Source organism: Vibrio sp. T3Y01 (assembly GCF_013114525.1).
Classification (GTDB): domain Bacteria; phylum Pseudomonadota; class Gammaproteobacteria; order Enterobacterales; family Vibrionaceae; genus Vibrio; species Vibrio chagasii_B.
The window spans coordinates 173,015-230,685 of sequence record NZ_VTXJ01000006.1 but is presented as its reverse complement, the minus strand read 5'-3'; the positions used below and the strand labels follow the sequence as shown (position 1 = coordinate 230,685).

The following is a 57,671-nucleotide window of genomic DNA, read 5'->3' as shown; positions in this document are numbered from 1 at the left end:
AGTTGTTGACGGAAACCAGCTTGAAGCAAACCTAGGTTGGGTTGAGAAAGCGCGTCAAAGTGGCGGTGAGCTAGCATTCGGCGGCGAACGCTTGAGCATGCAACACGAAGGTTTCTATATGTCTCCAACGTTGTTCTTGAACACTAAGAACGATTGGGAAGTGAACCAAGAAGAAGTGTTCGCACCAATGGCAAGCGTGATTCGAGTGGCTGACTTGGACGAAGCGATTGCAACAACTAACGATACTCGCTTTGGCCTAACTGGCGGCATCATCACTCAAAGCCTACGTACGAGTGCACTGTTCAAACAACAAGCTCAAACTGGTTGTGTGATGGTTAACCTACCAACCGCTGGTACCGACTACCACGTACCGTTTGGCGGTCGTAAAGAGTCTAGCTTCGGTCCTCGTGAGCAAGGTCAATACGCAAAAGAGTTCTACACAGTAGTGAAGACGGCTTACCAGCGTCCTTACTAATCTGCTTTCTATATAAGAATTGGCCTGATTCACAGAGTCAGGCCAACATTCAAACCAAAACAGAAAACAAACTTAGATAAGTGATTTAACCCATTTTTGAAAACATGCTACCTGAGCGTGTTTTCAAAACCGAGCTAGAACACTGAGCTTTCAATAGGAGTGGTTATGTACCAGCAACGGATTGTTATAGATGGATTGCAATACTGCAATTGGAACAGAGAATATTTCCAAACACTAAAGGCGAGCGGCATTACAGCAGTTCACGCTACCGCGGTTTACCACGAGACAGCTCGTGAAACCTTATCTCGCTTTGCAGAATGGAACTTAAGATTCGAGCAGAATGCAGACCTTATCATGCCGATTCACTCAATGGCTGATGTTGAGACTGCAAAAGCAACTGGCAAAGTCGGTATTTTCTTAGGCGCTCAGAACTGTTCTCCAATCGATGATGAGATCGGTCTTATCGAAGTGATGCGCAAGCAGGGTCTTTTGATCATGCAACTGACGTACAACAACCAGAGCTTATTGGCGACGGGTTGCTACGAGAAGAACGACACCGGTATTACTCGCTTTGGTAAACAAGCCATCGAAGAGATGAACCGAGTGGGCATGATCATCGATATGTCTCACAGTGCCGAGCGCTCAACACTTGAAGCGATTGATTTGTCTTCTCGTCCTATTTGTATCAGCCATGCGAACCCGACGTTTGCTCATGATGCACTTCGTAACAAATCAAACGATGTGATTAAAGCGCTCACTGCACGCGGTGGCTTAATCGGATTCAGCTTATACCCATTCCACCTACCAAACGGCAGCCAATGTACCTTGGAAGACTTCTGTCAGATGGTTGCGACCACTGCTGACATGGTTGGCGTCGAACACCTCGGTATTGGTAGTGACCTATGCTTAAACCAGCCTCAAGCTGTCCTTGAATGGATGAGAAATGGTCGTTGGTCTAAAGCGATGGACTACGGCGAAGGCTCTGCGAATAACTCAGGTTGGCCTGATGCGTTGCCTTGGTTCTGTGGTAGTTCGGGTATGGAAAATATTTATAACGGATTGATGCGTCATGGTTTTAGCGAGTCTGAAGCTGGACAAGTCTTAGGAGAAAACTGGTTTAACTTTTTGAAAGATGGCCTAGAGCCTCAAAGCCAAGGTTAAGTCGTTTTTCTCACTAGTCAGCATCTAATGAGCAATCTTCTAAATACGTTCATTTAGCGAGTACTGCTTTAACAAAATTCACTATTCAAAAGGAACAACGGTCTATTTCGCAACGCGGTAACCCAAACATGGATTAGCCTGCTCAACACAAAAATAATAGGGCAGGTGTTAAATACACCCTTGTAGTCATCATTTTTATGACAGCTGCAAAGAAACCTCTGGAGTCAGAGTATGTCTGATTTAACCAATAGCGTGAAATCTTCAAGCTTAAATGCGGGTCAAGCACACACAGCAAGTAATGCAACAAGCAACACCAACCAGTCTGAATCTACCTCAGACAAATTAGGGTTATCCAACCCGGCACTTTGGTACAGCGGCGGTTTTATCGCTCTGTTCGTGACACTGGCCCTATTTGATGGCGAACTGTTATCAACTCTGGTTAACACGGGCTTTGCGTGGTCGGTAAAAGTATTCGGTCCTTACTGGCAAATGCTACTTCTTCTGACTTTTCTTATTGGTCTTGGCCTGGCGGCAGGGCGAACAGGTAAGGTTATCCTAGGCGGCATCGCTAAACCTGAAATGGATGGTTTCCGTTGGATGGCGATCATCTTCTGTACGCTACTTGCGGGTGGCGGCGTATTTTGGGCTGCAGCAGAACCGATTGCTCACTACGTTAGCCCACCACCATTGTACGGTGCACAAGAAAACGCACAGCAAGGCGCGGTTAATGCGTTATCACAATCTTTCATGCACTGGGGTTTCCTAGCATGGGCAATCGTCGGCAGCTTAACGTCTATCGTGGTTATGCACCTTCACTACGACAAAGGCTTGCCACTTAAACCGCGTATTTTGCTTTACCCAGTATTAGGCGAACGTGCACTGAAAGGTCACACCGGCGCTTTGATTGATGCATGTTGTATTGTCGCTGTAGCGGCGGGCACCATCGGTCCTATCGGCTTCTTGGGCTTGCAAGTGAGCTATGCACTGAATGCACTGTTTGATATCCCTGATGGCTTCACGACGCAGCTGATCATCATCTTATTCGCTATCGTTCTATACACATTATCGGCATTGAGCGGCCTTAACCGTGGAATGCAAATGCTAAGCCGTTACAACGTGATTCTTGCAATGGCATTGATGGTCTACATCCTGATCTTTGGCCCTACAAACTTTATTTTTAACGGCTACATTCAAGGTGTAGGCAGCATGATCGATAACTTCATCCCGATGGCGACATACCGTGGTGACGAGGGGTGGTTGAGCTGGTGGACAGTATTCTTCTGGGGTTGGTTCCTAGGTTACGGCCCAATGATGGCAATCTTTATTGCACGTATCTCTCGCGGTCGTAGTATTCGCCAACTGGTTTCAACCATCAGCTTAGTTGCACCGTTTGTTACTTGTTTCTGGTTCACGATTGTTGGTGGCTCTGGCCTTGCGTTCGAAATCGCAGATCCAGGCAGCGTAAGTAAAGCGTTTGAAGGCTTTAACTTACCAGGTGCTCTGCTAGCGGTAACTCAGCAATTACCAATGCCGATGCTTATCTCTATCTTGTTCCTGATCTTAACCACGATTTTCATCGTAACGACTGGCGACTCAATGACTTACACCATCAGTGTTGTAATCAGTGGTGAGACAGAGCCGAATGCAATCATCCGTACTTTCTGGGGCGTGATGATGGGCGTAACGGCGTTGATTCTGATTTCTCTAGGCTCTGGTGGTATTTCAGCACTGCAATCTTTCATCGTAATCACAGCGGTCCCGGTGTCCTTAATCTTACTGCCATCGCTTTGGAATGCGCCTCAAATCGCAATCAAGATGGCGAAAGAGCAAGGTTTGTAGAAAAGAGTTTGTAGAAAAGCAGAGTTTGTAGAAGAGCAGGAACTGTAAAGAAACGGTAGAGGTAACGCTCTCTAAAAATTAAAGAGAAACAAGGTATCAGCCTTTGAAATAAGGCTGATACCAGATTCCGAAAGGAAGAGAAAACCCGTACTGGTGAAGATACATCGGACGGCAACTATTTAGGTCAAGAGATCTAGTCAGGACAAATAATAAGGGGCGAGTTCGCTTGCCCCGACAACATCAATAACGATTAAAACGTGAAAGCTAACCAACATACTGTCGCTATAAATGCTTCAAAAGACAGCAACGATCGGTTCTGAATGGCTAGCAAAACCCTTATAACTACAAAGGTGGTGAGCAAAATGGATGCACATCGTTCTACCTACACTGAATCAGCACTACGTGACGCAACGGTCGTCATGGCACCGGAAAGGCTAGGTGCTATGCACCAAACGCGTATCAGCTTCGTAAGAACTTTGATTCGCAAAATGGCGCAACAGCAATGGAAAGTGACTAAACATGAGTGGCAATTAGACCCTCAAGGGTATGGTCATGCTATCTATAAGCTACAGACGCCAAACCATGTTTATCATTTGGTTGTGTTCTGCGATGAGATTGCAGACGACGAACGAAATGACCGTGTAATTGCTGAAAAGTGGGACGTAACATTTGCTTTGGTTCTTGGCGATGTGGATGTCGCTCTACTTGAGAGACTTCGTGCGAATGTACCGCTACAAGAAGCAGGTCGTAACCCTAACAATGTGCTTGTTCTGGCGCGCGCCAACAAAAGTGTGCGTGTGTTTGAACACATAGTGAGCCACTTGGCCAAAGGGGTTCAACCAACGCCCAAAGAGTTAGCGGAAGTAGGCTACATCCTGAGAACGACTGCGGTTTATGGTAATGGTAAGTTCGGTATTGCTGACTTCAAAATTTTAGAAAAGAACCCAGATTTCAATCAGTCGTTCAGTGCTCAGATGTGTGCGGTATACATGCTGCGTGAATTTAGTCTCGACTGGGTTCATTACCTAGCAGAGCAACAAGGCGGTGAACAAGCGATTACCTTGCACAGAGGCTTACAACGCTATCTAGGTGTGGGTAATGCTACTGGTTTAGGCATGGCGCCATACCTAATTAACCACCCAAGTATTGTCGACCAATGGATGACAACCCGTGAACATGCATTAGCTGACGTGTTGGCTAATCACACGGATACGGCGTTGATCAAGCCACTACGTACATTAGTTAAAAAAGCGATTTGTCATTTAGAACAAGTCGTTACCATCAATGAAAATCAGCAAGAGCTGAACAAAGCTGCTGTGGATGAGTTGAAACACTCAGAGCAATCGTTAGAAGTGTCTGTCAGCCAATGTGATACATGGGCGCAGTTAGTTGAACAATCTAAGCACATGAGTATGGAAGCCCAAGAAATCCTTATCTCATGCTTGATGGAATTGTACCCAGAATTAGTGGACGCCCATCAGGAGCAGATGAATTGTAGCGAGGCACTGTCACTTCCTAGCGGTAAAAAGATACAAGATCTGTTAGTGATCTTAGAAGAGAAGTACCGCTGGGCAATTACAACGGACTTTACTAAGGCTGAGAACAACTACTGGTTCTGGTATCGCTCTCAAGACAAAGAAGAGCCAAGACTTGGTGTTCGAGGTGAAGAGCTGGGTGAAGAGCGTGAACTGCCGTTAGATATCGGTCGTCAAGCTTATCGTTTGTACCATGCTTTATTGCAGTTTACGCCGGAGCTCTCGTTAGCCGAGTTCTTAGTAAAACAGCCACAGCATCGTGCTATAGCTCGCCGCGTATGGACACTGGGCAACAAAGCGATGGGGGACATTCAAATGAATGTGCTTCATAAAGAGTCGCTGCCGATGCATCTGTTACGTTGCAAACTGGCTATGTTTGGTGCAACTAAGTTTGATCCTCGCTCAGATCGTTGGGTTCGCGTAACCTTCTTCCAAGGCGCACCGTTGCTTGACGAAATTCATCAAGACGAGTGGGTATTCCCAGTCTTACCAAGTGAAGCGGAGCTTGCTGGCTCACATAACGTTCCTACACATATCAATGCTCAACATGGAGGTAAATCGCTATGATCGTTTCTCACAATGAATTGGTCGCGGCCGTCAACAAAGCCTTTTTAGGGATGCGTCGTACATGTGGTGAAGCCGATGTGATAGCGAACATGGTGGCTGATTTGCAAATGGTAGGCTTGGATGGTGTGCGTCATTTTAATAATGCGAGCAACTTTATCGGTCTAGAGGACGACTGCCCAGTTGATATTCAAGTGACTAGTGGTAACACGGTTGAAGTCGACCTGCATAAGGCAAGTTTAGCGTGCCACCTTCCTGTGGTAATGGATTACGCGATTGAAAAAATGGTCGGTAAGAAGACGTTGAAAATTGAGCTCAACAACTGTCATAACCGCTGGCTAGCGTACAGCGAGCTTGTGAAACTGGCCGCGAAAGGTATCGCGTGTACTGCACGTTGGGACAACGGCTCTAACCCTAAGAGCACCTTGTATGTGCTTAACCGTGGTTGCGTTGCTCCAGAACTGTTTTTATCAGATTTGCCTCTGACATCGGACGAACATATCCATAATATGACCATCGAACTTTCCGTCCAGGATTTCGATATCGAACGCTTGTCAGATGGCTACCAAACACATGTCACGTCGGAGTCGTTATTTAAGACACAAGAAAACGCGTGGCGTGATGGCATTGAGGTCAACGACGCAGAGTGGGCGACATTAAAAGAAACGGCCACCGCGATTCTGGTTGAAAATAGCCAGCGTTCAATTCAAGGGGCAGGAGAGTTAGTCGCCTCATAGTGGATTGAACTTACCGCAAAAGAAACATCAGATAACACCAAAAGAGCTTAACGTATCCTCACCTCGTTAAGTTCTTTTTATTTTCCTGCTTCTTTATTTACTGATCCCTTGATAAAGCCTCAAAAACGCGCCGTTTTGACACAGGTTGTAACGATACGAACACTCCTTGAGCAATCAAATGAAGCACCTTCACATTCATGCTAAACAAACGGTTTCATTTGCGAGCTACTATGCGTATCTTGCTACCTATGTGTGCCATAGGGCGCTACTTTTATTCGTACCGATGACATTAGAATCAGATAAAAAGGAATGAAGCGTGCAAGCTAAGTTTATAGATGGAACCACCCTGTATCGTCAGCACTATTTTGAACTACCACTCGATTATCAAGCGAAAGATGGACAGCAGATTCAAGTATTCGCTCGTGAAGTTGTCGATCTAGCAAAAGACAGCCAAGAACTCCCGTGGCTTGTCTACTTTCAGGGTGGCCCAGGCTTTCCTTCTCCGCGTGTGAGTGGAGAATCAGGTTGGATGAAACGTGCCTTACAAAACTACCGCGTTCTGCTTCTTGATCAGCGTGGCACTGGCAATAGCACGGTAATCAGCCATGAAACCTTGGCGCATCTTTCTCCAGAGCAACAAGCTGAATATCTTACGCACTTCAGGGCCGACAACATTGTTCGTGATGCTGAAGCGATTCGTGAGCAATTTGGTGTTAAGCAGTGGTCGACGATTGGCCAGAGCTTTGGTGGCTTTTGCACTCTAAGCTACTTATCACTGTTCCCGAAAAGCTTGCAACGCTGCTATGTGACGGGCGGTATTCCGTCTATTGAACGTGAAGCTGACGATGTATACCGTGCGACCTATAAGCGTGTTGAAGATAAAAACAGAGCCTTCTTTGCTCAATTCCCTCAAGCACAAGCCATGTGTCGTGAGATCTCTGATTATCTGCTTAACAATGAGGTGAAGTTACCAAACGGTCAGGTATTTACGGTTGAACAGTTCCAATTGATTGGCATTAACCTAGGTGCTGGTGAAGCAAACCTTCCTATGTATTTCACATTAGAAAGTGCGTTTGTTGAAGTGAACGGTAAAAAGCATCTGAGCTATAGCTTCCTAAATCAAATGCAACAAGAGCAGGGTTACCTAACCAATCCAATCTACGCGATTTTGCATGAATCTATCTATTGCCAAGGCACAGCATCAAATTGGTCAGCTCATCGAGTACGCGAGCAGTATCCACACTTTAATTACCAATCGGGAAGTGAGTTCTGGTTTACTGGAGAAATGGTCTACCCATGGATGTTTGACCAATTAGAGACACTGAAGCCACTGCGTGAAGCGGCGAATATCTTAGCTGAGAAGTCGGACTGGGGCACTTTGTACAATGCAGCGCAACTTAGCAAGAATACCGTTCCTATGGCGTGCGCAGTTTATGCCGACGACATGTACGTTGAGCTGGATTACAGCCGTGAAACATTGGCGAACATTCCTAACTCAAAAGCGTGGATCACTAATGAGTATGAGCATAACGGCTTACGAGCAGACGGTGAAAGAATTGTAGACAAGCTGATGACGATGGTTGAAGCATTAGAGAATTTGCCAAAGTAATCAAGCTATCACAGTTAGAAATAAGAGACGTTAAAAATTAGAAACGTCGGAAAAAGAAAACGCTGCATCCGTGCAGCGTTTTTGTTAGGTCATCGAACTATTCGATTTAAGGAACTAGGAGGGGTAGCTCAATAAGCCATTAAGGTTGGATGACGATATCTTGATGTTCTGTTGTGGTTAAGCAGGCGCGATTTTGTTCGATAAGTTGAGCCGCGTAAGATGGGGTCACAGCTTGAATCTCGCCTTTCGAGCGAATGGTCAGTGCTTCCCAAGCTTGATCACGATATTTGCCTGTCTGTGTGTATTCAATAAGTACTCTCATGATTCTTCCATCCGCTGTGTGGTTAACGTGCTACTAACATTAGCGCCATTATTGTCGTTACACACCTGTTAAAAATGGAACATAAGATTAACCAAATGAGAATGGTCGCAACTTGAAAATTTCGACAAATTGCACTTATCAGTGTTCGAGCTTATTACTCTAAATGGCTGGTCGTCGGGGGATAGAGAGCGTAGAGAATGGGCTTCGATGGGAAGTTGCACTTACGGGAAATTGAAGCATAAAAAAACGCTGCACAAGGCAGCGTTTTTCAGAATTCACTTGGACGACAGATTAGCTGTTTTCTAAGCCAACAATTTTACGCGCAGACATTACTGCACTGTCTAAATCGGTCAATCTACCAGCACTTGCTGGACCAAGAACGGATGAATACAAAGCCAACTGCTTCTCAAATGATAGATCTAGATGGTTATATAGATTTTGGCGGATTTGAGCGTGTTGTTGTGGTTTCGCGCTCGATAGACCTTCCAACGTATCGTAGATGAGTGTAGTTGTATCCATATCAGTCCTTAGTAACTCATTATAAAATTTTGCGTATTATGCACTCGGTGTCATCTTTGTTCTGCGAGATTGATCGCATTATGTGCAAGTCTGCTTAATTGTGTAATCAGTTAGTTATAATTGTGTTGTAGTAGCAAGGGCATTTAAAGCGCAAAAGAAAAGGAGACACTTAGGTCTCCTTTGGTCGTTTGCAATTCACTTTCTAAGTGATAGGTCCGCTAGCGGATGTTGATGTTGTTATCTCTGCGGTCATACATGTCAGGTGTGGTATGTAATCCACCCGCGTAACCCGCTGCCTCTAGGGTTTCTCTCACTTCACGAACATGTTCTGCGGTGACTGGTTCATCTCTGTCACCGAGATGTAATCGGACGAAAGTGATCAGCTCTGCTAGCCTTTGATCCGATAAGACATCTTCAAAGCTCGCCATTGGCATGAAGTTTCTGTCTTTGTCGAGATACGTAGGTTGTAAGCCCCTGACCGTCACCGCAATGGTGTTGAATGGATCGCTGTGCATGATAATGCCATTGTTCAACAGGGTAGGAGCAATAGGGTCCCGCCCTTTACCATCGTCACCATGACACGCACCACAGGTTTGGCGATAAGTCGTATAGATCTCGGCAGCGTATGACTCTTCATCAAAGCCCTTCGGCTCTAACGGCACCGCGTCACTGCTTATGGTGTTGTTGGTATCACCGTTCAACAAGTAGTAGGACATCGACTCGATATCTTCACGTGTCATCAAGCTCAGGCTATTTTTCACTACGTCAGCCATACCTGCGAAAGCGGTGCCTTTGTCTGAGTGACCTGTGTGTAGGAAGTCGGTGAGTGTTTTCTCATCCCAACCATCGATGTACAGCTCATTTGCAGTGATGTCAGGTGCATTCCAACCATCGATTAAGTTACCTTGGAAAATACGCTCTGGTATCAATGCTTGGGCAATATTTCGTGGTGTGTGACACTCAGAACAGTGACCAAGCCCTGCAACCCAATATTTACCTTGCTGCCACTTCTCAACGTTGTCGACTTTGTCTTTGAGCTCCTCTGGTACTTGATAATCGACCGGATCGGTATCCATAAACACGATATTCCAGCCAAGCAGACCTAGGCGAATATTTGACGGGAACATCATGCTGTTGTCGTCATTGCGTCTTGGTACCGCTGTGATTGATTGCATGTACTCCCACAAATCGAACATGTCTTGGTCGGTCAGATATTGATACGAGGTGTAGGGCATAGCTGGATACAAGTAGCCATCTTTACCTTTGCCATCAACCAACGCGGCTCGGAAATCATCAAAGTCATAGGTTCCGATACCTTCGGTAGTGTGAGGAGTTATGTTGGTTGAATACACGGTACCGAATGGAGTAACAAACGGCAGGCCACCAGCAAAGGGTTCGCCACCTTCGGCACTGTGACAAGCCACGCAGTCACCGGCATGCGCCAAGTACTCTCCGCGCTCAACTGACTCTGAGTTCAAGCTTGCAACCCTCTGTTGTTCAGCTTCTCCTGCATGTCGGATGTAGGCGCCTAGAGCCAGTATCTCGTTTTCGGTAAGTTGGTTATCAAACGCTGGCATCAGGTTGTTCAAGCCGTAGTTGATGGTGTGTTGAATCTCTTCAATGCTGCCTCCATGGAGCCAAGTGTCATCGGAAAGATCGGGAACCCCAATCTCTGGGTTGGCAACTGTGCCATCAGCGTGGCAAGACGAACAGTATTGGACAAACAAGCTTTTACCGAGTTCGACTTTAACCTCAGGCACATCGGTATGGCGTTGGTTTAGAGACGCTAGATAGTAAGAGACTTTTGCCACTTCATCTGGGCGCATGATTTCACTCCAACCCGGCATTGCGCCATTTCGCCCCTTGGCAATTGAATGAATAAGGGCCTCATCGCTGCCACCATATAGCCATTCTTGGTCGATCAGGTTAGGGAAGTGTTTTTGGCCTTGACCGTTGTCGCGGTGACACGCGGCACAATGGGTCTGGAACAGAATTCTACCGCTGTTTACGATAGCTGGAACAGTTGCGAGGCCTTCTAATGTGGTTTCGCTTGTTTGTGCAAACTGCTCATCTAACGTTGTGCTAGGGGAGCTAAGCTTGTCGTCGCTTTGTTGCCAATCGACTAAGCCTTCCCATTCACCAAGCCCAGGGTAGAGGACCAAATAGCCAGCAGACAGCAAGAAGGCGACAGCATAGCTGATGAACAGCAACTTGGGTGGCGGCGCGTCTTTCTCTTCAATACCATCAAAGGTGCCAATGGTGTGGTCGTGGTCCGCCTTGTGATTGCTACGCCAATATTTAACGACAATCGATACCATTAGAACAAAGAATATTAAGGTTAATATTACCGCCCATAGATTCCAGAATGTATTCATTGTGATACCTCCTGTGACGTATCTTTACCAAGGCTTTGCAAGTATCGAATTAAGGCTTCGCCTTTGGTTTTTCCTCTTACTTGCAGTCTGGCATCGCCAATTTCTTGATCGGTATAAGGCACACCTAACGTACGTAAAACTTCCATCTTGTCGCCGATATCATCCCCGGTGAGCGTTTGTTCAAATAGCCAAGGGTATGATGGCATGATAGAAGTAGGAACGACTTGTCGAGGGTTGATTAGGTGTATCACGTGCCATTGGTCAGAGTACTTTCTTGCTAAATTGGTTAGGTCAGGTCCAGTACGTTTAGATCCCCACAAGTTAGGAAACTCATAGATATCGTCTGCTTCTTGGTTTGGACGTCCGTTACGTTTTATTTCTGGATCAAGAGGACGCACCATCTGTGTGTGACAGACGTGGCAGCCTTCGCTGATGTAGATATCTCGACCGGCTAGCTCGATAGCGGTTAACGGCACAGCGAGGCTGTTTTTAGCGATATCATCTCCTCGAACGATGTTTGGGACCACCCAAACTACCAGTGAGAAAGAGGCGACGACTACGGTGGTCAAAATTAGAATGACCAACGAGTGGGTAAAGTCTTTACTCATGATTTATGCCTCCCCATTTGCTGTTCGTTTAACATCAAGCTCTGCTGGCATGCGCACCGTTTTGTAAAGGTTCAGTGCCATTAAGAACAGGCCAAGTACGAATAGAGCACCACCAAAGAAACGTAGGAATAGCCAAGGTGCTTTGAAGTCCATAGCTTGCACAAAACTGTATACGAGCTCGCCGTTGTCTTTTTGAGTGAGCCACATGTAGCCTTCACCAATACCCGCCACCCACAAGGCAATCGCGTAAATAGCCACACCTGCGTGCGCGAGCCAGAAGTGCCACTTGAGCATCCTTGGTGACCAAAGTTCGGTTTTGCCCCATAAACGTGGGATGAAGTAATAGAATACGGCGATACCAGACATCGCTACCCATCCGAGAGCGCCAGAGTGAACATGACCGATAATCCATTCGGTGTTGTGTGCAACCATGTTGAACCAACGAATAGCGAGCAGTGGGCCTTCGAATGTCGCTAAGCAGTAGTAGAGAATGGCCGAAAAGAAGAATAGGAGAATGTAGTCGGACTTAAGTTTCTCTTTGTTTTGCAGCAGAGTCATCGCGCTGTTAAATGCCCCCGCCCACGATGGCAACCAGAGGATCAGTGACATCACGATACCAATGTTTTGTACCCATACCGGAACGGAAGAGTAGACGAGGTGGTGAGTACCCGCCCAAGTGTAGAAGCCAACTAAGCCCCAGAAGTGAATCACGGACAATCGGTACGAGTAGATAGGGCGGTCAGCCGCTTTGGGTATGAAGTAGTAGTTCATACCGATGACGCCAGCCGTCAGCAAGAAACCGACGGCGTTATGTCCCCACCACCATTGTACGATGGCGTCTTGAGCTCCGGCGAAGACCGAATAAGACTTCATGGCAGAAACGGGCATCGCAAGATTGTTTACGATGAAGATCATTGCAATCACAATGATGAACGCAGCGAAGAACCAATTCGCTACGAAAATATGGTCGACTTTTCGTTTAGCAATAGTGCCAAAGAACAACACAGCGTAGAGCACCCAAACCAACACGATAAGTAGGTCGATAGGCCATTCTAGCTCTGCGTACTCTTTTGATGTGGTGTAGCCAGCTGGCAGCGATATGAGCGCCAATAGCAAGATAAGCTGCCAACCCCAAAACACCATCCATGACAGGCTTTTGTTGAACAGTTCACAATGTCCCGTTCTCTGGGCAATGTACAGTGATGTACCCATCAGGATATTAACGACGAACCCGTATATCACACCGGATGTATGTAGTGGACGCAGTCGACCAAACTGAAAGTACTGAGAGTCAAAGTTTAGTACCGGCCAATACAATTGCGCGGCGAGAATCACGCCGATAATCATACCTAGAATGGCCCAGATTAAGGAGGCAATAATAAAGTACTTCACGACCTTAATATTGTACTGGGTTGTCACTTGTTCCATAACAAGGCTCCTTGCCTAAAGTTTCAATGGCTGACTTATTTTTAATCTGTGGATGATCTTCAATCGCTAGATGTGGTTGAATCGCTACCGACCATTGAATAGAAATACGAAATATCTCGTATATCTTGATCTGAAAGCGTGTCGGCCTGTTGTTGCATTAGAACCGCCAAACCACTCGTTCTTTCTCTCGTTTGATAATCTTTGAGTGAAGAGATGAGATACCCCATTTTTTGACCTCGAAGATTAGGGTAGGGATCTTGTGTTGAAATGCCGTCAACGCCATGGCAGGTCATACATACTTTTGCTTTTTGCTTACCTAACTCAAATTGTTCTTGATTAACTTCAGCAGAAACAGGAAACATGACCAGCGTCATTACTAGGGCAGTAAGTGCCACCGTGGGGTTAAATGCTTTTTTATTAAAACTCATTATCGATTCCCTTGATTATGAAGTGAGTAACCATGTTGAGGTTTATTTACAGTGACGAAGGTGCATAAGCACACCATGAAACGAATAAAATAGACTCTTTAAATGACTTACGTTCGATTAAAGGTTATGCATTGACGACACTTCTCGCTACTTTGAAACTCATCTTTCTTGTCAATTTTATTGGTCACTACGTATTCATGGAGGGAATTGGATTACTCATAGGGCACAAAGTTACTTTTTTATTGATAGGTGACTCACCCAAGCTCCAGCCTAGGTGAAGCTTTACAAAGCGATGGTTTTGAAAGAAATAAAACTGTTGTTAGTAAATCAAATGAATAATCTGAACTAGACTCAACTTAGTGACCTTTTTAAATGGAGATTAAAATGAGAACGACAATTCTTTTTTTCCTTTCATTGTGCTCATTTTCTATATTGGCTTCCTCAAATTTGACTGTGTTCGATCAAATAGGGAAAAAGCATGAAATGACTCGAGAACAGTTGTTGCTATTACCTCAGACTGAAATAAAAACCGTCCTTCCATGGGCTGAAGGGGAGTCGGTTTATAGTGGTGTGACTTTGCAGGCTATCATAGAAACCATGGACTTATCGCTATCTCCCCTCGTTACCATTGTTGCTTTGAACGATTATAAAGTGGCGGTACCCAAAGAAGATTTTGATGACTATCAGCCGATTATTGCCATTAAACAAAATGGTGAATTTATGTCTGTGAGAGATAAGGGACCGTACTGGCTGATTTACCCGTTGTCGTCACAGCCTGATATCAATAACACTGATTTCCATGCGAAGATGATTTGGCAGATACGAGATATTCACTTGTAGAGGGTCACCATGAAGAAATTGTTTCCCCTATCTGCTGTCAAAGTGGTTGTAATATTTTTGGCGGTGATGGTTCTAAGCGTGAATATCTACAGTGTTACGCGCATTAACGATATCAACAAAAGTTTTTCGAATCGGCAAAACGAAGCAACCTGGTTTGTTTTTCAACTGGTAAAGGAATACGCGAATTTCTTGATGGTGAGCCGTTCGGATAATCTCAATTACGACGATTTGTGGTTAGCCTATGATATTACGTGGAGCCGCTTTGATATTCTGATCAACAGTACCGAATCTTCTAATTTCATTAAATCTGCCAACTTCAAACCTTATTTCACCGGAGAGTTTGAGAAATTTAAGTCGCTAGAATCTTCCATAAAGTTGGTTAGTCAAGGTGCACTGCCCAAGGCGTCACTACAGAAGAAAATCGATATTTGCTATGACTCGTTAGTCGATTTTATTAATGAAAAGTTCCGCCTGCAAAGCCCTGTGATTGAAGAGAAAAGCATAATGGTTGATAGGTTAGTTATCATGCATCAAGCCAGTAGTGTGTTTCTCGCGCTGATATTAATCGTAACAGGAGTGATCTTTTATGCCGACTTCTCAATTAAGAGGAGACTTCACTCCACAGACTTTATTACGGGTTTTCAAAATCGAGTCTCTTTGATGAACTTTGTGAAGAATAACTACCCGAGAGACAATAATTTTGACCTTTATTTTGTGCGTATCAGAAACCTGAGTGAAATTAACCAGAAATATGGCCTTGAATATGGCGATTTGGTGGTGAGCTCTGCTGCTAAATCTTTAACGACTAAAATTCCTGAATGCGCCATTTCGTTTCGTAGTAGTGGCAGTCAGTTCTTATTCTTCATTCCTGAACACATCTATTCCAGTGATGAGATACAAGAACAGTTTAATGACGTTTTGAGCGATTACATTTCAGCTGGTAACTTAGAGTTGATGATAGATGCTGTTGTGAGGCACAAGAAGAATATCAGCTCCAAAGATATGATGGAGTTGTTAACCACAATGCAAGGTTAGGTTGAGAGTTTTTGCTTAGCCTTTTCTTGTTGCTTCATTTGCCCCCTCTAGTTTCCTTTGCAGCACGCACTTAACGGCTTTAGGACTCATCTGTCCTCGTGACTATACACGCCTGTCTAACTCACAACAGACGCTATTGAAAGCAACATGAATCCCTGATTTGTAAGAACCGTGTCGGAACAAGGTTAGAGATAAAGCTAAATTTCTTTATCTTAGGTCTCCAGATAGAGCGGCTGTAAAGTCAGAAGCCCTATTTTCTCTTTCTGGTTTTACTAATTGCTTTTCTGGTTGAGTGCCACGATACGGTCTCCATTGATCTCGTTAAGCATCGAACATTGCTCTAGGAAGGTATTCGGCTTGTGGTCGCGGATGAACTCGATAAACTCAGTGTAAGTGAGTGGCTGGCTAAACAGATAGCCTTGTATCAGGTCACAGTTGGTTTTGCGCAGGTACTGGTACTGCTCTATACATTCAACGCCTTCTCCGACCACCAAGGTGTTACAGGAATGTCCCAAATTAACCATTGATTCCACCATTTTACGGTCCGCTTTGTCATCGACGATATGATCGATAAAACTCTTATCAATTTTAAGTTCGTCGACAGGGTAATGAAGCAACTGATTAAACGCTGTGTAACCTGTGCCAAAATCATCGAGTGACACTTTTAGCCCCAGGCTTCGAATGCTCTCAATTGTCTGCACCGTCAGTTTGGTGCTTTTCACATAACTGGTCTCAGTGATCTCAATGATGATATTGCCTGGTGGCACTTTAAAACGTTCTATTACCTTGCGAATGTTGTCTGCGAAATTACGGTTATAGAGCTCCATCGCCGAGATATTGATAGATAAGGTACCTTTGTATTTATGGATATCGGAAAGCTCTTTGTAGCTTTTAATCGCCATTCCTATTACCCACATATCGATTTTCGATATCAAGTTGCTTTTTTCTGCGACTGTTACAAATTCGTCTGGTCCAGCTTTGATATCAGCGAGAGCAGGACAACGAATAAGACATTCAGCACCATCGATTTCTAATGTCTTTGCATTAAATATGGGCATAAAGCGTAGCTCAAAGTTATCGCTCTCACAGCACTCTAAAAGCCTTTTCTCGATAATATCGTGTCTTTTTAAGGAATGGATGAGCTCTTCGCCATAAACGATGCGACTATCTCCGTCACTGTGAGCCTTGGCATTTAGCAACATTGCATCGATACAACGGTGCCAGATCTCTTCAAATTTAGGGGTGTCAACCGGGAGCACACCCGTGGCGATAGTTAAACGAAAGCCATAGTAATCAAGGAAGGTTGTGCCGGTTAAGGCGTTATTGATGTTCTCGACCTCTTCGTTTATCGATTGGTGTTCAGCCATTTCTAGTATGGCGATGAATTGATTGCCTCCCAGCCTTGCCAATGAATAATCACTGCAACTAAAGCCAAAGGAAGACTGTTGATTTTGTAACGTTTCTCTAAGTGCTTTCGCCAAGCTAATTAGCACGTTATCACCGACTTTTGCGCCGTATAGGTCGTTAATCTTCCTAAAGTCCATGATGTCCCAGCAAACTAAGTAGCAGCGTGTACTCATCGAGCTTTTTAGGCGCACATCAAGATGTCGAATGAATGAGCGGCGGTTAGCCAACTTAGTTAGTTGGTCAAATTCAGCTTCAAATTTCAGTTCTGTCAGTGAGTCGATATATGCATTCTTTAGCCCGTCAATCTCGCTTTGTCCTGATGAACGCTTAAAGTATCTGAGTTTGAGCCCTCCAATCGATATTTCGTGGAGAAGGTCTTTGAGCGGACGCACCAATTGGTAACGCACTACCAAATGAACAATGAGCATGATAAAAGACAAAGTCGCTAGGAATCCTAAGAAGGTGTGTTGAGCGATCATGGCTTTTTCCATGTTAAATTTCTGTTCTCGAATGTTGACTTGAGCAAGGAAGTGACGACTGTTCATTTGAACGTTAATACTGTCTTTATTCTGTTCAAATGACTTTATAATAAACTGAGTGTTTTCAATGTTTTCTGCTTCATTTGATGGTTCAATCAAAAGTTGCATGTTGTCGTCGTCATTATAGCTAATGAGCAAGTTTGAGAGCTGCTTTAGCGGACCGTCTGCAATTAAGATGTATCGGTTTGAGCTTGTGTTGGCTCGTTTATCTTGAGGAACTAGGTAAGGGTCGATGGCGGCTACATAGGCATATCTTAATCCACCATTAACCGATATGTATGAAAAGCCCTCTTGGGATAGTTCAGTTTGGTTGATCAATGAGGTGTAAATGTCGAAGACCCGTTCGTAGATACTGTCCGGCATCTTTAAGTCTTCAAAAGGGTCAACTCGTAATGTCGATAGTGTGAGTTTAAATTTTGGATCAATGATGTAAATGTTGCGTTGACCGAACTGATTAACATGGCTTTGATTGAGAACTCGCAATACTCTTTTTTCTAAAAGAGATAGGGTTGTATAGTCAGTAGGGTTTTGAATGTAACGCAAGAATTGTAACGATGAACTGATATCTTTGACGAGCAAAGATAGCCCCAATTGCTCATATTCAGCCGCAACCAGCGCGGTATTAACATCGGACTGCACTTCGTCTAAGTACATGTGCTTGGTGTGGTTTGAGGCGAAGTTGTAGGTAATGAATCCCGAGACTGCGAATATGAGTAGCAGTGCTGGGATAAGTACAAAATACAGTTTCTTCAATACAGGCATTTCTTATCTCAAACTATCAACAATACGATTACGAATTTGAAGGCTATTCGGTTCAAGGGGCTGATACAGATAGCTGCGTTCTAGCACTTCTTGGCTAGGGAAAAGCTCTGGGTCGTTTTGATACTCTTGAGAGGTCAAAGCCTTAGCTTTTGAGTTTGGTGTGGCGAACCAGGAGTCCATTGCGTTTTGTGCTGCAATTTCGGGTTGTGACAAAAAGGAGAGTATCGTTGATGCTTGTTCTGATAGTTCTCCGTTGTTAATCGCTGCGATGCACTCCAACCAAAGGGTTGTGCCTTCTTGAGGAACGATATAGGCCCATGATGCTTCGGGATCGACCTCATTCAATATGTAACTGTCTCCAGAATACCCGTAAGCCAAGTCTATATTGGCCAGTCTTTCTGGCTGGTGGATATAGTCGACGACGTATTCATTACTCTCAAGGTGGGGCTTTTGAGTTTGCAAAGTTTTGTAGGCAACTCTCAGCTCCTGCTCATTGTTTGTGAATGGTTCGAATTGGTTGAGTAGAAGTGCAGCACTCACTAGATCTGTTGGCTCGTAATACATACTAATTCGGCCACTGTTTTCGGTTTCAGGATCCAATATGGCTTTCCATGAATTAGGAGTGTCGACTTTATCGCTACGGTACAATATGCCCGATGTTCCCCAAGCATAAGGGATGCCATAGTCGCCGCATCCATCAACCCATCGAGAGTCAAAGTTGTTTGCAAGAGATTGCTGCATGCCACTGAGGTTGTGAAATAGGTTTTGCTCAGCCAACGCTTTGAGCTTCATACTCTCGATCACAACCAATTCAAAGGCACCGCGGCGTTCGCTCAATAGGACTTCATCACGAATCGATTCGTCTGAAAAGTATTGCTGTTTTAATGCAATGCCATAGGTGTCGTTCAATTTTTCAATGACGCTCTCGGATAAAAACTCATCCCAATTGTAGAGATAAATTTCATGTTGTTGACCAAATACTAACCCAGGCGAAAAGGATGCGGACACGAGAACTGAAACATAAAATGCCTTCACTGACGGATTCCTTTCTCTTCTTTGTTTAACTAGATCCTAGCGCAAAATTTGAGACCTGCTTCAAATTTACGCCTCTAATTTTACTTAAACATTATGCTGCGCACGCAATTGCCTAGGTTTTACTTGAAGTAAAACCATCAGCATGGTGTCAGTTAGCGCTATCCCAATCGCTAGGTTTGCGATATGGAGCGACGGTGAGAAGCGATAAAACAAAGCGCTGAAAAAGGAGGAGACGCTCCTGAGCAAGCTTAATGGGTCCATTCTTCTAAATCATGTTGTTGTTCGATAACTCATTATTTATCATTGGCTTATTCTATCGGTCACCCCTTGAGAAATTTTGCCTAATGACTTGTGGCACAAGGAGTTTGTGCTTATTGTGGTCGAACGTTGTCATTCATTTCAATCGTCGGAGACATTGTGGATTTAGAAATATATCAAGTCGATTCATTCACTAGCCAAGCTTTTAAAGGCAATCCTGCGGGTGTCTGTATTTCTCAACACGTGTTGGATGAAGCATTAATGCTTTCTATTGCGGATGAGATGGCGGTTCCAGAAACGGCTTTCCTTGCGCTAGAATCTATGACTCTCAAGTGGTTCACGCCGGAAGTAGAAGTTCAGCTGTGCGGGCACGGCACTTTGGCGACGGTTCATGTGATGAAAGAAAAAGGACTAGTAAAAGCCAGTGACAGGATCGTATTTCAGACCTTATCTGGTGATTTAACTGCCACAGTTTGTGACTCGTCCATCGAGTTAGATTTCCCAGGTACTCAATTATCAAGTGTAGAGGTTGATACTAGGCTGTTGGAACATCTAGGTATTGAGAACAGTCAAGTGTTGTCATACATGGAGTTCGACTCTAAAACGTTTATCGAGGTGACCAATGAGCAGGTTGTTTTAGACCTAACCCCCAACTTTGATGCCCTCAAGAAGATGAAGGGTAGAGGTGTTGTGGTGACCGCGCTTTCATCCAATATTGAGCTTGATTTTATCTCCCGCTATTTCGCGCCTTGGGTTGGCACGAATGAAGACCCAGTAACTGGCTCGGCGCACTGTGCTCTCACGCAATACTGGTCTGAGAAACTGAACAAGTATTGTTTTAATGCATACCAAGCTTCTCGTCGTGGAGGCTATATTTCGACAGAACTTCTGGCTAATGGACGCATAAAGTTGATTGGCTCTGCGAAAACCGTGATCAGTGGGCGCTTGAAGGTTTAGATATCACTTAGGAACGAATATCACATAGGCCGCTAAAACGAGTCAGTAATTCAAAAAATAATCGTGTAGCCCATTTTTTTAGGTTACAAATGGAGGGTTCATACGAGCGCTACTGGCTATTGAGTTGCCTGATGAATCGTAGCGAGGTCGTTAAAACCTAAGTTATTGTTGAAGGAATCACTGTGTCTGCTTTTTATCTATCTCAAGTTTTAGTCGCCATTGCGATTTGCTTTGATCTTCTGTCGTTTCAGTTTAAAGAGCGTAAGAAGATTGTAACTTGCCTGTTTTTTGCCGGTGTACTGATTTCAAGTCACTTTATTCTTTTGGAGCAGTGGACTGCGGCATGCTTGATGATTATTGCCACTATCCGTTATTTAACGAGTGTGTTTTCCACATCACCTAAATTCAAATATCTGTTTTGCTCTCTGTCTGTGGTTGCCACTGCCTTTACCTTCTCAGGGTTAACTAGCGTATTGAGTTGCTGTGCATCAATGTTTCAAACATTTGCTGCTTTTAACAAGGATGACCGTCGACTTCGAGAGCTAATGATCATCGGCACCAGTTTTTGGCTTGTTCATAATTACTTAGTTGGCTCTCCAACAGCGGTTGTTATGGAAGCCTTATTTATTGTCAGTAACTTGCTTGGCTATTACCGTTTTTATTTCAGGAAGAACGTAGCTGCTTAGTGTGTTGTGTCATTAACACCTCACAACCTTTGAGCGGCTAAAAAACAAGGAAATGCTATGTCAAATATCTACACGGATATCCCTTCGTCGATACCTAATGAAATATTTAATGACTTGATAGCGAATGACAACATTCGGATAGAGAGGATACTTTCACATGGGCACAGTTCTCCTGAGGAGGGGTGGTACGATCAAGAGGAGCATGAATGGGTTCTGGTGCTCGAGGGGCAAGGCGTTATCGAATTTGCTGATGGTCGTATTGTTACTTTGTCTAAAGGGGACTACCTCAATATTCCCGCCGGTGAAAAGCACAAGGTTCAGGGGACCGACAAAGACTCTGTTACGATATGGCTCGCGGTGTTTTATCGTTAGTTTTGGGATAGAGGTGAAAGAGCGTATGTGGCTAAAATTTCAGGTTTTTCATCAGAGAATGTCGGTACAGAGACAAAACGAAGAGTGGCTACTTTATCGAGAGTCGGAAACTTCAATACGAGCTCGAGTTTATGATGTGATTATCCCTTCTGATTTAGCAGAGGAAGAGTTAGCGCGTTATTTAGCGGATATTTATCATGAGTTTGCTTCAGAAAAATACCCATCAGTGACACGTATTCTTTAATGTGGCTAGTGAGTGTCCCATTGCAACTATGTATCAACTGATGCCTGTTTGTAGAGTAACAAATCCAATAGTTAGAATCTGAAAGCAACCAAAGGAAGAGAGTGTGGTTAGAATTCGAAATTATCAAGAAAGTGATGCCAAAGCGCTATGGGAGATCTTTTTTTACACGGTTCGCAACGTGAACATACGAGATTATTCTCAAGAGCAAGTCGAGGCTTGGGCACCAAGTGGTTTTGACTTTGCGTTGTGGCAAAAGCGTATGGACGGGTTAAAACCATTTGTCGCTGAGTTAGATGGTCATATTGTTGGCTATACTGACTTACAGCCGAGTGGTTTAGTCGACCATTTTTTTTGCCATCACCAACATCAGGGGCGAGGTGTGGGCCGAGCGTTGATGGAGCATGTGTTCACGATTGGGCAAATTCGTGGGGTATCAAGATACTTCTCAGAGGTAAGTATCACTGCGAGGCCATTTTATGAGCGTATGGGTTTTAAAGTAGTGAGTGATCAGCAAGTCGATATGCGTGGAGTAACGCTTACGAATTTCGTGATGGAAAAGGTTATCGATAAGTAGGTTTATGTTAAGAGCGAAGATTGTGAAGAGGAACAGGCCTAAAAGGATTATTAAACCTTTTTAAGGGTAAATTTTGCTGATCTACTGATATTGTCGATGAGTTCAAATTGTGTATTAGCCAATTTGTCTAATCTTAAAGATTGTATGAATACAAGGAGTGTTGTTCATGGGTCACGTGAGTAGATTAAAAATATATACATTAGTGTCGATTTTTTCTTTTGCAATCGGAGTGTTAGCCTTGCAATCCGGGGTCTCTGGGTTGTTTCCGCTCTTCGTCGTGGTTATTTCATTTTTTTCTTTTGTCATCAATTCATTCCTTTGTTTATTCGGCCATAAATATGAGAATGCCAAAGAATAAATCTCGAAAATGATTATCGAAAATCTCTTCTAAATCTCAATTGTAGGACAGATCTTGATGATGTTTTTACAATTGCCCCAAAGATTTCCTCTTTAATTTCAATGTACTATTTGGTTCGATTGAAAAGAGTGAGGGTAGTACGTGGGAATCGAAGCTTTAGCATTTGTTATGGATGCGCTAGTCACGGCATGTTGTATGTACATTGCATCTAAAATGTCGTTTGTGGTGGCGGACTTTAAGTCTCTTCTGACGATAGCGATCATCGTATCTTTAGTCTCTATGATACCGACAGTGGGGTGGGTTCTAGGGCTTATATTGTTCGTATTTCTACTTGGGAAGGCAACCCATTCGAGTATTGGTGATTGTATTTGGGTGGTGGTGTTTACCAAAGTGGTGTCGATGGCCGCGTTCCTGATATTCGGCCGACTGTTCGTATAACCTAATATTCACTTAATATCTAAAGTAGTAAGCCAAAATCTAATGTTCGAATAGAAAAGAGGTGTGACATTGTCACACCCCCTAAATATCTTTTATGTCCATTGGTTGTCTTTACTTAGGTAACAGTACAGCGTCAATGACATGTATCACACCGTTGCTCGCTTCAACGTCTGCTGTTACGACGTGAGCTTTGTTGATCATTACAACACCATGGTCAGTACTAATTGCGACTGGCTCACCCTGGACGGTGACTGCGCTATCTAGTTTGACCACATCTTCAGCCATTACTTTTCCTGGCACCACATGATAGGTGAGTATTGCGACCAGTTTGTCTTTATTCTCCGGCTTCAATAACATATCTACTGTGCCTTCCGGTAGAGCGGCAAACGCTTCATCTGTTGGTGCAAAAACAGTGAACGGGCCTTCTCCTTTCAGTGTATCCACTAATCCTGCTGCTTTTACTGCCGCTACTAACGTTGTGAAAGAGCCATTATCAACCGCTACATCAACGATGTCTTTTTTCGCTCCGTGGTGTGCTGCGTGTGCAAAAGTGGTGAACAGAAGTGTTGCTACCAGTACTGACAGAGTCTTGCTTAAATAATTCAACATATGTAGTCCTTTGAGTTTGTCCGTTATTTCCGAGAGGTACTACGAAAGCCTAAAAGAGATAGATCAACTTATTGAATTCTCGTGTCGAGAGTTTTGGCAGGGTAAGCGGGCAGATGATGAAAAATTATGAGTTAAGTATTTGTTAAACTTCCGCTTTTTTACTTATAGTTAATTGGTGATTATTCAATTAATGGATGTGAATATGAGGTCTGTTTTACCTGTAGTACTTTCCGCGGCTATTTCTATGCCTGCGTACAGTGGACTAGCTCCTAGTGAGGGCTTTAGTGGTAACTTTAGTATCTTGGCTGGTTTCTATTCTGACAGCAGTAATTTGAGTACCGAACAAGACTCAAATCAAGCAACTAATACCATGGAAGGTGATGGTGAGAATCAAGGTTTACTTGGTTTTCTTGGAACCGTTAAATATACCTTTGGTGAATCCCTTACTCACCAAGTTTATGCCGGTACTACCCGAGAAGATATTGCGACCGGTACCATTGCATTTGAAATAGGTTATCGACAACAACTCTCTGGTGGCACCATATTAGATGTTTCCGTGTTACCGACACTCATCTCCGGTAAGGCTTGGTCTGATCCTTATGCTGTAGGTGTGAATCGAAACGAAACCGACGTGAAAGGTAATGTTGGGAGGCTTCAACTGACTAACATCGGTGGCACTGCTTTCCAAACAGACTTCGCTATTGGTGAATCTGATGTGGATGATGAATTATCGGGTACACAAAACTTACTGGGGTTAACTGGCGAAGAAATAGCGCTATTAGATAGGGAAAGAACCTACCTGTACGCTAAAGCAGGTTATCGCTTTATATTGCCTAATCAGGCCGGTTTGTTAGTGCCTTCTATGGTTTATTTCAATTCAGACGCTGAAGGCGGTGCACTCAGCTTTGATAGCTACGGTATTGAGTTGAACTACGCTAAGCGAATTGGCCGTCACGGTTTTGTTGTTACGTTAGATGCGAATGACCGTCAGTACGATGAAGTCAATCCAATCTATGGAAAAACTCGTGAAGAGAACGAGTACGGTGCCTTCTTAGCGTATGAGTTTGGTGGGTTGATGGGTTATGAAGATTGGTCGTTTATCACCTTACTTGGTCTAAGAACGATTGATTCCAATATCGACTTCTATAATTCTGAACAGGTACTCGCGAGTGTCGGTATCGACTATAAATTCTAAGGGTTAGATATTCTAAGGCGTTGTATAACGTTCCGATTTTGTTGAGTTTATTATCTGTTTAATTATTTCGAGCACTTATAATCTTTAAGGTTGTAGGTGCTCGTTGCTATCCGTAGGATGAAAGTCGTTCAGTTAAAAAGATTAGATAGTAAGGAAACGCTTTGGAAATAAAAATTAGACATTTAGAAGCAACGGATAGCCAAGATTTATTCGATATTTATCGCCGTCCTTCGGTTTCAGAAAACACGTCACAAAAGCCTTATCTCAGTTCTGACCAAGTGGAACGGCTGTTTGGTCATTGCGATCATTTTACTCTAGTTGCAGAGTCTGCTGAAAAAGTTGTGGGCCATATTACCTTGTTTATGACGACTAAGGTGAGAGACAGACACAGCGCAGGGCTTGGTATTGCCATTCATCCGGATGTTCACGGAAAAGGAATTGGCAAAGCCTTGATGCAAGAAGCCATCAATCAGGCGGACAATTGGTTAAACCTAATCCGCCTAGAGTTAGAGGTTCATGCCGATAACCACGCTGCGATTGCTTTGTACGAACGCGTAGGATTTCAGTTAGAGGGGACTAAGCGATTGAGTACCTTTAAAAACGGCAAGTACATTGATATGTTGCTGATGTCGAGAATAAAGCCTGAATATCTAGCATCTTGAATTCGCTCTAGGTGATTGAATTTATAATCTGAATAAGAATTAAATTACCGCCATAAAGCCATAAAGCCATAAAGCCATAAAGCATAAAGTCCTCAAACTGCAGAAGTTTGAGGGCTTTGTACTTTCGTCCTGAGTTGAGGTGTGTTGACTAACTAGCACGAGCACTGTTTGTTGGTAACCAGCACTTATGGATTATCAATTCCGAAGCCATTACGAAGTGCGAACTGGATTAGCTCTGTATGGTTATCGAGTTCGAGGATATCTAACATTCGATATTTGTGCGATTCGATCGTTCTTGGGCTTAAAAACAGTATGTCGGCACATTGCTTAGCGGTGTAACCTTGCGCCAACTGCGTAAGTACAGCGCATTGTTTTTTTGTAAGTAACAAGAGTTTTTCACTCTCATTGATATTACTGGCTTCATCACTTGTCACACTACGAGTCATTTTTGAGTGTTGCCAAAAACAGAGCCAAACATCACTCAGCATTTTGATTCGCTTCAAATCACGCTCTTCAATCGGAGTGTCGTAACGCTTGAACCTAGAGAAACCGATAGCGCCCCATTGTTGCCCAAATAACGATAAGCTTACGATAGCGTGCCAATGAGCGCCTTCTTGATAGAGTTCACGTAGCGGATCGATCTTGTGGTTTGCGAGTGATTGCTCTGGAAATAGCTGCCAACACTCTTTAGAGCGTAAAAGCTGTAGATATTCAAGGTAGTTGCCTTTTAGAAAGCGCTCCATCTCGAGTGGGGGCATTCCGACTTGAGAGACAGACATGCTTTTCCCTGTATCCAAAAGAATCATCGAGTTTGGAAACAGAGTAAGCCGATCTAACTTAAACCAAGCAAGGGCCTGCTGAGCGAGTGACACAAACGTCTTATCAAAATCTTTTGGCTGACATGCGGTCAAGGTGTCGGTTTGGTGACCTAAGAGCTCTTCAAAGTTATCGAATTGGCTATCTTTCATATTGACCGTCATTTGTGATTTTCGAACAAAATAACGGCAACAACTTAAGCGTGTCAACTAAAGCTTCGAATGATGCACTGATTAAGGAATATTTTGTACTTAAGTGTTAGTTATGCAGAGTAACGTGGTAAGTCATATCGAGAATCGGATTTGCCCGAAAACACGTACGCTAATGCTTAGCTATCACAGAGGTTACGAGCTATCCCGGTCACTTAACCTACTAAGATATAAGATTTTATTAGAATAAAACCTTCTGTGTTGGCAATGATGAACTACATTTAAAAGAGATGTAATGATACATTTTCATGTGTGAGATTGTTGGAGGAGGAATAAATCATTGTTAGATCCAACCATCGGTAGACAAATACAGTGGCCGTGTGATTTGCCACAAGATCTCATCGATAGCTTACTTGAGATTGCCGTATTTAAAACCGGTATCCAAAGCTTGGAAATTACACAAAAGTTTCAAAACCTACCTGGCGTTTTCTATATTCTTAGTGGCTCTGCGGGAATCTGCTTTTCGACGGAAAATATGAAGAGCTTATCGGGAGGAGTGATCGGTAAAGGTGATTGGATGGGGGCCTTGTCGATTCACGCTGAATACAATCTTTTTGCGGTTGCTGAAGAAGTTGAACCGGTCAGCATGGTACTTTTCCCATCCGAAAAGGTACTAGAGCTGGCTGAAGAGCAGTGCATGGTATTCAAATGGCTGCTTCATTGCGGAACCCGAGCACAATCGATTTGGATGCAGGCATACCTTTCCTCAATCCATGAAAAAGAACAAAAAACGATTTATGTACTTTTAGAGCTCGCTGCGCGCCAAAATAACATAGCGGGAGCCACCGTGAGTGTTAACGTGTCACAAACTCAATTGAGTACGATTACTGGAATTTCTCGCTCACGCTTGAACGAAGTGTTGAAAGGAATAGAACAGGACGGTTTGGTCAAGATTCAAAGGGGTAAAGTATTTATCTCAGATGTTGAAGGGCTATACGAACGTATTTCACCAATGAATCTAATGATGCGTGATCCAGTTGCGGAGATAAAATCCCAGTAGCGTATGCTTTACGCTAAATGATTGAAAACAAAATACCTACAACTTTATAGGTAAACTATAGGCTAATGTTCTTTTGAGAACATACATAAGCCCTTGGAATAGATAACTTCTACCTGATATTTATAAATTTAATTTTGAGTAAATGGTGTTGTTATGAAAATGGCTGTTTTGGAATACAAAGTGTGTGGCATAGGTGAGTGGATAAAAACGAGAGTATCAAGCCGTTGCGCACATTTACTGGCTGCTGAATATGAATTGATGGGATGGCCGATCAAAATCGACGGGGAAGTGTTTTCTGCTGAGAACGCATAGTGCAAACGCGCACCAATAGGGCGAATACGGAAAGGTAGTTTCCCTGAAGTTGATACAAAAAAGCTGGCTATTAAAGCCAGCTTTTTTATTAAGACGATCAACAAGTAGTATTTACTTGTTCACGAACTCTTTGAATTTTTGCTTGGTTTCAGCGTCGGCTTTTTCATACCAGAAGTACAGCATTTCTTCGGCCGTGTTAGACGCGTTGCCATCAATTTTTGCTGGTAGCGTTACTGGCTGAACAACTGCAGCGGCTGTTGCACCTGTCGTTAATGCGGCAATACCACCTGTACGGTTGTATTCTTTCGCTTCTTGAGGGTATTTACGGCCAATCTGCATACCATCTTTGGTTAATTTGTCTTGCTTAACACTGATTGCATTTTGGTTCTCATCAACCAATTTCCAATCTAGGTTCTGAAAGCCTTTTCTCGCTTCGTTAGCGTTGCGGAACTTAGGCATGTCGAACGTTACCGTTGTGTCTGTAGCGTCAAAAGTAGCAATAATTGCGTCACTATCGACAAACTCACGGTCGTTACCTTGACTAAAAGCGAGCTGATATTGGAAAACGATTTGGTTTACACCGTCTGGCACGGTGATCGTTTTGCTTGAAGAGAAAAAACCACCCTCAAGATCAGGTTTAGCCTCATTAACCGCTAAGACTTCAACTAGAGCATCTGCGCTAGAAGGAACTTCAATTTTTACATCAGCTAACACTTGTGGTGCTGCGATAATTGTGGAAAGTAGCGCAATGGATTGTAATGTTTTCATAATCATACAGTTATTGGTGTGAGATATTTTACAATCTCACGCAGAACGAAGTATTTCAAGTTACCTTGTCTCGATTTGGCAAAATTCACCGAAACTTAACCTAAGCCTAATTATTGACCGTGTTACCTGTACGTTTCTTATCCGCGTAAGAGTGGTTTAGTGCATCTGGTGGGGTGACGTCATCATCAAGAACCTCAGCATCAGTAGGCGATTGAAGCGTGATGTAGATAGGAACAAAAGCACACACCCAAATCGCATAAATGGTAATGACCCGGTTCAATATAACAAACCATGCCTCACTACCGGACTCGGAAACGTAGTATCCAACGAGAGTAAGTAAGGTACAGACAATCGCCCACATAATGGCTGAAAATGGCTCTTTAGTGGTTGATGCGAGCAGTACTATCGTAATGTAAGGTACGGCCATCGCGATACCTAATGGCACGTGATAGTCGACGACAAAAATGAGCGTAGCGCCCACCGCCAAAAGTAGATGTGGACCGATACTAGGTAGGTTCAATTTCATATGACACCCCAGTTAACCCGTTTTACGTTGTTGGTTGAGTTTGTGTATTAAGCGTGTTGCTTGATGGCTGTTTACCATGAGTCGATTGATGAGCTGTTGCAGTAGTTCGGCTTCCGGCATGATGTGCTGCTCTGTGGTTTGCGCTGCAGATATAGCGAGCTCAAGTACCTCATACATCTCGTGCTTAGATGCAATAGTGATGACGGCTTTTAAAGTTCTCGATAAATCATCGGGTTTATCATCCGAGAAGAGGGCGATTAGCTCATCAATTTCATTTTCTAATTCATCAACTAAGTTGTTTAAACACTTCAGCTTTTCATTGCCTGCTAGCTTATCGCCTTCGAGTAATGGGCTACGAGATATTTCTTCTTCTGTAAGAGGCAGTTTGTTCTTAGGTGGGCGTGTCAGCATGGTGACATTGCTATTACTCGTTTCGGTTGATTGGCGAGAATGAACAGATTGGTGTCTGTTTATCTCAAACTGATGATGAAACTCATTAATGGCATTTTGTAAGCTGTTTTTTTGCAATGGTTTCGTAAGGACAAAGTTCGCCCCTGACACAAGAAACTCGTCATGAGCCTCTTTAAATACATCCGCAGTACAAGCAAAAATAACCGTGGTTAACTTAAGTTCATTGCGGATCTTTTGAATCGCCTCGATACCACTCATGTTCGGCATGTGATTATCCATAATGATTAAGTCATATTGGTTTATAGCCAATTTATCGAGTGCCTGCAGCCCGTCATAGGCATTCTCAACAGTCATGTTTATAGACTCACAGAACTTCTTGATAACCATGGCGTTGATTTTATTGTCCTCTACGAGCAGCACAGTGAAGTCTTTGAGCGTTTTATTAATGCTGGTGGACGCTTGTTCAGTAGCTTGTTTTGCTAGTTCGTGCATTTCTAATGGCAATGAAATAGTAAACCGAGTACCGACATTCAGTTGGCTGGAGACATCAATGGTTCCTCCCATCAATTCAACCAGTTGTTTGACTATTGATAACCCTAAACCCGTTCCGCCGAACTTACGCGTTGTAGAGAGCTCTGCTTGCTCGAACGCTGTGAAGATGTGGTCAACCTTGTCTTCAGCAATACCTATCCCCGTGTCGGAGACCATAATGTTGACCGATGGTGGTGTAGTAGGGGCGATCTCGAACTCGACTTCGACCTTACCTGACTCGGTAAACTTGACGGCATTTCCGGCTAGATTAAATAAGATTTGGCGCGTTCGTGCTGAGTCGCCAAGCAGTTGAATATTGGTTGGGATATTATCCTTAATAACAAAAGATATCCCTTTATCGGTGGCGAGCGGCGTTAGCGTTTTGTCTAGGTGTGTGACAACGTCGGTTACGGAAAATGGACTCAGTTCGAGCTCCATTTTACCTTGCTCAACTTTAGAAAAATCGAGAATGTCATTCAGAATGGTGACAAGGTGCTGCCCTGAGTCGATGATGATTTGTGCCTGTTTCCGAGTATCGGCACTTTGAGAATCTTCTTTGATGATTTGTGCAATACCTAATACGCCGTTCATAGGGGTTCTTAGTTCGTGACTCATTGTCGCGAGGAACAATGATTTTGCCTCACTCGCTTTTTGTGCTCTGTTTGCTGCCTCTTGATAAGAAAGGTTATTCCTTTTTAATTCAAAAACTCTCAAGATAAATATGGCGAACGAAAAGACTAAAGTCAGAAAAGCTAGCACGATAATAAGCTTAACGATCACGCCTTTAAGCTGGTCTTGCAAGTCAGTAAACCGATGCTCAATGTGTTCAATGTACTCCATACTGTGCGCTGAAAGTACTTGTGAGAGTAGCTGACTCTGTTGTTGGTTGAGTTCAGTAAACGTTTTATATAGGTTCGCTAACTCAGAGTTGATACCAGAATTCTGATGCCTGATTCCTCCAACCAATATGCTTGCAAGAAGCTCACTTTGAATTTCGATATCTGCGTTGTTCACCGCGGTGCGAGTTGAACTGCTCTTTGTGAGTTGTTGAGTTAAAGATTGCAGAATAAACTGACGAGCGACGCTTAAACCAACTAGTTTATCGAGTGTGTCTAAATTCGACATTGAGGCGTTATAAAAACGCTCCAATAATTGCGCTGTCGGTAAGTCTTTAAAGAACGCAGAGTGGATATTCTTGCCTTGATAGATCTCTCTTAGCTGTTGTAATTCTTTTTCTAGGATCACTAAATCTTCGGACATTTGGTAAGGGTCGGAAGTACCAGTAAGTGCTGCATTGGTAATATGATCACGCATCTCTAAAACTTCGTGGCCTAGTTCACGAATAGGTTCCCCATATTCGGTAACCCTCTCATACTCCGAGTTGGTCAGTATGATAAAGCTGATTAAGCTGATAAATAGCGTGACAAAAAGCAAAAAGATGAGCCTGATCTTATTCATTTTCAAACTCCACTAGTATTTCGGGGCGTTGCCCAGTGAGTGTCTCGAGAAACACCTTGATGTCACTGATTGTTTGTTCTTCAAACGTTTTACCAAGCTGACTTTCACCCATTATTTTAATGGCCTCTTCTAGGGTTTCGGTTTGACCGTCATGGAAATAAGGCGCCGTAATCGCGACGTTTCTCAAGCTCGCGACACGAAACAGATGCTTGTCTTGTGGTTGCTGAGTAAACATAAAGCGACCTTGGTCTTCACTTCGCTCAGAGCCTGTTTTTGATAATCCGAAGTAACCAAAACGCATCACCATGCCTCCACCAATATTGGTGCCTTGGTGACAACGAATACATCCTTCTTCTTGAAATGTTTCCCAGCCACGTTTTTCAGCAGCGGAGAGTGCGGCAGTATCGCCACGTAAATATCGGTCAAAAGGGGAGTCGGGTGTGGTTAAGCCTCGCATAAACTCAATGAGCGCGGCTTTAACGGAGGCGGTATCAATTGCCATTTTTTGGCTTTTAAATAGGTCAATGTAGGTGGGTGACTTAGATACATAATCGGTGATAAGCGCCCAGTTCGAGTCCATTTCGTCCACATTATGTACTGGTCCGTCTATCTGATCTGAAAGGTTGTTTACCCTGCCGTCCCAAAAGAATCGGTAATTGAAAACCGCGTTGAAGACCGTAAGAGAGTTGCGCATTCCGGCACCATTTACCCCTATTGATACAGGAATCACCTCAGCACCGTTGGTTTGAAGGCTGTGGCAGGTTTCGCAACTGACGCTTCGATTAGAGGAAAGATTTGGGTCTTTGAAGAGTACCCAGCCAATTTTCGCCAGATCGTGATCGATTTCAGTGGCGTTAGGAATTGGAAAGACTTTGATATTAGAGGTCGTGAGTTGACGGGTTTTATGCGTGTCGCTTGCGTGCGAATCCGAGTGAGAAGAATCAGCAGGGTGATGCTCTTTGTGTTCAAAGGAAGAGTGAGAATTTGAAGATGCACCATCATAAACCAGTATAGCGATCGAAACACAAATAACAGTTATGCTTATTCCAGCCAAATAGGATGTCTTCATAGCTCAGTTCCATCTAAATTTAATCCATTAAATCAATTCAGGATCCGTCTGAATTATCCCTTATTTACCTTGCGAATCATAAGGGTTCTTTTATAAATCTAGTTTCATAAATCTAATGTTGCAAGATAAGGAGCAGGGATAGGAACATTGGCTGATAGATACAGAAAAGCCGTGGAAACTTCTTTGAGTCACCACGGCTTTGTATTTGACTATGTATTTAATTTAGTTATTCAACTCAAAATACATGGTTCAGGTTTGCTTATTTAGCTTGAGCTGCTGCCGCTTCAAGTTGCTTAAGTTTGCCTTGCAGCATGTAAGCGTTTTGGTTGAAGTTGCCTGGGTTCAATACTTGGCTGTTCTGCATTGGGTAATCAGGTAGCGTTTGCATGAATTCTTGTACTTTGCCGCCAACTGGTACGAATAACCACATGTTGTCTGCCATCCAGCGTAGGTACATGCCAGATTCGTGTGGTGCTTTTTCGAATGGGTCAGCACGTAGGTGTACTACTTGTGGCCAGTTTGGTTGGAAACGTACAGCATCGGTAATGTTACCGTCCATAACTGCGAATGAGATCTTGAAGTCATTCCAACGTACCGCGTTTAGCTCTGCGTTCGCTGAGAAGTAAAGAAGGCTGTCACGAGGACCTTTCTCTTCTTTACCTTCGAAGTAAGGCATGAAGTTGTAACCATCTAGGTGTACACGCCAGTTTTTACCGTTGTATGTAGCACCTTTGTCAGACGCTAGCTTCTCAACCACTTTATCATCACCAGCTGCCGCTAGAAGAGTAGGGATCCAGTCTTGGTGAGCCATGATATCGTTGATCTTGCTACCCGGTTTGATTACGCCAGGCCAGCGAACTAGCTGAGGAACACGCATACCACCTTCGTAAGTTGTACCTTTCTCACCGTGGAAGTAAGTTGCACCACCATCAGGCCAAGATACTGTCTCTGCACCGTTATCGGTAGAGTAGATCACGATCGTGTTGTCTGCGATTTTAAGCTCATCAAGCTTGTCTAGAAGGATACCAACTTGGTCATCGTGCTCTAGCATGCCGTCAGCGTAGATGCTGATACCAGATTTACCTTGGTATTTTTCTTGTAGACGAGTCCACACGTGCATACGCGTTGTGTTGTGCCAGATAAAGAATGGTTTGTCAGCTTTCACTGCTTTTTCCATAAACGCTAGAGATTCTTCTAGGAACTCTTCATCCGCGTGCTCCATACGTTTACGCGTCATAGGACCTGTATCTTCGATCTTACCGTCAGCAGTAGACTTGATTACACCACGTGGACCGAAGTTCTTACGGAACTCAGGATCTTTAGGGTAGTAGTATGTCTCTGGCTCTTCTTCTGCATTCAGGTGGTAAAGGTTACCGAAGAACTCATCAAAACCGTGGTTCGTAGGAAGGTGTTTGTCTTGGTCACCCATGTGGTTCTTACCGAACTGAGCTGTCATGTAGCCCTGTTCTTTAAGAAGGTCAGCGATAGTTGGAGCCCAGTCTGGGATACCGTGATCAGAACCTGGCATACCAATGGTAAGTAGGCCTGTACGGAAAGGTTCTTGACCTGTTAGGAATGCAGCACGACCAGCTGTACACGATTGTTGACCGTAGTGGTCAGTAAATAGTGCGCCTTCGTTAGCAATACGGTCGATGTTAGGTGTTTCGTAACCCATCATACCGTTGTTATATGCACTGATGTTGAATACACCAATGTCATCACCCCAGATAGCCAGAATATTTGGTTTTTCTGCTGCTGTCGCTGCTGAAGAAGCTGCTAATAAGCCAACACCTAATGCTAGTTTATTAATTTTAGTACCCATAAGGACTCCGATTCACTTTTAAGATTAATGCGTTAGAACAACACATCGATGGACAAATGTTATTCCCAAAATCGTGTTCCGTCCTTTTATAGTGTTTATAACCAATCGTTATGATGTGGGGTTAACTTATTGATTAATTGGAGTTTCAGTTGATGGTTCTAATAAACACTTAGTTTACATGTGTGATCCCTATCAAGTTTGTAGATGCAAATTAAACCAGTAAGTTTTGTATCCGTGTCTTATAAAAATGACAAAAAGATTAATAGCTTACCGAATCTCGCGCATGTGCAAAAAATGAACTATACGTTGTAGGGCAGGATGCAAATAACTTACGAAGAGGTTTCTATGACAGCGAAATATGGCGTCAAGCGTCGATTAGCGATTTTGGGGACAGCGATGATGGCGGCTTCTACCACCACATTCGCCGCCGAAAAACCAAATATTCTCGTCATTTGGGGTGATGACATTGGTCAATCTAATGTTAGTGCTTACACCTTTGGCTTAATGGGCTATCAAACTCCAAATATTGATAGCATCGCTAAAGAAGGCATGATGTTTACCGATTACTACGCAGAGCAGTCGTGTACCGCAGGTCGCTCTACGTTCATTACTGGTCAAAGTGTATTGCGAACAGGTTTAAGTAAAGTAGGCTTACCTGGTGCGGATATTGGTCTTCAAGCAGAAGATGCTACGATCGCAGAACTACTGAAGCCTATGGGTTATATGACAGGCCAATTTGGTAAAAACCACTTGGGCGATAAAGATGAATTCCTTCCAACAGCACACGGGTTTGATGAATTTTTTGGCAACCTTTACCACCTAAATGCTGAGGAAGAACCAGAGAATGAAGATTACCCTAAAGACCCAGAGTTTCGTAAGAAATTCGGTCCACGTGGCGTGATCAAGTCATTCGCTGACGGTAAGATTGAAGATACTGGTCCTTTAACACGTAAGCGTATGGAAACGGTCGATGAAGAAACACTAGACGCGGCACTCGACTTTATGGACCGTGCAGTGAAAGCCGACAAACCATTCTTCGTTTGGTGGAACGCTACGCGTATGCACTTTAGAACACACGTTCAGCCAGACAGTAAAGGTGTAACAGGCATTAGTAACTATGCCGATGGTATGGTTGAGCACGATAGACATGTTGGTCAGCTACTAAAACAAGTGGATGATCTAGGCATCAAAGACAACACCATTGTTTTCTACTCTACGGATAATGGTCCACACATGAACTCATGGCCAGATGCAGGTACAACGCCATTCCGAGGTGAGAAAAATACCAACTGGGAAGGGGCATATCGTGTACCCGCAATGGTTCGTTGGCCAGGTAAAATTGAACCTGGAACTGTCTCTAACGAAATCATGCATCATATGGACTGGATGCCAACATTCCTTGCTGCAGCGGGTGATGATCAGATCAAAGAGAAGCTACTCAAAGGTCATACCGCGGGTGACAAAACCTTTAAGCTTCACCTAGATGGTTATAACTTCCTTCCTTACCTAACGGGTGAAGAAGAAAAAGGTCGTCGTCACGAAATCTTCTACTTCACAGATGATGGTGATTTAGCGGCACTTCGTTATAACCAATGGAAAGCGGTATTCATGGAGCAACGAGCGACGGGTACTATGCAAATTTGGGCTGAACCGTTTGTGACCTTGCGTCTTCCTAAGTTGTTTAACCTTAGAATGGACCCATACGAAAATGCTGATATCACATCGAACACATACTACGACTGGTTACTTGACCACGCGTACATGTTCGTTCCAGCACAAGCCTATGTGGGCAAGTTCCTAGAAACATTCGCTGAATATCCACCACGTCAAAAAGCGGCGAGCTTTAGTTTGGATCAGGTTATGGAGAAACTTCAGGAGTCCCATAACAAGTAATCGACGGTTTGGATATACCAACTGTATGAAAAGAGCTCTTCGGAGCTCTTTTTTATGGGTGCAGTGGTGAGCAGCCACATGTCCTGAATATGAATCACAACAATCGAGCTCATGGTCACTAAATAATTGTAAATTAGCTGTTTTTGCGTCTACCTTATTAAGCATAAGGATGTATAAAACAAGGAATGTTATGTCTGCATTGTTGTGCTCACTAGTGAACGGATTGAAACACCAGCGAGTTGCAGTATTATCCGCGATTATCACGATATTGAGCTTCAATGTTTGCGCGAGTGAACAAGCGTCGCCTGTCAGTGATAAAGCTACTAAAGCCGTGTCTAAATCTAAGGAAAGCGGTTCGTCAGCCACGTACATAGGCTCAGAGGCTTGTATTGATTGCCACAGCGCAGAAGTCGAAGCTTGGCAGGGCTCTCATCATGACATGGCGATGAAGCACGCCAAAGATGATTCCGTTTTAGGTGATTTTGATAACCAAACCATCACGCATCAAGGTAAGCCAAATCGTTTTTATCGCAAAGGTGATGAGTTCTGGGTCAACATTGAAGGGCCAGATGGTCAATTCAAAGATTACAAAATCAGTTATACCTTTGCTTTTGAACCACTTCAGCAATATATGGTTGAGTTCGAAGACGGCCGTGTTCAGCTCATTCCTTTTGCTTGGGACTCTCGCACCAAGAGTGAGGGAGGACAACGTTGGTTTCACCTCTATCCGGATACCACCAACACCGATGAGTTTTACTGGACAAATACCGGACAGAACTGGAACTTCATGTGTGCCGATTGCCATTCAACAAACTTAGAAAAGAACTATGACATGGCAAGCAACACCTATAACACCACTTGGTCCGAGATTAACGTTGGTTGTGAGGCGTGTCATGGCCCTGCGAGTGAGCACGTTGAGCAAGCAAAGCAAGCTGCACATTCTGCTAAAGCTAACGGTGGTAAAAGCGTTCAACTCACGGCGCATTATGGTTTTGACCGCGATTTGTCTAAGTCGGTTAAAGAGTGGGTTTACCAAGAGGGCAATTCCACCCTTCAACCGAAAGACATCATTCATACCAACCAAGTTCAAACCTGTGCTCAGTGCCATAGCCGACGCACACAACTGAATGAGACGGCGGATCACATCAATGGCTCGTTTTTTGATAAATACCGTTTGAGCTTAATTAGCCCGGAACTCTATCATCACGATGGTCAAATCTATGATGAGGACTACGTGTACGGTTCATTCCTACAGTCAGCGATGGCTGAGAAAGGCGTCACTTGCACTAACTGTCACGATCCCCATACCGCTGAGCTGAAAATTGCGGAAGAAGCGGTATGTAGCCAGTGCCATATTGCATTCGAATACACACCAGAAAAACACACTTTCCATGAGGCAAACACAGAAGCTTCAAAATGTACCACTTGCCACATGCCTGAAACGACGTATATGGAGGTCGATCCTAGGCGTGATCATAGCTGGCATGTGCCGCGTCCAGATATTAGCCAACATATTAAAACGCCGAACGTGTGTACCAGCTGCCATGAAGACAAAACCGATCAATGGGCCGATAAGCAAATCGGTCAATGGTTCCCTGATTCTAAATATCGAAACCAACAGCATTTCGCTGTGGCTTTTTACGCGGACTCAATAGGGCACAGAGGCGCGGAAGATGCACTGGCGTATTCGGCTCAGGATTCTAGCTTAAGTAATATTATTCGAGCATCAAGCTTGGAGCGCTTGTCTGGTAACACGGGTAAGAACACTCTCATTTCATTGGCAAGGGCAGTAAAACACGACGATGAGATGATTCGTTTGGGCGTTGTACAAGGTTCATCTGGTTTCCCGTTTACCGACCGCTGGCAGATTCTAGAACCACTGCTTACTGACCCAGTATTGTCTATTCGTTCAGAAACAGCTGGCGCGCTAGTCCGTTATTGGGGAGAAATGAATCCGCTACAGAAAGACCAAATCAAGCCTGCATTGGAAGAGTACATTGAGATTCAGCGCTTTAATGGTGACAGAGGTTTTGGAAGAACCAATCTGGGTAATGTTTACCGAGATTTAGGGAAGCACGAACAAGCCATTGAATACTACTTAGGCGCTATCGAAATCGAGCCATATTTCGAGAACAGCTACGCCAATCTGGCTGACCTCTACCGGGCACTAGGTGATGAATCTAAAGCTCTTGTTACCTTGAAGCAAGGCATTCAGGCGCAACCAAAATCGCGTGTGTTGCCATACAGCGCAGGTTTAGCTTTGCTAAGGGTAAAAGACTATGATCAAGCAACGCGTTATCTAAAACAAGCGGCTGAAACTGCACAGACGGATCCGCAATATTGGTATGTGTATGGCTTGGCATTGGAAAAGTCAGATGTACTTGCGGCGAGCCAGTCATTACACAAGGCTTATCAATTTAGCCGAAACCCTCAACATTTGTATGCACAGTGTGAGGTGTTGGCGCGAAACAGCCATATACCGGGTGTGCCAAAAGCATTTGAACAGTGTATCTCATCATTGAGCAAAGTGGCGCCGCCAGAAGCCATTAACCAACTGAAGGCTAGGCTCAAATAAAATGATGAGGTTAGCTTGGTTATGGTGGTTGTAACGTTTTACACCATAACCACTTATTGCGTGTATAACCAATAGTTATCGAGCTTGTGAGTAGGATGTACGCAGCCAGTTTGAATAAAGGAAGACCTATGAACCATGCGCAGCAAGCAATAAACCAACTGATTGAACAAACAGAAAAAAGTGTTATCGGACAGAGCCACGTCGTTCGGGCTCTGGTGATAGGGTTATTGACCAATGGGCATGTGCTTTTAGAAGGGCTTCCTGGCACAGCGAAAACACGTTCAGTAAAGTCGCTTGCCAACTTATTAAATACCAGTTTTGGTCGAATCCAGTTCACACCAGACCTATTGCCATCAGATGTGACGGGTACAGAGGTGTATCAAGAGCTAGACGGGAAACCTCAACTGCACTTCCAACCGGGGCCTATCTTCAACAGTATTGTCCTCGCCGATGAAGTAAACCGTGCGCCAGCTAAAGTACAAGCGGCACTGCTTGAGGCGATGGCTGAAGGCACGATCACAGTAGGTGGTGAAACTCACATCCTTCCTGACCTATTCATGGTACTCGCTACTCAAAACCCAGTTGAGCAAGAAGGTACATACCCGCTACCTGAAGCGCAAATGGACCGTTTCATTATGAAAGTGACGGTTGATTACCCAGAAGATGAAGCAGAGCGTGACATCATTCGCTTGGTTCGCAGTGAAGAGCTAGGCAATGAGACCAGTTCCGAGCTAGTGACTCCGCAGCATATTGAACCTGAATTAGTGCTTGAGGCACGGCGCCAACTTCCAGAAATCGCGGTGTCTGATTTAGTTGAAAACTATATCGTGGCGTTAGTTATGGCAACTCGAAAGCCGGAACGTTACCCAGAATCTAACTTGTCCAAATGGATTGAAATTGGTTCGAGTCCACGTGCTTCTATCGCTCTAGATAAGTGTGCTCGCGCTTATGCTTGGCTACAAGGGCGTGACCACGTCACGTTGGATGATGTTCGTGCAATGCTGCCAACTGTGTTGGGGCACCGATTCTCACTGTCTTACGATGCGCTTGCTGACGGGGTCGACCATCAGAGAGTCGTTGAAGAGCTACTTGATAACGTAGAGATCGGATAATAAGGGGGCGTCATGGCGAAGCCAACACAAGCTCCCAAATCGCAAGGCCTTGATCCAAGACTGTACTGTGATTATTCAAAGTTAGTGCGAATACAGGCGCAAGCTGAGTCGTTTTCCCTGTTGCCTCACCTAAAAGCGGGCAGTGTCCTTTCGGGAAGACACAACTCGTTATTTCGTGGTCGTGGTTTGAACTTTGAAGAGTTACGACATTACCAACTGGGTGATGATATCCGTAACCTTGATTGGAAAGTCACCATGCGAACCGGGAAACCACATGTTCGTAGCTATACCGAAGAAAAAGACCGCAATGTGATGATCTGTGTAGACCAACGCAGCTCTATGTTCTTTGCCTCTCAAGACACCATGAAGTCCGTCGTTGCCGCGGAAGTGGCGGCATTGTGTGGTTGGCGGGTTCTTAAGGATGGAGACCGCGTCGGTTTTGTTTTGGCTTCACACCAAAAGCTATTTCACACAAAAGCGCAACGTTCTCAGTCTGATTTGCTATCCCAACTCAAACACCTTGCTAAAGCGAACCAGAGTTTGGGTGTAAATGTGAGTGACAATGAGGGAGTCGGCTTTACTCAATGGATCGAATTGATTAAGCGAATGAGGTTAAAACAGTCGACGTTAATCTTCATTAGCGATTGGCGTGATTGCCAAGAGCACCACGTAGACCGTTTGAAACAACTTCAGCAGCATAACGATATCCTCGCAATCATGGTCACTGACCCACTAGAGCGTTCACTGCCAAGAGATCTTGCGAGTGCAAACTGGGTGGTGGGTGATGGTCGCTTTCAATTGAGCCTAGATAGCCAATCTAAGGTCAACCTTGCAAGCGAGAGCCTGGCTCAGAAAGCGGCACTTCAAAAACAATCTCTAGCTAAATTAATGGCGATGAAAAACCTTCCGTATATCGAATTAGACACGTCTGGCAATCATATTTCCCAGTTACAAAAGTTAGTGGGAGGGCGCTAAATGACAGTCGAACATACGCCTCCTAGTATTTATATCCTGCGTGAGCTGCACGATGTGGCGATACCTAATAGTGTTAGCTGGGCTCCACAAACGATAGGTTGGAAGATCCTTGGCGTTATCTTGTTATTAGCGGCTCTCTACCTGGCCTATCGTTTGGCGCTAAGGTGGTGGAATAATCGCTACCGAAAAGAAGCACTTAATGAATTGATGTTATTGGATGCGAGAGACAAAAACTCCCCTGAGCAGGCTTTTAAAGTGCTTAAAGTTGTACTCCGTTATTTAGACAGCAGCAATGCAAAGTTGTTTGGACAAGCTTATGTAAAACGTTTGAATGCTCACCTTCCTGTCAACGCGCAAACAGAGAGTAACAACGCATTCTTTGCCGAGGAAATCTCAGAACTATGGATGCAAAGCCTCATTGATCCCAAGGTACGCTTGACCTTTGAACAGCGCTCGGAAGTGATTCAAACCTCAATGATGTGGTTAAAGCTCCATAAGCCTGATGTTCAACTGGCGGTTGAGGGGCAAGTAAATGATTAGTCTCTTCTCTTCTAGTTTTGAATTTGCACATCCGTTGTGGTTCGTTGCGCTGCCTTTGCCTCTGTTGGTCTACTTAGCGGTGCCGGCTTATCGAACCAAACAAATGGCCATTAAAGTGCCGTTCTTCCACGAATTGGTAGAAGCGATTGGCGAAGCACCTTCTGAAGGGGCAAGTCAATTGACGCCAAGCTGGTGGCAACGTACCACACTCATCATTACTTGGGTGTTGGTTGTTTGCGCTCTGGCTAAGCCAACCATTCTAGGTGAGCCTCAGGTTCGTGAACAGCTTGGTCGGGATGTCATGGTGGTTGTTGATTTATCTGGATCAATGGCAGAGCAAGACTTCACATCTAAGCAAGGCAAGAAAATCTCACGTTTGGAAGCAACAAAAGAGGTGTTAGCGGATTTTGTGAAAACTAGGAAGGGTGACCGGCTGGGCTTGATTCTATTTGGTGATGCCGCGTTTGTGCAAACTCCATTTACTGCCGATCAAGATGTATGGCTTGAGCTCTTAAATCAAACAGATGTGGCGATGGCCGGGCAGAGCACTCATTTGGGCGATGCGATTGGCTTAGCGATAAAAGTGTTTGAGCAGAGCGGTAAGCAAATGTCTGCCGAACAGGCCCAAAACGATATCGAGCGTGAGAAAGTCGTGATTGTTCTTACGGACGGTAATGATACGGGCAGCTTTGTCGAACCTATCGATGCTGCAAAGGTTGCCAAGGCAAAAGGTGTACGTATCCACGTGATTGCGATGGGAGATCCTCAGACTGTCGGAGAAGTTGCTTTGGATATGGAGACCATCAATCGAATAGCCTCTGAATCTGGCGGTGAGGCTTTTGAAGCGCTTAACCGTGATGAACTCAGTACAGCCTACGAACAGATCGGTCAACTTGAACCCCAGTTATATGAAAGTACAACATATCGACCAAAGCAGGGCTTACACCACTATCTGATGGCGGTCGTTGTCGTCATGTATCTCACGGCGTTCAGTCTAGCTACGTTAAGGCGTCGACGCACGATGCGTTTATTGAACTCTGAAACGAAAGGAGAGAGCGATGTTTGATTCTCTCGCAATTCAACAGTTTTTTACTCAGTTTCATTTTATTCGCCCACTTTGGCTCTTAGCATTTGTGCCGATGTTTTTCTTACTCTGGTTGCGTTGGCGTGAAGAGACTAAACCGAGCTGGAAAGACATTCTTCCAAAGCATTTACGCAATGCACTAACAATTGGTGAGACAGGGTGGCGTAAACAGCTGCCGCTCAAGCTACTGATGGTGATAGTGACCATCGCGATCATTATTTGCTCCGGCCCAACGTGGCAGCGTGAAGCATCGCCATTTGGAGAAGATAAAGCCTCGATGTTAGTGGTACTCGATAACAGTGATTCCATGCTTGAAAAGGATTTACCTCCTAGTCGCTTAGAGCGTTCTAAGCAGAAGATCCGAGATTTGTTAGCGGCGCGCCAAGGCGGGAATACAGGCTTAGTGGTCTATGCAGGCAGTGCCCATGTCGCAATGCCTGTGACTCAAGATAGCAAGGTTTTCGAACCTTTCTTAGCGGCGATCACACCCGAAATCATGCCGGTTGACGGTAAAGCAGCCGAAAAAGCACTGCCTTTGGTTGATCAGCAATTGTCTGGTGAACCGGGTTCGACTGTGTTGCTAGTGTCTGATGGCGTGAATCCTACGACCATAAAGGCGTACGAACAGTTCTTTAATGAAAACAGTTACCAGCTGTTGATCTTGGCCGCGGGTAATAGCCAAATTGTGAGTAATAACCCAATAGACCTTGATTCATTGAGCACGCTAGCCAAGGCTACCGGTGGTCGCTTGATTGAAGTGACAGTAGATGACTCTGACATAAAAGCGCTTAACAGTGCGGTTGAGCGCAATATGCAGCTCAATGGTGAGTCTTCAATGCCTTGGAAAGACATGGGTTACGGCTTGTTGTTCCCTATTGCTTTGATCATGTTGCTTTGGTTCCGAAAAGGTTGGCTCGTGCAGTGGTGTCTAATTGGAGTTGTTACGACAGGTGCCTTTTATACGCCAAATACAATGGCAAAAACGGTTCATCTGACGGCGGACAGACCCGCTGAAGTGGAAACATTATCGGCTTGGGATAAAACCGCCCAATGGTGGTGGGATTTATGGCTGACTCCGGACCAACAGGGTCAGCGATTGTTAAATCAACAAGAGTATCTAGAAGCGGCGAAACACTTTGAGGATCCACTTAGGAAAGGTGTCGCTTACTACTACGCTCGTGAGTTTAAGCTTGCTCATAGTACCTTCTTACAAGTCGACAGTGATTTTGGTTTGTACAACGCGGCCAGTGCGTTGGCGAGGCAACGAGAATACTTAGCAGCGCGTGATCTCCTTAAAAGCTTGAATGAGAAGCCAGATCTTGACCCTAATCTAAAGCCTGATGTGGAGCACAACTTAGCAGTGGTCAATGGCATTGTCGAAGAGGTAAACCGAACCAGTGAAAGCCAAGCGGGCACGACGGATGGACCTGAAGAGTCATTTGAACTGGATGACGATAAACCGCGTACGGGGGATGGTGCAGAAGAAGAGACGGTTGCGGAGTTAATGCTTAAAGAGACGCTCAACGCCAATGAGATTTTGGGTAGCCAAGAGTTAGCCGATAAATGGCTCAAGCGAGTAGAGGCAGATCCTAAGTATTTCCTTCGAGCTAAGTTTCAAATCCAATTGCGCGAACCTTCAACAATATCTAACCAGGAGCAAAAGTAATGAACTTCAGTCAGTCTTTGTCTCTCGGTCAGCATAGAGACTCTCAACCAACCGAGCCGTCAAACCGTCTACGACATGGTCTCAGTATGATGTTGTTGGGGTTAATTATTGCTCTTTGTTCGCCTTCAGCTTATGCCCTTGATATTTATGATTTGCAACGCAGTGGCGATGTTGAATTGATTGCGTGGGTGGGAGAAAAACCTAAGCAGGGCGACAAGATAGCGCCAACTAAGGTGAGTGTGAATGAACAAGTAATTTTGAATATCGAAGTCTCAACACCACGCTGGTTTACTGGTGGTACGCGAATTGGCAGTGTCGAAATTCCGAATGTGATTGCTAAGCAGCGTAATCAGCTTGCAACGAATTACACCGAGAGAGTAGGTGGTACTACTTGGTCTCGTCAACGCTGGGAAATCACACTTTACCCAATGGCATCAGGTTCATTTGTGATTCCGACTTTACCTGTAACTCTTAAGGTGTCGGCTCCCGACGGGTCAAACGTGACTGGTACACTTTATACACAACCGATTAAGTTTGAAGCTTCGCTACCTTCAGGGTTATTGAGTGACAACTCGCCTTGGTTCGCAGCAACGGATGTTGAGGTTGAACAAAAGTGGCAACGCTCTAGCGATCAGCTGAAGGTAGGAGATGCGATCACTCGAACCGTCACCATTAAGGCAAAAGATAGCTTATCTGTGTTGTTACCTAATGTACTAACTAACGAATCTACACAGCAATACCAAGCTTATCCGCAACCGAACCGTCTTGATGATACACAAGAACGCGGGGATTACCGTTCAAGCCGAATTGAAGAATCGGTCTACGTAATTCAACAAGGTGGCGAACTGACACTCCCTGAGTTCTCGTTTCAGTGGTGGAATAGTGATAAGCAACGTTTAGAAGATATTGTTATTAAGGGCGAAGTGTTTGAAGCCAAGCACACATTACGTTCTTTTATTAAAGCCTATATGTCGGTATTCATAACGATTGGTTTAATCTTATTAGTAGGTGCGGTGCTGTTTGTTATTGGTAAGCGTTATTACGCGGCTCGACCAACACCGACTTGGTTGGTTGTCCATCGTTTGATTAAACAAGGAGAATGGGCAGAACTGCGAACGTTTATTTACCGTCAATTGCGCCAACACACTTCTGAGTTAGAGTTGGTAAAAGCCAGTAATGAAAATTCATGGCAAGAGGACAGTACTGCTCTTCAACAAGGTCATGAAAATAAAAGCGTGTTCAAGCGTTTGTTGCAAGGGTTAAAAAAGCTACCCATTACCAATACAAATAGAAAACCAGGCTCTTCGCGGTCGATTGTAAGTCGCTTGAAAATTCCTAAAGCCTTGCCAGACTTAAAAGATAAAACTAAGTAGCCACGTGATGCTCTTGTTTCGTTGAAATACCTATAAAAATTCAAGGTTTATCGAGGCATTACGCACAACTTTTAGCAATTCGCATCGAACAAAATCAGCAGGTTCCCTACTATAGGGAACCTGCTTCTTTAATATGGAACTGTATGAAAAGTACCGAGCTAAATCTAATTCCTATATTTGTCGCTATCTATGAAGAGCAGAACTTGTCTAGAGCTGCTAGCCGCATGGATATTAGTCAGCCAGCTGTGAGTAAAGCACTTGCAAGGCTGAGAGATATTTATGATGAGCCACTGTTTCACCGTACCACTTCAGGTGTTGAGCCAACTACTTTCGCGATGGATATCTACCCAGCGATGGCGGCCGCACTGAAGAACTTTACGTCGACCTTGTCTGCATCAAGAGACTTTGACCCTAAAACCTCCGGCCGCGTGTTCTCTATCGCCTGTGTGTCGGCGGCGAGCTACGAAATGATGCCTAAGGTGATGCAACTGATTAGCCAGGTAGCACCGGGTATTGCCTTAGAAATTCACCCTTTGTTTACTGAAGACTACGAGTCTGACCTAAGGTTGCAAAGACATGATGTGATCATTGATATGACGCCAAAAGGAAGAACGACGCTCAAGCACGAGGTCGTTTCCACTGAAGAGCTGGTGGTTGTATGCCGAGAAGATCACCCGTCAATCGGTGATACCATCGATATGGAGCAGTTTTTGTCACTTGAGCATGTTGTGGTATCAAAATGGCACGCACGCCGAAGCTTATTGAGCTCTGATCATTTCAGAGACTTAGAAAAGCGTAGGGTAGTGTACCGAGCTGCAGGGGTCGTTGAGATGCTGCCAGTGATCGAGAGTTCTGATTACATCGGAATGCTACCTATGTCATCGGTGCGTTGTTTCTCCGAAAAGTACAAGGTGAAAACACTCCCTTTGCCATTCGAATTGGACAACCTCGATATGTGTATGATTTGGCACCCAAGCCGCACTAACGAACCAAGCCACAAGTGGTTACGCGCCAAGATCAAAGCCGCAGCAAAAGAGGTCTCGGCTTAGCGCTTTCGTTAGCTGAGTGGTGGTTTCGTAGACCCACTCCAGACGCTTTTATTACGTCTGGAGTAGGGTACAAACCACTGACTCCACTGAGCTTGAAGCGACAGCCTATACTGATGCTTGTGATGTTTGCTCCGTATTGCCAACAAAATATGAGACCCAGTCATCTATAGGTAGAGGTTGAGCAAAGAAATAGCCTTGCGCGTATTTACAGCCTATCTGGCGTAAGGTTTTGACATGGCTTTGTGTTTCAAGTCCTTCCGCAATGACTGAAAAATCAAGTATCTGAGCAAGTTTTAATACTGCACATGTGATCTCGTAATCGACCTTGGATGAGTTAATGTCTTCAATAAAACTACGGTCTAATTTGACGCAGTCAGCGGACAGGTTTTTTAGAACCGAAAGAGATGAATATCCGGTACCAAAGTCATCAATGGCAATTTTATAGCCCTTGGAATGAAGCACTTCTATCGTTCTCGAACAGGTCTCGAAATCTCGCATCATGTCTCTTTCTGTTATCTCAAGTAACAGTTGATGTGGCTGACAATCTGTCTCATCGAGTATTACTTGGAGTTGCTCGGCGAGGTCGGTCATGTAAAACATCCGAGCAGAGAAGTTGATTGAGAAAGTTACCCCCTCCAAGTCGATTCCTGAGCGTTGCCAGTCGGTGATGAGGTTAGCTACTTTTTTAAATACCCACTTATCAATGTCGATAATAAGGTCACTCTTCTCTGCGACTTCCAGAAAACCAGCCGGAGGCAAAAGGCCCAACTTAGGATGTCGCCAACGGACTAGCGCTTCAGCACCAATGATCTCTTGCGTGTCCAGATCGACTTTTGGTTGGAAGAACACTTCTAGTTCGTCATTATCAATGGCCTGATGCAAGCCCATGTTGGTTTCGATAAGATCATTGACTTCATGAGTCATCTTGTCGGCATAGACGCGATATTGGTCTCTGCCATTGCGCTTGGCGTGATACATGGCAGTATCTGCGTTTCGGATTAGAGTTTCACCACTTGAGCCATGAGTAGGGTACTCACACACGCCTATACTTGCAGCAACGAATATCGAGTTGTTGTCGGCATAGTAAGGTTTGCGGAGTGATTGGTTTAGTCGGTCTGCCAGTTGTTCACCTTCACTTAAGCTGATGTCAGAGAACACGACCATAAACTCATCGCCGCCCATTCGTGCGAAGAAGCCATTGTTGCCAACAAGCGTGGTCAAAATATTTGATACGTTGATCAACAGGTTGTCACCTTGCCCGTGTCCTAGCGAGTCATTGATGGTTTTAAACTCATCAATATCCAGATAGAGCAGTAAGAAAAATGAGTTATGCTCTCGAGACCGTTTAATCTCCTCATCTAATCTCTTCGTAGCTAACAGTCGGTTTGCTAAACCTGTTAACGGATCGTGGTGGGCAAGAAAGTCGAAGTTCTTTTTCTCTTCAGTTAGGTCCAAATACGCTTCAGACAGCCTACCAGCCATGTCATTGTAGGCTTTCTCTAAATGAGACCATTCATCGCTTCTACCAAGCGCGATAGGCTCTTTTAGGCTGCCAGACTCCAAACGATTGAAACCATGCTTAAGTGCGTTGAGTGGTTTTTGAATATGGTGTCTGACGACATGGTTAAGTAACAGCAGTGACAAGATAACGGCAGAAAAGCTGATGATAATTGCGTTAAAGCGCGACTCACCGATCTCTTCTTCTAGTTGAGCAGTGAGGGCCAGAGCTTGGTTTTGAACACGAGACTCTGTATTTTCTACCATTTCTAATAGATCGCTTTGTGCATCCAATAGAGAAGCCATGACCAGCCAACGTTGTTCTAGGTTGGCACGAATTCGTTTAAGTGCCGCATTATAGCGTTTAACTGTTTTCTGAATTTTCTGCTTCTCGCTGATTACCGCTGCTGTTTTTATATCAACGTTTTCTAAGTGCAGTAAGAAGATATCGAGCTCTTTTTCGACTTTGATTAACAGCACTTTTTCTGTTTCTGGTGTAATGCGGCTGTGTATGTCACCGACCATTTTTCCGGAAGTCAGAAAAGATTCCCTCAGCATGTTCATCAGATCCAACTCATTGTTGTATCGAATAAAGTCATTTTGATTGAGGTGCTTCAGCTTACTGTCAGCAATAGCAAACTCCAGCTTATTGAGTTGGGCTGCTAAGGTGGCATCAATTTGATTGGTTTGTTTTAAGATTCGATTAAGCGCAAGTGAACTGCCTAAGAAACGGTGGAAGTTGTCAATAAAGGCATCTATTTTCTGTGAAAATCCTTCATTTGTAGACAAATCTCTTAGTTTTTGCAGCTGGAAATCAACGTTAAAAGCCTCTTCAGACAAGGTATTCTCGCTGAATAGAAAGGTCTGTTCGAGTAGTTTTACTCGAGAGGTCAAGGTAAAAACTCGTCGACTTATCTCGGAATTTACAATCAACTCGGAGACATGTGTAGAGGTTTCTGTTTTAAGCGTTGATTCGACATAATACAAAGAGCGAATCACCATGATGACCGCGAAGCTTACGATAAGTAGTGATATTAAGTTGGATATTATGAAGCGCTGGGTAATGTTAATTTGATTGAATTTCATTGTGGCTTCCAAATATTCAGATACGCTTCGCGGTAGCCATTCTTAGGGTCATAAATGCCAGTCGTTTCGTTGTTAATAAGCTCTGCTACGTTCTTTGGCGTGACGAGATGAACAGGCGCAGAATAACCACTAGGCGGCATGTTATTAAACGCTCTGTTGAGTTCGTCAACGATTTGCCAACCTTGTAGGTATAGAGGCTCAGGAACGGTCGCAGACTGGAACTTGTCTCTGTTGATTCTTTTGTACGCGGCTTTACTGCCGTCGCCTGCCGAAATGTTATTGGGAATCAACTTGTTATCTTCGATTTTTGACTCTAAGGAGGGGATGGCATAATCGATATATAGGTCGTTAATCGCTAAAATATGGGTGATGTTGTCACCATATTTTTTATCAAGCATCTTCAAGGTAGATGGCATTTTTTGGTCGATCTGATCGAGTGGAAGGTAGATCAGCTCAAGCACATCACACTGGCGGCACTGTTTGATAGTATCCACCATTGCATTCGCTTTTATCATCGCAATTTCGTAATTTGGGTCGGTGAAAACCACAATTTTGGCTTGGCCTTTTGAGTTAACAATAGACAATAAAGCAGCGATTTCTGCTACATCCAGAGGATCGGTTGTGATGTTGGTAAACAGACCAATTTCAGGATTTCCACCCGCTAATTCTGTGGCGTGCCATCCAATGATGGTGATGCCCAAATCTTGGGCTTGTTTTAGGATCTTTTGATGACGTACAGCATCAATACCACCAAGCACAATGGCATCGGGTTGAAAGCCGATTGCTTTTCTAATGGCTGCCCCTTGGCGAACCTCAGATCCTAAACCATCGACAAAACGTAGGTGCCAATCAATTTTTGAGATCGCTTCAGATAGGCCTTTCCCCACACCATAAACACCACCGTTACGCAGGTCCGATGCAACAAAAATGATGCTTTTTTCATGGCGTATCGCAGGGCCTGCAGTTGGTCCTCCCCAAGTGGTTTGGTAAGACACCGCACGCGTAACCTTATTTTCTGCGTATTTGAAAAATACGTCTTCTGGGTACCCTGCAAAACTTGTTGAGCTGCAAGTGATAGCAAGCAATGCACTTGCAAAGTTAAATATTTTATTCATCAGCTTTATAAAAGTTCTTTAAATTATTATCGCCCTATATTTATAATATTGTTAATAAACATTCAAACACTTGGTAACATTTATGCTGGGTCAAAATTATAAAATCCTTTTACCTTTGCTTCTAACTGCTTGTTTTATGGTTTCACTAACTGTGAGGGCTGATGGAGAAAGGCGTGACGATGATTTTAAAAAACTTGAAAAATTTCAAGAGACTGTGAGTGGTGAGCCTATTTCTCTTGTAGCAGAATCGTCTGAAAAACCCGTAAGGATCGCTTTAATTTACCCAAGCGCAGATATTTCCGATTTTTGGATACGTAATTTCGTTGCGCTAAAGGAAAGGCTGATCGCTTTGGAGCTCAGGTTTGAGATTGATGAATTCACATCAAGGCAGATTGAACACTCATTGCAAACTCAATACACGGAACAAGTGCTCAGCTCGGATACTCCGTATGACTTCGTCATTTTTGGACCTTCAGAATTGGATATTCAAGCCGGAAACATTCAAAAGCTGTCGGCGTCCTCCGACTTTAAAACCTTCATTTGGGCTTTCCATACCCCTAACGAGCAGTGGTCACATCAGCCAGATAGCTGGTTTGATTTTTCCAGTGAGATGGGCGCGAAAGTGTTGTGTGATCACGTGGTTCAAGAGTTAGGTAATGATGTTGAGTTTTCCGCGAACCGAGGTATTCCTGGCATCACCGACACCCAACGTTCACAAGGCTTTATCGATTGTGTTGAAGAGAAAGGCGATTGGTTAACGGTTTATGAGCATTTTGGGCAGTATCAAAAAATTGGAGGGGCCGATGGGATCCGCCTAGTACTCGGTAACTTTCCGGAAGTGACCATGGTTCACAATGCTAATACGGCAATGACGATGGGAGCGGTGGACGCGCTTAGTGAAGCTGACATGCTGTCTGAGATATATGTGACAGGTTGGGGCGGCACCGCAAAAGAAATAGAAAAAATCCGTTCTGATGAGCTTGATGCTACCCCTATGAGAATGAGCGACGATCTGGGTGTTGCTACGGCAGAAGCGATTAAGTTTCACTTGGAAGGTCGACAAACAGAAGTGCCGTTGATCTATTTAGGCAGAATCACCGTGGTGCACAACAAAATGGATGATCAAGAGCTGAGCCAATTAACTCGAGAGGCTTTCCGTTATTCAGGAAAAAACTAGTGCACTGAACGTTACTCGTACCATAGCAAAGAAAAGAAAAAGCCGCTTGCCTGTATTAGGTAAGCGGCTTTTTATCGCTCGCAACACACCGGTTTAATCGGTGTTAGTGCTAATGCTTTTAATCGACGATTTCTTTCAATACTTCACCAATCGAACCACTTGGCTGTGTAATGCCTAGCTTGTTAGACAGAGTCGGTGCAATATCATAAGGCGTAACTGCTCGTGATACCTTTTTAGCTTCTACGTCATAACCTGCAAAGATAACCGGTACATGAGTGTCGTATTTCCATGGTGAACCATGTGTCGACGCGATTTGAAGGCCTTCCATGTCGTTGATGTAGCTGCGCGGTGCAAATACGATATAAACGTCACCAGAGCGCGCTGGGTGATAGTTGTTTTTAATCAGCTGCATGACGTGTGTATCAGGTACTCTGTTCTTCGCGATATCACTACTTGATACAGCAAATGCTACGCCTTTCACTTTCGAAATTTCATCTGCAATCGCTTCCTGAACCTTTGCTAGGTCAAGCTTCTTCTCAGCGATAAGGTCATGATTCAGGTAAATGTACGGCTGTGCATACAAGCGGATCGCATCTTTAGTTAAACCAAATTGGTCTTTCAAACGTTTCTCAACACCACTCGATAGTAAGGTATCTTTGTTGAAGTATTGTGCTTGATTAAAGCCAAGCGCATTTGCCGCAGGCGACGCTTCAGGTACGCCATGGTCGGCGGACAAAACAATGAGTGTGTTTTCTAACCCCACTTGGTCATCGACGGTTTTTAAAAGTTTCGCGATAGTTTTATCAAGTCGAATTAAGTTGTCTTCCGTTTCTAAGCTTTCTGGGCCGTATAGATGGACCACATAATCGTTCGATGAGAAGCTAACCGATAGGAAGTCGGTGGCATCGCCTTGCCCAAGTTTTTCTTGCATCAATAGTGTGCTGGCAAAGTTCTCTGTAATCTCATCACCAGCGGGGCTCACGGTTAACGTGGTGCTGTAATATTTATAACTCGCTGGGCCATAAGGATGAGGGAAAGTCCTTTGGAAATCACCTAGCTTAACCTTGTAATCAGTATCGTGCTCTTGAAGGGTATATTGGTCGCGCGGCAACGAGAGTTCCCATTTCTGTTTGGAGTATTGCGCTGCAACTTTCTTCTCATTCCAACGAGATACCCAATCTGGATATTCATCATAGTAATAATTACTGGTGACAAACTCAGATTGTGCTTTCGAGAACCAAAACGCTTTTCCACTGTGTCCTGCAAGAGAGATAGCACCACGGTCTTTCACTGACACACCAAAAACCTTTGATTTTCCGCTGTTGGAAATAGTGAGTTCATCACCAAAGGTGGTCGCAAGGATTGGCTCTGGAGAACGGCCATCGCCTTGTGCTGTCTTTTGTGTTGGATCTATCTCTGTAGCTTTATCGACACCCGCACCAGAGGTTAACATGGTGTAGTTGCCGTCCTCTACGTTATACACTAAACGCTCTTCACTGCGGTCGTACCAAACGTTACCAACCATGCCATGTACACTAGGTGGAGCGCCTGTTGCTAGTGATACATGGCCGACAATGGTTTCTGTATTACCGTGTTGATAATTGGCATTGGTGTAATAGGTGCCATCATCCATCAAGTAGCGAAAGCCACCCTCACCAAAGTTATGCTTATAGCGCTCTATAAGGTCGGCACGCAGACCATCAACCGTGATTTGAAGAACCAAATCAGGTTTCTCTGCGGCTGTTGCGGGCAAAGCACAGAGTAGAGCAAGTGTAAGACCTGAAAGCTTGGTGTATTGCATAGGGTGTCCTTATTCAGTTTTGGCGCAGTGTTCTAGCGTGTGGTCAGATTCTTAACGTTAAGATAGGGTTATTCACGTATCTAATTTGCATCTTTAACCAACCGCAAACCCATGTCCGACATGGTGATGGACTGGCTTGCGAAATCACGACGGTAACTTTCCGATTCATTTTCGTCATAAGCAAAACTGCCACCGCGAACAGACTTGTGCGATAAGCCTACGTCGCTGTGTTTAGCGTTGTTTGGATTGTCTGTTGGACCAAATCGGTAGAAGGTGTCATCGAAGGCATCGATCACGAATTCGCCAACATTACCAGTCATGTCATATAAGCCTAGTTCATTTGGCTTCTTTAGCCCGACTGGGTGTGCGCTATTTTTCGAATTTGCTGAGTACCACGCAACATCATCTAAGTTATTGGAACCACTGTAAGTATAGCCTTTGCTTTTGTTGCCACCTTTGGCAGCAAATTCCCATTCTGCTTCGGTTGGTAGACGGTAATCTTCGCCAGTTAACTCATTCAATTGCTCTACGAAATAGTTCGCTTGCTGCCAGCTTAGGTTGTTAACGGGAACTTGTGGGTTTTGGAAATAACTGAGAGATGAGCCCATGACAGATTCGAATAATTCTTGAGTCACCTCAAACTTGGCGATGTAGAAACTATCTACAGTAACACTACGTGCTGGGCGCTCGGCTTTACTTGCTTCTGGGCTGTTTGAACCCATGGTGAATGTGCCGCCTTCAACGAGAACCATATCTTGGTCAATTTGTTGGGCAATAGGGTGTGTTGGCACGCTTGAACAGCCGCTGAGAAGAATAGTCATGGTGACGCCGCTGACTGCTGCTAAATGTTTGTAATTGATAAATTTCATCACGTGCCTCAAATGTTCGAAATAGGGTGTAATTCTAACGTTTTTGGTCATTCCTATTGGTTATAAAGGGTATAACATGCCACTGACTTCATTCGGAATTATGATGGGAACAAGATAATAAGATAGGTAGGTAAATCATGCATATTACTCAAGGTCCTCAATATAATGGTAAAGCGTCTAAGCGCTTACATGTTATGGCGAAGCCGATTGGCGCAGCGTGTAACATTGACTGTAAATATTGTTACTACCTAAGTAAGCAAGATTTGTTGGAGTACAAGAAAGGCAGTTCTCCAAGAATGGATGATGAAACGTTAGAGACGTATATCCGACAATACATCGAAGGCCAGAATACGCCAGAAATTATCTTCTCATGGCAGGGTGGTGAACCCACCATGCTTGGTTTGGCTTATTTTGAACGTGTGGTAGAACTACAGAAGAAGTACCAACCTGAAGGTGTATTGATTTCCAATGACCTACAAACCAATGGCACATTACTGAATGACGATTGGGGGCAATTCTTAGCAAAGAATAACTTCCTGGTAGGCTTAAGTATTGATGGCCCAGAGATGCTGCATAACGCCTACCGTACTAACCGAGCCGGTCGTGGTACGTTCAAGCAAGTAATGGCTGCGGTTGAACTGCTGCATAAACACCAAGTGAAATTCGCGACGTTAACCTGCGTGAACAACCTGACCAGTCAAAATGCACTAGAAGTGTACCGATTCTTACGTGATGTGGTGAAGTCGCCACAAATGCAATTTATCCCTATCGTTGAGCAAAAAACCTTTAGAACGGTTGCACCACAAACCTCTCAAGTGAGTGAGCAATTGAAGCAGGGTGACAAACGCCTGATCCCGGGTCATAAAGATTCAATTATGGAATCATGGTGTGTATCAGATTTGGCGTGGGGTAACTTCCTGATTACCGTGTTTGATGAGTGGGCGAAAAACGATATCGGTAAAGTGTTCGTGCAGTATTTCGAAGCAAGTTTAGAAACGTGGATTGGTCGTCCTAATCCACTTTGTACCTTGAATGAGATTTGCGGAAAAGGCCTTGCTATGGAGCCTAATGGTGACGTTTTCTCATGTGACCACTATGTTTATCCGGAATACAAAATCGGGAATATCCATCACGAGAAGTTGGATGATCTGGCGTACAGCGCTTCACAACAGAAGTTTGGCTTTGCTAAATCACGCACATTAACCAGCCAATGTCAGCAATGTGATTATAAGTTTGCTTGTCATGGTGAGTGCCCTAAAAACCGCTTTATTAAAACTCGTTCAGGTGAGCCGGGCTTGAATTACTTATGTGCGGGTTGGCACAAGTTCTTCTCTCATGTTGATAAATCAATGGCTTACATCGCTCGCGCTATGAGACATCCCGTAGCTCATGGTAAGTACAGCGATTCAGTAATGATGGCGCGTCGTGCTGAGATGGCCAAACAAGCTACGTTCGAGACCAAGTTTTAATTCAAGGTCTATCAATCTTAACGATAATCAATCAGATATGAGTCTAGGGACAGGCTAAATTCTCAAGTTTAAGGTACCACTATGATCAAGAAGAGTTTAGCGACAGCGGTTGCTTTAGTTATTTCAACGTCCGCATTGCTATCAACATCTGCAATGGCAGCTAACAGCGTCCAAGCTACTGTTGACGCACCTGCACAGAACATTAATCAAGTACTTGAAATGACTGACACTCAAACACGCATTCAGCAGTTGTCTTACATGGCACAAGATAAGAATCAGTCTGTTGAAAACCGCACAGGAGCTTTGCAAGAATTGGCTTCATACCCAAGCCAAAACGCGCTGGTGGCCGTTGCAAGAGGCTTGAAAGACCAAGACCCTGAAGTACGCGAAGCTGCGGTTATTGGCTCTGAACCATATCAACTGGAACATCGTTGGGCATTGGTTTCCCCTTTGCTTAAAGACAGTGATACCATGGTTCGCCACACAGCGACATCGAATTTAGTTCGTGATTTCAACACCCTAGATGAAGCGCAAAAAGCGGAAATTGAACCGGCGGTAAAAGAGCTGATCACTTTCTTGGAAACACAAGAATCAGAGAAGTTTCAGTTACTGTTTGCAGATGTCCTACGTTGGCACAATGAGTGGGAAAAGGCGGAAACGGTTTATTTAGAGCTGATTAAAACGCATCAAAATGATCCTCAAGTATGGTTGAGTTACGCAGACAACTTCCGAGCTCAGAAGAAAGACCAACAAGCGGCTGAAGTGTTAGATCGTGGTTTAGCGAATGTGCCGGACAATGCGGCTTTGCATTACTCAAAATCGCTGACCTTAGTTCGATTAGAAGAGAAGGGCGCCGCAGCAAAAGAGATTGAAGTGGCTGCTGAACTAGCGAAAGACAACAGCTATTACTGGTATCTCAACGGCGTATTGCAAGAAGATCTCGATATCGACAAGTCGACAAAATCATTTGAAAAGGCGTATTTGATTTCTGGCGCTCCAGAGCAACTCTACGCTGTATGTGATATTTACGTTCGTTACGGTAATGAAAAAACGGATGAATGTTTGACTGAGCTTAGTAAAGTCGCACCTGACTATGTGATCGAGCAGTTGAAAGAGAAGCGAGTAGCGCCAAGTTCATAGTAATTGCGTTAATCGATAAACTAGAGTGAGTTATTGAAAAGCCAGTCGAAACGTTCGACTGGCTTTTTTGCATTTAGAAGTGATTCTAAAATGTGTGGTTGGAAGAAGAGACAAATCAGAGGTGTTATAGTGGGTGAGCCGAGCGACTCACCCGTAAAGCATCTATTCACTCATAAAACATCTATTCACCCATAGAACTGGATGCGCGACGTCTGTCTGTTGCGCCGTAAAGTTTTCCGTCTTTGATTTCAATGGCGTTTAAGCCACTGACGACAGGGATGACATGCACTGGGTAACCAAGTTGCATGAATTCTGGAACCAACATTTCGGCGTAGGTTTTTTTCTCGACCAAAAGGCCTGTTGGGTCATAGGGCTTGGTGCGATCTATCTTAGTACCGTATTGAATGTTTGGCAGGTCAATCGCTTCTTGCGCTGATAGATCCCAATCCACAACACCAACCACGGTTTTTAACACGTACCCAGGAATTTGTGAGCTACCCGGAGAGCCAACAACTAAACGCAGGTCATCTTGTTTATCCATCACCATTAATGGCGTGATTGCTGAGCGAGGACGCTTGCCTGCTTCAATTGCATTTTGGCTTGGTTTTCCATTGATGGCTGGTTTGGTTGAAAAGTTCGCCATTTGCGCATTCAAAATCACACCGTCTACCATCACGCCAGAGCCCATTCCTGTACCGACGGTGCTTGTCATTGCTATCGCGTTGCCCTCTTTGTCGATGATGGAGATGTGTCCGGT

49 protein-coding genes and 1 pseudogene (2 of these 50 running past the window's edge) are annotated in these 57,671 nt (G+C 44.3%); 30 read left to right on the top strand and 20 right to left on the bottom strand.

Annotation, left to right across the window (positions count from 1 at the left end; translation table 11 throughout):
- The 6 genes and pseudogenes from F0232_RS08960 to F0232_RS08935 form a co-directional block, all read left to right on the top strand.
- Positions 1-475: the 3' portion of an aldehyde dehydrogenase family protein gene (locus F0232_RS08960; protein WP_105058092.1), read on the top strand. 986 nt of this gene lie to the left of the window's left edge; 475 of the gene's 1,461 nt are visible here — the last part of the coding sequence; its start codon lies off the left edge, out of view; it ends in the stop codon at positions 473-475.
- A gap of 165 nt (positions 476-640) precedes the next feature.
- Complete coding sequence (locus F0232_RS08955; RefSeq protein WP_008217072.1) at positions 641-1,636, top strand: membrane dipeptidase; 996 nt, start codon at positions 641-643, stop codon at positions 1,634-1,636.
- Between the two features lie 231 nt (positions 1,637-1,867).
- Complete coding sequence (locus F0232_RS08950; protein WP_008217070.1) at positions 1,868-3,475, top strand: BCCT family transporter; 1,608 nt, start codon at positions 1,868-1,870, stop codon at positions 3,473-3,475.
- 288 nt (positions 3,476-3,763) lie between these two features.
- Positions 3,764-5,577 (top strand): annotated as a pseudogene (locus F0232_RS08945) (hypothetical protein).
- Positions 5,574-6,311, top strand: coding sequence for a DUF3726 domain-containing protein (locus F0232_RS08940; protein WP_105058094.1), 738 nt, complete (start codon positions 5,574-5,576; stop codon positions 6,309-6,311). Before F0232_RS08945 ends, F0232_RS08940 begins: the two are co-directional and overlap by 4 nt.
- Before the next feature lie 316 nt (positions 6,312-6,627).
- On the top strand, positions 6,628-7,920 hold the full coding sequence (locus F0232_RS08935; protein ID WP_105058095.1) for an alpha/beta fold hydrolase: 1,293 nt from the start codon (positions 6,628-6,630) through the stop codon (positions 7,918-7,920).
- A gap of 139 nt (positions 7,921-8,059) precedes the next feature.
- Here the strand turns inward: F0232_RS08935 and F0232_RS08930 are convergent, their stop codons facing one another.
- The 6 genes from F0232_RS08930 to F0232_RS08905 form a co-directional block, all read right to left on the bottom strand.
- Entirely contained in the window at positions 8,060-8,242 is a 183-nt protein-coding gene (locus F0232_RS08930; protein WP_004741177.1) for a hypothetical protein, read from the bottom strand.
- Positions 8,243-8,533: 291 nt separating this feature from the next.
- Positions 8,534-8,761, bottom strand: coding sequence for a PAS factor family protein (locus tag F0232_RS08925; RefSeq protein ID WP_061031074.1), 228 nt, complete (start codon positions 8,759-8,761; stop codon positions 8,534-8,536).
- A 218-nt stretch (positions 8,762-8,979) separates the two neighbouring features.
- Complete coding sequence (locus tag F0232_RS08920) at positions 8,980-11,136, bottom strand: cytochrome c (protein WP_105058096.1); 2,157 nt, start codon at positions 11,134-11,136, stop codon at positions 8,980-8,982.
- Positions 11,133-11,747 (bottom strand): cbb3-type cytochrome c oxidase subunit II, encoded by a 615-nt coding sequence (locus F0232_RS08915; RefSeq protein WP_171750744.1) that lies wholly within the window; start codon positions 11,745-11,747, stop codon positions 11,133-11,135. The genes F0232_RS08920 and F0232_RS08915 overlap by 4 nt, the downstream gene beginning before the upstream one ends.
- Positions 11,748-13,172, bottom strand: coding sequence for a cytochrome-c oxidase, cbb3-type subunit I (gene ccoN, locus F0232_RS08910; protein WP_105058098.1), 1,425 nt, complete (start codon positions 13,170-13,172; stop codon positions 11,748-11,750). It abuts the gene before it with no gap.
- Positions 13,173-13,231: 59 nt separating this feature from the next.
- Entirely contained in the window at positions 13,232-13,600 is a 369-nt protein-coding gene (locus F0232_RS08905; protein ID WP_105058099.1) for a cytochrome c, read from the bottom strand.
- A 384-nt stretch (positions 13,601-13,984) separates the two neighbouring features.
- On the opposite strand from F0232_RS08905, the gene F0232_RS08900 reads away from it, so the two are divergent.
- A complete protein-coding gene (locus F0232_RS08900) occupies positions 13,985-14,440 on the top strand; it encodes a hypothetical protein (protein WP_061031069.1) in 456 nt (151 codons plus the stop codon).
- Positions 14,441-14,449: 9 nt separating this feature from the next.
- Entirely contained in the window at positions 14,450-15,475 is a 1,026-nt protein-coding gene (locus F0232_RS08895; RefSeq protein WP_061031068.1) for a diguanylate cyclase, read from the top strand.
- Positions 15,476-15,747: 272 nt separating this feature from the next.
- Here F0232_RS08895 and F0232_RS08890 read toward each other — a convergent pair whose 3' ends face one another.
- Positions 15,748-18,183: a bifunctional diguanylate cyclase/phosphodiesterase gene (locus F0232_RS08890; protein WP_105058100.1), complete on the bottom strand. Its 2,436-nt coding sequence runs from the start codon at positions 18,181-18,183 to the stop codon at positions 15,748-15,750.
- 3 nt (positions 18,184-18,186) lie between these two features.
- Complete coding sequence (locus F0232_RS08885; RefSeq protein ID WP_061031066.1) at positions 18,187-19,218, bottom strand: PotD/PotF family extracellular solute-binding protein; 1,032 nt, start codon at positions 19,216-19,218, stop codon at positions 18,187-18,189.
- Positions 19,219-19,635: 417 nt separating this feature from the next.
- Here F0232_RS08885 and F0232_RS08880 point away from each other — a divergent pair, with 417 nt between their 5' ends.
- From F0232_RS08880 to F0232_RS08855, 6 genes are all read left to right on the top strand, one after another.
- Positions 19,636-20,433 (top strand): PhzF family phenazine biosynthesis protein, encoded by a 798-nt coding sequence (locus F0232_RS08880; protein ID WP_061031065.1) that lies wholly within the window; start codon positions 19,636-19,638, stop codon positions 20,431-20,433.
- Between the two features lie 182 nt (positions 20,434-20,615).
- Positions 20,616-21,119 (top strand): YgjV family protein, encoded by a 504-nt coding sequence (locus F0232_RS08875; RefSeq protein WP_105058101.1) that lies wholly within the window; start codon positions 20,616-20,618, stop codon positions 21,117-21,119.
- Positions 21,120-21,176: 57 nt separating this feature from the next.
- Positions 21,177-21,491: a cupin domain-containing protein gene (locus F0232_RS08870; RefSeq protein ID WP_061031063.1), complete on the top strand. Its 315-nt coding sequence runs from the start codon at positions 21,177-21,179 to the stop codon at positions 21,489-21,491.
- A 25-nt stretch (positions 21,492-21,516) separates the two neighbouring features.
- The gene (locus F0232_RS08865) at positions 21,517-21,735 is read left to right on the top strand and encodes a hypothetical protein (protein WP_061031062.1); all 219 of its coding nucleotides are present in this window, start codon (positions 21,517-21,519) and stop codon (positions 21,733-21,735) included.
- Between the two features lie 103 nt (positions 21,736-21,838).
- Positions 21,839-22,309, top strand: coding sequence for a GNAT family N-acetyltransferase (locus tag F0232_RS08860; RefSeq protein ID WP_061031061.1), 471 nt, complete (start codon positions 21,839-21,841; stop codon positions 22,307-22,309).
- A 499-nt stretch (positions 22,310-22,808) separates the two neighbouring features.
- On the top strand, positions 22,809-23,105 hold the full coding sequence (locus F0232_RS08855) for a hypothetical protein (protein WP_086713803.1): 297 nt from the start codon (positions 22,809-22,811) through the stop codon (positions 23,103-23,105).
- Positions 23,106-23,216: 111 nt separating this feature from the next.
- Here the strand turns inward: F0232_RS08855 and F0232_RS08850 are convergent, their stop codons facing one another.
- Positions 23,217-23,714 carry a fasciclin domain-containing protein gene (locus F0232_RS08850; RefSeq protein ID WP_061031059.1) on the bottom strand — a complete coding sequence of 166 codons (498 nt, stop codon included), beginning with the start codon at positions 23,712-23,714 and terminating at the stop codon, positions 23,217-23,219.
- A gap of 202 nt (positions 23,715-23,916) precedes the next feature.
- Between F0232_RS08850 and F0232_RS08845 the strand changes: the two genes are divergently transcribed.
- Positions 23,917-24,909 carry a DUF2860 family protein gene (locus F0232_RS08845; protein ID WP_105058103.1) on the top strand — a complete coding sequence of 331 codons (993 nt, stop codon included), beginning with the start codon at positions 23,917-23,919 and terminating at the stop codon, positions 24,907-24,909.
- 161 nt (positions 24,910-25,070) lie between these two features.
- The gene (locus tag F0232_RS08840) at positions 25,071-25,571 is read left to right on the top strand and encodes a GNAT family N-acetyltransferase (RefSeq protein WP_105058104.1); all 501 of its coding nucleotides are present in this window, start codon (positions 25,071-25,073) and stop codon (positions 25,569-25,571) included.
- 185 nt (positions 25,572-25,756) lie between these two features.
- Here the strand turns inward: F0232_RS08840 and F0232_RS08835 are convergent, their stop codons facing one another.
- Positions 25,757-26,539 (bottom strand): LuxR C-terminal-related transcriptional regulator, encoded by a 783-nt coding sequence (locus F0232_RS08835; protein WP_061031056.1) that lies wholly within the window; start codon positions 26,537-26,539, stop codon positions 25,757-25,759.
- Positions 26,540-26,876: 337 nt separating this feature from the next.
- Here F0232_RS08835 and F0232_RS08830 point away from each other — a divergent pair, with 337 nt between their 5' ends.
- Positions 26,877-27,596, top strand: a complete 720-nt coding sequence (locus tag F0232_RS08830; RefSeq protein ID WP_061031055.1) for a Crp/Fnr family transcriptional regulator — start codon at positions 26,877-26,879, stop codon at positions 27,594-27,596.
- 153 nt (positions 27,597-27,749) lie between these two features.
- Entirely contained in the window at positions 27,750-27,908 is a 159-nt protein-coding gene (locus F0232_RS08825; RefSeq protein ID WP_171750743.1) for a hypothetical protein, read from the top strand.
- 111 nt (positions 27,909-28,019) lie between these two features.
- On the opposite strand, the gene F0232_RS08820 is transcribed toward F0232_RS08825, so the two are convergent.
- The 5 genes from F0232_RS08820 to F0232_RS08800 all read right to left on the bottom strand — a co-directional run bounded on the left by F0232_RS08820 (position 28,020) and on the right by F0232_RS08800 (position 34,493).
- Positions 28,020-28,676, bottom strand: coding sequence for a DUF2057 family protein (locus F0232_RS08820; protein ID WP_061031054.1), 657 nt, complete (start codon positions 28,674-28,676; stop codon positions 28,020-28,022).
- Between the two features lie 106 nt (positions 28,677-28,782).
- Positions 28,783-29,202, bottom strand: coding sequence for a hypothetical protein (locus F0232_RS08815; protein WP_105058105.1), 420 nt, complete (start codon positions 29,200-29,202; stop codon positions 28,783-28,785).
- 12 nt (positions 29,203-29,214) lie between these two features.
- Positions 29,215-31,602 (bottom strand): ATP-binding protein, encoded by a 2,388-nt coding sequence (locus F0232_RS08810; protein ID WP_105058106.1) that lies wholly within the window; start codon positions 31,600-31,602, stop codon positions 29,215-29,217.
- A complete protein-coding gene (locus F0232_RS08805; protein ID WP_105058107.1) occupies positions 31,595-32,671 on the bottom strand; it encodes a cytochrome-c peroxidase in 1,077 nt (358 codons plus the stop codon). Before F0232_RS08805 ends, F0232_RS08810 begins: the two co-directional genes overlap by 8 nt.
- A 259-nt stretch (positions 32,672-32,930) precedes the next feature.
- Positions 32,931-34,493 (bottom strand): arylsulfatase, encoded by a 1,563-nt coding sequence (locus F0232_RS08800; RefSeq protein WP_061031050.1) that lies wholly within the window; start codon positions 34,491-34,493, stop codon positions 32,931-32,933.
- A 345-nt stretch (positions 34,494-34,838) separates the two neighbouring features.
- On the opposite strand from F0232_RS08800, the gene F0232_RS08795 reads away from it, so the two are divergent.
- The 9 genes from F0232_RS08795 to F0232_RS08755 all read left to right on the top strand — a co-directional run bounded on the left by F0232_RS08795 (position 34,839) and on the right by F0232_RS08755 (position 46,760).
- Positions 34,839-36,386 (top strand): arylsulfatase, encoded by a 1,548-nt coding sequence (locus tag F0232_RS08795; RefSeq protein WP_061031049.1) that lies wholly within the window; start codon positions 34,839-34,841, stop codon positions 36,384-36,386.
- A gap of 190 nt (positions 36,387-36,576) precedes the next feature.
- The gene (locus F0232_RS08790) at positions 36,577-38,961 is read left to right on the top strand and encodes a multiheme c-type cytochrome (RefSeq protein ID WP_105058108.1); all 2,385 of its coding nucleotides are present in this window, start codon (positions 36,577-36,579) and stop codon (positions 38,959-38,961) included.
- A 128-nt stretch (positions 38,962-39,089) separates the two neighbouring features.
- The gene (locus F0232_RS08785) at positions 39,090-40,073 is read left to right on the top strand and encodes a MoxR family ATPase (protein WP_105058109.1); all 984 of its coding nucleotides are present in this window, start codon (positions 39,090-39,092) and stop codon (positions 40,071-40,073) included.
- 12 nt (positions 40,074-40,085) lie between these two features.
- Positions 40,086-41,048 (top strand): DUF58 domain-containing protein, encoded by a 963-nt coding sequence (locus F0232_RS08780; RefSeq protein WP_061031046.1) that lies wholly within the window; start codon positions 40,086-40,088, stop codon positions 41,046-41,048.
- Entirely contained in the window at positions 41,049-41,588 is a 540-nt protein-coding gene (locus F0232_RS08775) for a DUF4381 domain-containing protein (protein WP_105058110.1), read from the top strand.
- A complete protein-coding gene (locus tag F0232_RS08770; protein WP_105058111.1) occupies positions 41,581-42,654 on the top strand; it encodes a VWA domain-containing protein in 1,074 nt (357 codons plus the stop codon). Before F0232_RS08775 ends, F0232_RS08770 begins: the two co-directional genes overlap by 8 nt.
- Positions 42,647-44,338, top strand: a complete 1,692-nt coding sequence (locus F0232_RS08765; RefSeq protein WP_105058112.1) for a VWA domain-containing protein — start codon at positions 42,647-42,649, stop codon at positions 44,336-44,338. The genes F0232_RS08770 and F0232_RS08765 overlap by 8 nt, the downstream gene beginning before the upstream one ends.
- Positions 44,339-44,424: 86 nt before the next feature.
- Positions 44,425-45,711 (top strand): BatD family protein, encoded by a 1,287-nt coding sequence (locus tag F0232_RS08760; RefSeq protein WP_239930690.1) that lies wholly within the window; start codon positions 44,425-44,427, stop codon positions 45,709-45,711.
- Between the two features lie 143 nt (positions 45,712-45,854).
- A complete protein-coding gene (locus F0232_RS08755; protein ID WP_105058114.1) occupies positions 45,855-46,760 on the top strand; it encodes a LysR family transcriptional regulator in 906 nt (301 codons plus the stop codon).
- Positions 46,761-46,865: 105 nt separating this feature from the next.
- Here F0232_RS08755 and F0232_RS08750 read toward each other — a convergent pair whose 3' ends face one another.
- Both F0232_RS08750 and F0232_RS08745 read right to left on the bottom strand, forming a co-directional pair.
- A complete protein-coding gene (locus F0232_RS08750; protein ID WP_171750742.1) occupies positions 46,866-49,343 on the bottom strand; it encodes an EAL domain-containing protein in 2,478 nt (825 codons plus the stop codon).
- Complete coding sequence (locus tag F0232_RS08745; RefSeq protein WP_061031040.1) at positions 49,340-50,458, bottom strand: substrate-binding domain-containing protein; 1,119 nt, start codon at positions 50,456-50,458, stop codon at positions 49,340-49,342. The genes F0232_RS08750 and F0232_RS08745 overlap by 4 nt, the downstream gene beginning before the upstream one ends.
- Before the next feature lie 82 nt (positions 50,459-50,540).
- Here F0232_RS08745 and F0232_RS08740 point away from each other — a divergent pair, with 82 nt between their 5' ends.
- The gene (locus F0232_RS08740) at positions 50,541-51,635 is read left to right on the top strand and encodes a substrate-binding domain-containing protein (RefSeq protein WP_105058116.1); all 1,095 of its coding nucleotides are present in this window, start codon (positions 50,541-50,543) and stop codon (positions 51,633-51,635) included.
- Between the two features lie 118 nt (positions 51,636-51,753).
- Here F0232_RS08740 and F0232_RS08735 read toward each other — a convergent pair whose 3' ends face one another.
- Together F0232_RS08735 and F0232_RS08730 are read right to left on the bottom strand one after the other, a co-directional pair.
- Entirely contained in the window at positions 51,754-53,436 is a 1,683-nt protein-coding gene (locus F0232_RS08735) for an alkaline phosphatase family protein (RefSeq protein ID WP_105058117.1), read from the bottom strand.
- Between the two features lie 80 nt (positions 53,437-53,516).
- Positions 53,517-54,305: an SUMF1/EgtB/PvdO family nonheme iron enzyme gene (locus F0232_RS08730; protein ID WP_105058118.1), complete on the bottom strand. Its 789-nt coding sequence runs from the start codon at positions 54,303-54,305 to the stop codon at positions 53,517-53,519.
- A 137-nt stretch (positions 54,306-54,442) separates the two neighbouring features.
- On the opposite strand from F0232_RS08730, the gene F0232_RS08725 reads away from it, so the two are divergent.
- Together F0232_RS08725 and F0232_RS08720 are read left to right on the top strand one after the other, a co-directional pair.
- On the top strand, positions 54,443-55,774 hold the full coding sequence (locus tag F0232_RS08725) for an anaerobic sulfatase maturase (RefSeq protein ID WP_105058119.1): 1,332 nt from the start codon (positions 54,443-54,445) through the stop codon (positions 55,772-55,774).
- A gap of 81 nt (positions 55,775-55,855) precedes the next feature.
- A complete protein-coding gene (locus F0232_RS08720; RefSeq protein WP_105058120.1) occupies positions 55,856-56,914 on the top strand; it encodes a HEAT repeat domain-containing protein in 1,059 nt (352 codons plus the stop codon).
- Between the two features lie 181 nt (positions 56,915-57,095).
- On the opposite strand, the gene ggt is transcribed toward F0232_RS08720, so the two are convergent.
- Positions 57,096-57,671 carry the end of a gamma-glutamyltransferase gene (gene ggt / locus F0232_RS08715; RefSeq protein ID WP_105058121.1) on the bottom strand. Its footprint extends 1,155 nt past the window's final position, so the window shows 576 of its 1,731 coding nt (coding positions 1,156-1,731); its start codon lies beyond the right edge, outside the window — the gene reads right to left on this strand; the stop codon is at positions 57,096-57,098.

Bases quoted from the DNA above. Each gene is read 5' to 3' on its own strand.
- F0232_RS08955 (WP_008217072.1), top strand. From the start codon at position 641: ATGTACCAGCAACGGATTGTTATAGATGGATTGCAATACTGCAATTGG.
- F0232_RS08950 (WP_008217070.1), top strand. From the start codon at position 1,868: ATGTCTGATTTAACCAATAGCGTGAAATCTTCAAGCTTAAATGCGGGT.
- F0232_RS08940 (WP_105058094.1), top strand. From the start codon at position 5,574: ATGATCGTTTCTCACAATGAATTGGTCGCGGCCGTCAACAAAGCCTTT.
- F0232_RS08930 (WP_004741177.1), bottom strand. From the start codon at position 8,242: ATGAGAGTACTTATTGAATACACACAGACAGGCAAATATCGTGATCAA.
- F0232_RS08925 (WP_061031074.1), bottom strand. From the start codon at position 8,761: ATGGATACAACTACACTCATCTACGATACGTTGGAAGGTCTATCGAGC.
- F0232_RS08920 (WP_105058096.1), bottom strand. From the start codon at position 11,136: ATGAATACATTCTGGAATCTATGGGCGGTAATATTAACCTTAATATTC.
- ccoN (WP_105058098.1), bottom strand. From the start codon at position 13,172: ATGGAACAAGTGACAACCCAGTACAATATTAAGGTCGTGAAGTACTTT.
- F0232_RS08905 (WP_105058099.1), bottom strand. From the start codon at position 13,600: ATGAGTTTTAATAAAAAAGCATTTAACCCCACGGTGGCACTTACTGCC.
- F0232_RS08900 (WP_061031069.1), top strand. From the start codon at position 13,985: ATGAGAACGACAATTCTTTTTTTCCTTTCATTGTGCTCATTTTCTATA.
- F0232_RS08895 (WP_061031068.1), top strand. From the start codon at position 14,450: ATGAAGAAATTGTTTCCCCTATCTGCTGTCAAAGTGGTTGTAATATTT.
- F0232_RS08890 (WP_105058100.1), bottom strand. From the start codon at position 18,183: ATGCCTGTATTGAAGAAACTGTATTTTGTACTTATCCCAGCACTGCTA.
- F0232_RS08870 (WP_061031063.1), top strand. From the start codon at position 21,177: ATGTCAAATATCTACACGGATATCCCTTCGTCGATACCTAATGAAATA.
- F0232_RS08865 (WP_061031062.1), top strand. From the start codon at position 21,517: ATGTGGCTAAAATTTCAGGTTTTTCATCAGAGAATGTCGGTACAGAGA.
- F0232_RS08850 (WP_061031059.1), bottom strand. From the start codon at position 23,714: ATGTTGAATTATTTAAGCAAGACTCTGTCAGTACTGGTAGCAACACTT.
- F0232_RS08845 (WP_105058103.1), top strand. From the start codon at position 23,917: ATGAGGTCTGTTTTACCTGTAGTACTTTCCGCGGCTATTTCTATGCCT.
- F0232_RS08835 (WP_061031056.1), bottom strand. From the start codon at position 26,539: ATGAAAGATAGCCAATTCGATAACTTTGAAGAGCTCTTAGGTCACCAA.
- F0232_RS08825 (WP_171750743.1), top strand. From the start codon at position 27,750: ATGAAAATGGCTGTTTTGGAATACAAAGTGTGTGGCATAGGTGAGTGG.
- F0232_RS08820 (WP_061031054.1), bottom strand. From the start codon at position 28,676: ATGAAAACATTACAATCCATTGCGCTACTTTCCACAATTATCGCAGCA.
- F0232_RS08815 (WP_105058105.1), bottom strand. From the start codon at position 29,202: ATGAAATTGAACCTACCTAGTATCGGTCCACATCTACTTTTGGCGGTG.
- F0232_RS08810 (WP_105058106.1), bottom strand. From the start codon at position 31,602: ATGAATAAGATCAGGCTCATCTTTTTGCTTTTTGTCACGCTATTTATC.
- F0232_RS08805 (WP_105058107.1), bottom strand. From the start codon at position 32,671: ATGAAGACATCCTATTTGGCTGGAATAAGCATAACTGTTATTTGTGTT.
- F0232_RS08800 (WP_061031050.1), bottom strand. From the start codon at position 34,493: ATGGGTACTAAAATTAATAAACTAGCATTAGGTGTTGGCTTATTAGCA.
- F0232_RS08795 (WP_061031049.1), top strand. From the start codon at position 34,839: ATGACAGCGAAATATGGCGTCAAGCGTCGATTAGCGATTTTGGGGACA.
- F0232_RS08790 (WP_105058108.1), top strand. From the start codon at position 36,577: ATGTCTGCATTGTTGTGCTCACTAGTGAACGGATTGAAACACCAGCGA.
- F0232_RS08785 (WP_105058109.1), top strand. From the start codon at position 39,090: ATGAACCATGCGCAGCAAGCAATAAACCAACTGATTGAACAAACAGAA.
- F0232_RS08780 (WP_061031046.1), top strand. From the start codon at position 40,086: ATGGCGAAGCCAACACAAGCTCCCAAATCGCAAGGCCTTGATCCAAGA.
- F0232_RS08775 (WP_105058110.1), top strand. From the start codon at position 41,049: ATGACAGTCGAACATACGCCTCCTAGTATTTATATCCTGCGTGAGCTG.
- F0232_RS08770 (WP_105058111.1), top strand. From the start codon at position 41,581: ATGATTAGTCTCTTCTCTTCTAGTTTTGAATTTGCACATCCGTTGTGG.
- F0232_RS08765 (WP_105058112.1), top strand. From the start codon at position 42,647: ATGTTTGATTCTCTCGCAATTCAACAGTTTTTTACTCAGTTTCATTTT.
- F0232_RS08760 (WP_239930690.1), top strand. From the start codon at position 44,425: ATGATGTTGTTGGGGTTAATTATTGCTCTTTGTTCGCCTTCAGCTTAT.
- F0232_RS08755 (WP_105058114.1), top strand. From the start codon at position 45,855: ATGAAAAGTACCGAGCTAAATCTAATTCCTATATTTGTCGCTATCTAT.
- F0232_RS08750 (WP_171750742.1), bottom strand. From the start codon at position 49,343: ATGAAATTCAATCAAATTAACATTACCCAGCGCTTCATAATATCCAAC.
- F0232_RS08745 (WP_061031040.1), bottom strand. From the start codon at position 50,458: ATGAATAAAATATTTAACTTTGCAAGTGCATTGCTTGCTATCACTTGC.
- F0232_RS08740 (WP_105058116.1), top strand. From the start codon at position 50,541: ATGCTGGGTCAAAATTATAAAATCCTTTTACCTTTGCTTCTAACTGCT.
- F0232_RS08735 (WP_105058117.1), bottom strand. From the start codon at position 53,436: ATGCAATACACCAAGCTTTCAGGTCTTACACTTGCTCTACTCTGTGCT.
- F0232_RS08730 (WP_105058118.1), bottom strand. From the start codon at position 54,305: ATGAAATTTATCAATTACAAACATTTAGCAGCAGTCAGCGGCGTCACC.
- F0232_RS08725 (WP_105058119.1), top strand. From the start codon at position 54,443: ATGCATATTACTCAAGGTCCTCAATATAATGGTAAAGCGTCTAAGCGC.
- F0232_RS08720 (WP_105058120.1), top strand. From the start codon at position 55,856: ATGATCAAGAAGAGTTTAGCGACAGCGGTTGCTTTAGTTATTTCAACG.